Annotated in this window: 47 protein-coding genes and 1 pseudogene (2 of these 48 only partly in view); 27 read left to right on the top strand and 21 right to left on the bottom strand. The window is 69.8% G+C overall.

Annotated features, from left to right (window positions below; genetic code table 11):
• The 7 genes from ACFC96_RS10630 to ACFC96_RS10600 all read left to right on the top strand — a co-directional run.
• Positions 1–541 carry the 3' end of an aminotransferase class V-fold PLP-dependent enzyme gene (locus tag ACFC96_RS10630; protein WP_376611457.1) on the top strand. It extends 668 nt beyond the left edge of the window, so the window shows 541 of its 1,209 coding nt (coding positions 669–1,209); its start codon lies off the left edge, out of view; the stop codon is at positions 539–541.
• Positions 542–582: 41 nt separating this feature from the next.
• Positions 583–2,148: an amino acid permease gene (locus ACFC96_RS10625; RefSeq protein ID WP_376611455.1), complete on the top strand. Its 1,566-nt coding sequence runs from the start codon at positions 583–585 to the stop codon at positions 2,146–2,148.
• 715 nt (positions 2,149–2,863) lie between these two features.
• A complete protein-coding gene (locus ACFC96_RS10620) occupies positions 2,864–4,582 on the top strand; it encodes a class I mannose-6-phosphate isomerase (protein WP_376611453.1) in 1,719 nt (572 codons plus the stop codon).
• 173 nt (positions 4,583–4,755) lie between these two features.
• Positions 4,756–6,156, top strand: a complete 1,401-nt coding sequence (locus ACFC96_RS10615) for a sugar porter family MFS transporter (RefSeq protein ID WP_376226302.1) — start codon at positions 4,756–4,758, stop codon at positions 6,154–6,156.
• A 44-nt stretch (positions 6,157–6,200) separates the two neighbouring features.
• Positions 6,201–7,457 (top strand): AGE family epimerase/isomerase, encoded by a 1,257-nt coding sequence (locus ACFC96_RS10610; RefSeq protein ID WP_376611451.1) that lies wholly within the window; start codon positions 6,201–6,203, stop codon positions 7,455–7,457.
• Positions 7,451–8,383: an ROK family protein gene (locus tag ACFC96_RS10605; protein ID WP_376611449.1), complete on the top strand. Its 933-nt coding sequence runs from the start codon at positions 7,451–7,453 to the stop codon at positions 8,381–8,383. Before ACFC96_RS10610 ends, ACFC96_RS10605 begins: the two co-directional genes overlap by 7 nt.
• A gap of 179 nt (positions 8,384–8,562) precedes the next feature.
• On the top strand, positions 8,563–9,546 hold the full coding sequence (locus ACFC96_RS10600) for a LacI family DNA-binding transcriptional regulator (protein WP_376611571.1): 984 nt from the start codon (positions 8,563–8,565) through the stop codon (positions 9,544–9,546).
• A gap of 154 nt (positions 9,547–9,700) precedes the next feature.
• On the opposite strand, the gene ACFC96_RS10595 is transcribed toward ACFC96_RS10600, so the two are convergent.
• The 4 genes from ACFC96_RS10595 to ACFC96_RS10580 form a co-directional block, all read right to left on the bottom strand.
• Positions 9,701–9,907 (bottom strand): DUF5988 family protein, encoded by a 207-nt coding sequence (locus ACFC96_RS10595; protein ID WP_340458105.1) that lies wholly within the window; start codon positions 9,905–9,907, stop codon positions 9,701–9,703.
• A 192-nt stretch (positions 9,908–10,099) separates the two neighbouring features.
• Positions 10,100–10,783 (bottom strand): 2'-5' RNA ligase family protein, encoded by a 684-nt coding sequence (locus ACFC96_RS10590; protein WP_376611447.1) that lies wholly within the window; start codon positions 10,781–10,783, stop codon positions 10,100–10,102.
• 419 nt (positions 10,784–11,202) lie between these two features.
• The gene (locus ACFC96_RS10585; protein WP_376611446.1) at positions 11,203–12,663 is read right to left on the bottom strand and encodes an FG-GAP-like repeat-containing protein; all 1,461 of its coding nucleotides are present in this window, start codon (positions 12,661–12,663) and stop codon (positions 11,203–11,205) included.
• Positions 12,664–13,215: 552 nt separating this feature from the next.
• Positions 13,216–13,416: a hypothetical protein gene (locus tag ACFC96_RS10580; RefSeq protein WP_340458114.1), complete on the bottom strand. Its 201-nt coding sequence runs from the start codon at positions 13,414–13,416 to the stop codon at positions 13,216–13,218.
• A gap of 301 nt (positions 13,417–13,717) precedes the next feature.
• On the opposite strand from ACFC96_RS10580, the gene ACFC96_RS10575 reads away from it, so the two are divergent.
• Positions 13,718–14,635 carry a TIGR03619 family F420-dependent LLM class oxidoreductase gene (locus ACFC96_RS10575; protein WP_376611444.1) on the top strand — a complete coding sequence of 306 codons (918 nt, stop codon included), beginning with the start codon at positions 13,718–13,720 and terminating at the stop codon, positions 14,633–14,635.
• Between the two features lie 10 nt (positions 14,636–14,645).
• Here the strand turns inward: ACFC96_RS10575 and ACFC96_RS10570 are convergent, their stop codons facing one another.
• Positions 14,646–14,888, bottom strand: coding sequence for a hypothetical protein (locus tag ACFC96_RS10570; RefSeq protein WP_376611442.1), 243 nt, complete (start codon positions 14,886–14,888; stop codon positions 14,646–14,648).
• Between the two features lie 971 nt (positions 14,889–15,859).
• On the opposite strand from ACFC96_RS10570, the gene ACFC96_RS10565 reads away from it, so the two are divergent.
• The 7 genes from ACFC96_RS10565 to ACFC96_RS10535 all read left to right on the top strand — a co-directional run bounded on the left by ACFC96_RS10565 (position 15,860) and on the right by ACFC96_RS10535 (position 26,288).
• Entirely contained in the window at positions 15,860–16,921 is a 1,062-nt protein-coding gene (locus tag ACFC96_RS10565) for an alpha/beta fold hydrolase (protein ID WP_376611440.1), read from the top strand.
• A gap of 752 nt (positions 16,922–17,673) precedes the next feature.
• Positions 17,674–18,216, top strand: a complete 543-nt coding sequence (locus tag ACFC96_RS10560; RefSeq protein WP_376611438.1) for a TetR/AcrR family transcriptional regulator — start codon at positions 17,674–17,676, stop codon at positions 18,214–18,216.
• Between the two features lie 1,045 nt (positions 18,217–19,261).
• Positions 19,262–19,687, top strand: coding sequence for a hypothetical protein (locus ACFC96_RS10555; RefSeq protein WP_376261248.1), 426 nt, complete (start codon positions 19,262–19,264; stop codon positions 19,685–19,687).
• Positions 19,688–19,911: 224 nt separating this feature from the next.
• Positions 19,912–20,082 (top strand): hypothetical protein, encoded by a 171-nt coding sequence (locus ACFC96_RS10550; protein WP_376261249.1) that lies wholly within the window; start codon positions 19,912–19,914, stop codon positions 20,080–20,082.
• Between the two features lie 150 nt (positions 20,083–20,232).
• Entirely contained in the window at positions 20,233–21,675 is a 1,443-nt protein-coding gene (locus tag ACFC96_RS10545) for an aldehyde dehydrogenase (RefSeq protein ID WP_376611436.1), read from the top strand.
• Positions 21,676–22,889: 1,214 nt separating this feature from the next.
• Complete coding sequence (locus ACFC96_RS10540) at positions 22,890–24,524, top strand: DUF6351 family protein (protein WP_376611434.1); 1,635 nt, start codon at positions 22,890–22,892, stop codon at positions 24,522–24,524.
• Positions 24,525–25,442: 918 nt separating this feature from the next.
• The gene (locus ACFC96_RS10535) at positions 25,443–26,288 is read left to right on the top strand and encodes a prephenate dehydratase (RefSeq protein WP_376611432.1); all 846 of its coding nucleotides are present in this window, start codon (positions 25,443–25,445) and stop codon (positions 26,286–26,288) included.
• Positions 26,289–26,339: 51 nt separating this feature from the next.
• Here the strand turns inward: ACFC96_RS10535 and ACFC96_RS10530 are convergent, their stop codons facing one another.
• Complete coding sequence (locus ACFC96_RS10530) at positions 26,340–26,888, bottom strand: ABATE domain-containing protein (RefSeq protein WP_340458793.1); 549 nt, start codon at positions 26,886–26,888, stop codon at positions 26,340–26,342.
• Between the two features lie 327 nt (positions 26,889–27,215).
• Here ACFC96_RS10530 and ACFC96_RS10525 point away from each other — a divergent pair, with 327 nt between their 5' ends.
• Positions 27,216–27,779, top strand: coding sequence for a hypothetical protein (locus tag ACFC96_RS10525; protein ID WP_376261256.1), 564 nt, complete (start codon positions 27,216–27,218; stop codon positions 27,777–27,779).
• Positions 27,780–28,485: 706 nt separating this feature from the next.
• Here ACFC96_RS10525 and ACFC96_RS10520 read toward each other — a convergent pair.
• Complete coding sequence (locus tag ACFC96_RS10520; protein WP_376611430.1) at positions 28,486–28,989, bottom strand: hypothetical protein; 504 nt, start codon at positions 28,987–28,989, stop codon at positions 28,486–28,488.
• A gap of 227 nt (positions 28,990–29,216) precedes the next feature.
• Here ACFC96_RS10520 and ACFC96_RS10515 point away from each other — a divergent pair, with 227 nt between their 5' ends.
• Together ACFC96_RS10515 and ACFC96_RS10510 are read left to right on the top strand one after the other, a co-directional pair.
• On the top strand, positions 29,217–29,708 hold the full coding sequence (locus ACFC96_RS10515) for a DUF2975 domain-containing protein (protein WP_376228271.1): 492 nt from the start codon (positions 29,217–29,219) through the stop codon (positions 29,706–29,708).
• The gene (locus tag ACFC96_RS10510) at positions 29,708–29,977 is read left to right on the top strand and encodes a helix-turn-helix transcriptional regulator (RefSeq protein WP_340458188.1); all 270 of its coding nucleotides are present in this window, start codon (positions 29,708–29,710) and stop codon (positions 29,975–29,977) included. The genes ACFC96_RS10515 and ACFC96_RS10510 overlap by 1 nt, the downstream gene beginning before the upstream one ends.
• Before the next feature lie 786 nt (positions 29,978–30,763).
• On the opposite strand, the gene ACFC96_RS10505 is transcribed toward ACFC96_RS10510, so the two are convergent.
• Both ACFC96_RS10505 and ACFC96_RS10500 read right to left on the bottom strand, forming a co-directional pair.
• Positions 30,764–31,807 carry a hypothetical protein gene (locus ACFC96_RS10505; protein WP_376611428.1) on the bottom strand — a complete coding sequence of 348 codons (1,044 nt, stop codon included), beginning with the start codon at positions 31,805–31,807 and terminating at the stop codon, positions 30,764–30,766.
• A gap of 383 nt (positions 31,808–32,190) precedes the next feature.
• The gene (locus tag ACFC96_RS10500) at positions 32,191–32,892 is read right to left on the bottom strand and encodes a hypothetical protein (protein ID WP_376611569.1); all 702 of its coding nucleotides are present in this window, start codon (positions 32,890–32,892) and stop codon (positions 32,191–32,193) included.
• Between the two features lie 143 nt (positions 32,893–33,035).
• Here ACFC96_RS10500 and ACFC96_RS10495 point away from each other — a divergent pair, with 143 nt between their 5' ends.
• Positions 33,036–33,470, top strand: a complete 435-nt coding sequence (locus ACFC96_RS10495) for a VOC family protein (RefSeq protein WP_340458185.1) — start codon at positions 33,036–33,038, stop codon at positions 33,468–33,470.
• A 340-nt stretch (positions 33,471–33,810) separates the two neighbouring features.
• Here the strand turns inward: ACFC96_RS10495 and ACFC96_RS10490 are convergent, their stop codons facing one another.
• Positions 33,811–34,266 (bottom strand): VOC family protein, encoded by a 456-nt coding sequence (locus tag ACFC96_RS10490; protein ID WP_376261264.1) that lies wholly within the window; start codon positions 34,264–34,266, stop codon positions 33,811–33,813.
• Between the two features lie 185 nt (positions 34,267–34,451).
• Between ACFC96_RS10490 and ACFC96_RS10485 the strand changes: the two genes are divergently transcribed.
• Complete coding sequence (locus ACFC96_RS10485) at positions 34,452–35,024, top strand: DUF1707 domain-containing protein (protein WP_376261266.1); 573 nt, start codon at positions 34,452–34,454, stop codon at positions 35,022–35,024.
• A gap of 225 nt (positions 35,025–35,249) precedes the next feature.
• Here ACFC96_RS10485 and ACFC96_RS10480 read toward each other — a convergent pair whose 3' ends face one another.
• From ACFC96_RS10480 to ACFC96_RS10460, 5 genes are all read right to left on the bottom strand, one after another.
• Positions 35,250–35,936, bottom strand: a complete 687-nt coding sequence (locus ACFC96_RS10480; protein ID WP_376611426.1) for an enoyl-CoA hydratase/isomerase family protein — start codon at positions 35,934–35,936, stop codon at positions 35,250–35,252.
• A 58-nt stretch (positions 35,937–35,994) separates the two neighbouring features.
• Positions 35,995–37,794 (bottom strand): SpoIIE family protein phosphatase, encoded by a 1,800-nt coding sequence (locus tag ACFC96_RS10475; RefSeq protein ID WP_376611424.1) that lies wholly within the window; start codon positions 37,792–37,794, stop codon positions 35,995–35,997.
• A gap of 489 nt (positions 37,795–38,283) precedes the next feature.
• Positions 38,284–38,940: a class I SAM-dependent DNA methyltransferase gene (locus ACFC96_RS10470; protein ID WP_376611423.1), complete on the bottom strand. Its 657-nt coding sequence runs from the start codon at positions 38,938–38,940 to the stop codon at positions 38,284–38,286.
• A gap of 259 nt (positions 38,941–39,199) precedes the next feature.
• Positions 39,200–39,601, bottom strand: coding sequence for a hypothetical protein (locus ACFC96_RS10465; protein WP_340458177.1), 402 nt, complete (start codon positions 39,599–39,601; stop codon positions 39,200–39,202).
• Positions 39,602–39,778: 177 nt separating this feature from the next.
• Complete coding sequence (locus tag ACFC96_RS10460) at positions 39,779–40,696, bottom strand: NADP-dependent oxidoreductase (RefSeq protein ID WP_376261274.1); 918 nt, start codon at positions 40,694–40,696, stop codon at positions 39,779–39,781.
• Positions 40,697–41,114: 418 nt separating this feature from the next.
• Between ACFC96_RS10460 and ACFC96_RS10455 the strand changes: the two genes are divergently transcribed.
• Positions 41,115–41,663 carry a DUF1062 domain-containing protein gene (locus ACFC96_RS10455; protein WP_376611421.1) on the top strand — a complete coding sequence of 183 codons (549 nt, stop codon included), beginning with the start codon at positions 41,115–41,117 and terminating at the stop codon, positions 41,661–41,663.
• A 254-nt stretch (positions 41,664–41,917) separates the two neighbouring features.
• Here the strand turns inward: ACFC96_RS10455 and ACFC96_RS10450 are convergent, their stop codons facing one another.
• The 5 genes and pseudogenes from ACFC96_RS10450 to ACFC96_RS10430 form a co-directional block, all read right to left on the bottom strand.
• The gene (locus tag ACFC96_RS10450; protein ID WP_376611419.1) at positions 41,918–43,141 is read right to left on the bottom strand and encodes a serine hydrolase domain-containing protein; all 1,224 of its coding nucleotides are present in this window, start codon (positions 43,139–43,141) and stop codon (positions 41,918–41,920) included.
• Between the two features lie 63 nt (positions 43,142–43,204).
• Positions 43,205–43,531 (bottom strand): hypothetical protein, encoded by a 327-nt coding sequence (locus ACFC96_RS10445; protein ID WP_376261608.1) that lies wholly within the window; start codon positions 43,529–43,531, stop codon positions 43,205–43,207.
• 154 nt (positions 43,532–43,685) lie between these two features.
• A pseudogene (locus ACFC96_RS10440) lies at positions 43,686–43,817 on the bottom strand (helix-turn-helix domain-containing protein); the annotation flags it as partial.
• A 367-nt stretch (positions 43,818–44,184) separates the two neighbouring features.
• Positions 44,185–48,459, bottom strand: a complete 4,275-nt coding sequence (locus ACFC96_RS10435) for a S8 family serine peptidase (protein WP_376611417.1) — start codon at positions 48,457–48,459, stop codon at positions 44,185–44,187.
• Positions 48,460–48,853: 394 nt separating this feature from the next.
• A complete protein-coding gene (locus tag ACFC96_RS10430) occupies positions 48,854–49,936 on the bottom strand; it encodes an Lrp/AsnC family transcriptional regulator (RefSeq protein ID WP_376611415.1) in 1,083 nt (360 codons plus the stop codon).
• A gap of 90 nt (positions 49,937–50,026) precedes the next feature.
• Here ACFC96_RS10430 and ACFC96_RS10425 point away from each other — a divergent pair, with 90 nt between their 5' ends.
• The 3 genes from ACFC96_RS10425 to ACFC96_RS10415 all read left to right on the top strand — a co-directional run bounded on the left by ACFC96_RS10425 (position 50,027) and on the right by ACFC96_RS10415 (position 54,455).
• Positions 50,027–51,313, top strand: a complete 1,287-nt coding sequence (locus ACFC96_RS10425; protein WP_376611413.1) for an MFS transporter — start codon at positions 50,027–50,029, stop codon at positions 51,311–51,313.
• Entirely contained in the window at positions 51,310–52,596 is a 1,287-nt protein-coding gene (locus ACFC96_RS10420) for an amidohydrolase (RefSeq protein ID WP_376261603.1), read from the top strand. Before ACFC96_RS10425 ends, ACFC96_RS10420 begins: the two co-directional genes overlap by 4 nt.
• Positions 52,597–52,883: 287 nt before the next feature.
• The gene (locus tag ACFC96_RS10415; RefSeq protein WP_376261283.1) at positions 52,884–54,455 is read left to right on the top strand and encodes an amino acid permease; all 1,572 of its coding nucleotides are present in this window, start codon (positions 52,884–52,886) and stop codon (positions 54,453–54,455) included.
• A gap of 27 nt (positions 54,456–54,482) precedes the next feature.
• On the opposite strand, the gene ACFC96_RS10410 is transcribed toward ACFC96_RS10415, so the two are convergent.
• On the bottom strand, positions 54,483–55,166 hold the full coding sequence (locus tag ACFC96_RS10410; RefSeq protein ID WP_376611411.1) for a helix-turn-helix domain-containing protein: 684 nt from the start codon (positions 55,164–55,166) through the stop codon (positions 54,483–54,485).
• A gap of 238 nt (positions 55,167–55,404) precedes the next feature.
• Here ACFC96_RS10410 and ACFC96_RS10405 point away from each other — a divergent pair, with 238 nt between their 5' ends.
• The 3 genes in view from ACFC96_RS10405 to uca are tightly spaced (at most 4 nt apart) and all read left to right on the top strand, a layout consistent with a single transcriptional unit that may run on beyond the window.
• Entirely contained in the window at positions 55,405–56,166 is a 762-nt protein-coding gene (locus ACFC96_RS10405) for an urea amidolyase associated protein UAAP1 (protein ID WP_376611409.1), read from the top strand.
• A complete protein-coding gene (locus tag ACFC96_RS10400) occupies positions 56,163–56,801 on the top strand; it encodes an urea amidolyase associated protein UAAP2 (protein WP_376611407.1) in 639 nt (212 codons plus the stop codon). Before ACFC96_RS10405 ends, ACFC96_RS10400 begins: the two co-directional genes overlap by 4 nt.
• A 4-nt stretch (positions 56,802–56,805) precedes the next feature.
• Positions 56,806–57,671 carry the 5' end (the start) of an urea carboxylase gene (gene uca / locus ACFC96_RS10395; protein ID WP_376611405.1) on the top strand. The gene runs 2,722 nt beyond the window's last position, so the window shows 866 of its 3,588 coding nt (coding positions 1–866); the start codon lies at positions 56,806–56,808; its stop codon lies beyond the right edge, outside the window.

Genomic DNA, 57,671 nt, shown 5'->3' with positions numbered 1-57,671 from the left:
CTGGGTCGGGAACCTGCACAAATGGCCCTGCGCCCCGCGCGGCACCGCGGCTCTCGTCGCTCAGCCGGCCGATGCCGCCGACCGGCAGCGCCTGTTCCCGCCGATCGACTCCTGGGGCGCCCCGGACGACTACCCACAGCGCTTCGACCAGCAAGGCACGCTGGACCTGGCCGCCTGGCTGGCCACCCCCCATGCACTGGACCTCATCGAGGACCGCTACGGCTGGGACGCGGCCCGGACCCATATGTCCGCCCTGGCCGACTACGCCCAGCGGTACGTCGCCGAGCGCTGGGGTGTCAGCCTCGACGGGCTTCCCCCTGAACCGGCTCCCGCGATGCGGTTGGTCCCCCTCCCCGACGCCGTCGCCACCGATCAGGCCGCCGCACACGCGCTGCAGCACGCCATCGCCGACCGTCACGCCTGCGCCACATCCGTCACCACCTGGCGTGGCCGCGGGTTCCTTCGCCTGTCGGCCCACCTGTACAACACCCCCACCGATTACCAGGACTTCGCCGACCGCTGCGACGTGCTCCACCCCTGACGCCCGCCGACCGTCCACCACCTCACCCCCACAGGGACGCCATGACGCGCAGAAAGACGATCGAAGCCACCATCGCCGAAGCCGGCGCCGGCACCACCCGGCTCACCCGCGCACTCGGCCCGCTCCAGATGACGCTGATGGGTATCGGCGTCACCGTGGGAGCCGGAATCTTCGTCCTCACCGGCACCGCCGCCGCCCGCTACGCAGGGCCGGGCATCGTGCTGTCCTACCTGCTCGGCGCCGTGGCCACCTTTCTGGTCGCGCTGTGCTACACCGAGTTCGCCAGTACGGTCCCGGTCGCCGGCAGTGCATACACCTATGCCTACGTCTCACTCGGCGAACTCGTCGCGTGGATCATCGGCTGGGACCTGATCCTGGACATGACCATGGGGGCCGGAGCGGTGGCCACCGGCTGGTCCCAGTACTTCACCGACTTCCTGGGCACCTTCGGGGTGCACCTGCCGTCGGCCATCGCCGGGCCGACCGCGACCGTGAACGTTCCCGCGGTGCTCGTCATACTCGTCCTCACCGCGATCCTGGCCTCGGGCATCCGCACCACCGCGCGCATCAACATGGCCATGACACTGGTGAAACTGGCCGCCGTGGCCCTGTTCCTGGTCATCGGAGTGCAGCACCTGCAAACCGCGAACTGGTCGCCGTTCATCCCGGCCGCCAAGTCCGCAGCCGAGAGCGGAGGATTCTGGCAGGAGCCGATCCTGAGCAGGCTGGGACTCGGGCTCAACGCCAGTTTCGGCGCGGCGGGCGTGCTCACGGGCGGAGCCATCATCTTCGGCGCCTACTCCGGCTTCGACATCATGGCGTCCGGCGCGGAAGAGGCCCGCGACCCCCGCCGCACCATGCCCCGCGCGCTGAGCGCCACGGTCGCGGTGTGCGCGCTGCTCTACGTGGCCGTCGCGCTGGTCGTCACGGGGATGCAGAACTACACCAAGCTCGACAACGCCGCGCCCATCACCGGTGCGCTGGAGGCGGTGGGCGCCCATTGGGCGACCCGGATCATCGGGCTGGGCGCGATCTGCGGACTCACCACCGTCGTCATGATCATGATGCTGGGGCAGTCCCGGGTCTTCCTGGCCATGAGCCGGGACCGACTGCTTCCGGAATGGTTCGCGCACGTGCACCCCGTCACCCGCAGCCCACGCCGGATCGTCTGGCCCCTGGGTGTCGCGGTGGCGATCATGACCGCGCTGCTGCCCATCAACGATCTTGCCGAACTGGGCAATATCGGAATGCTCTTCTCCTTCATCATCGTCTGCCTCGGCGTTCTACGGCTCCGGCGCACCCAACCCTCCTTGCCCCGAGGCTTCCGCACCCCCTGGGTACCGTTCGTCCCCGTTCTGGGCACCGTGCTCTGCGTGGTGCTGATCCTCAGCCTTCCGACCATCACCTGGGCCCGGTTCCTGGCCTGGATGGCCGCCGGTCTGGCCATCTACTTCCTTTGGGGCCGCCACAACAGCCGTTTCGCCACCGCCGAGAAGCCGTCGACATCCGTCACGGACATGGACACGGACGCGGACACGCACGCGGACTCGGACACGGACGCGGACGCGGACGCGGAGCTCAGTCCCGACCAGTCGGGGCGTCGGTGAGCCCTGGAACGCGCCACCGCCGAAAAGGCCCCCGGTCTGCGCCGGTCGACGGAACAGCGGGGCCGGTCCTGGCGTGACAGAGACGCGAGGGGCAGGTGCGCTCCGGTTCGGGCGCCGCGCAGCGGCCGAAGGCCGACGGCGGCACTGTCCCCTCGCCGTTCTCGAACGGCTCCGTGCTGGACGTCGCAACGGTCCCGGACTGCCCGCCCCGCCTGACCGACAGGCTGCCGGAGCGGCGTACCGAGGGACCGAGGGACCTCACGGGCTGCGAACAGTGGGGCGGCTCAAGGGACTGAGCCGCCCCACTTCCGTGTGCCAGGCGCCATCCTGATGCCTCTTCAGGAGTCCGCACACTTTGCATTTCTGCTGGTGAGACGCCCTCTATCAGTCACCAAGCCCCCCAGCCGAGCGGCACGACACGACCACGCCGGGCACGCCGAACACGCGGGCACCTCGGACCGCACACCACCCCGCGACCAGGCAACGCCGACACCACCCTCACTCCGGCACCCTGCCGTACCCAGGCGCCCCCACCCCCGGAAGCCCGGGAGCCGGAAAGCGACGCAAGCCCTGTGGCCCTCCTCACGACCTCCCTCATCCGTCCACCTCTGGTCTCATCCTCAGGTCATTGTTATCGTTAACACGCACCAGGGACACGCTCCCCACCCGGAGCACCCGACCCGTGCTGCTGCGACAACCTCTCTGGAGAGTCACCATGACCCGCCCCTACGACCGCAATCCCCGCTATTCCGCAGTCGACGGGACTGTGCTGCGCGGCTGGCCCGCCGCGGCCGCCGCGCTGCCCGCCGGTGAGCTGATCCTCGCCGTCGACGGCCCGGCGGCCCTGGACTGGGCGGCGGCAGCCCGCGATCTCGCCGCCGCGTTGACCGCACAGGGCCGCACCGCGCACCTCCTCGACCTGCGCGCCCACGAGGCGGACTGGAACACGGTCCTGGAGCGCACCGGCGACGCCCCCGGCGCCCCTCACACCGACCGCTACTACCTGCCGCTGTCACGCTCCCCGCTCTCCGACCTCTACAGCGAGCTGCCGCGGGCCGAGCGCCCCGCCGACGGCGTGCTGATCGTCCACGGCCCCGGCGCCGCCCTCATCGGTCACGACGTGCTCTGGTACGCCGACCTGCCCAAGCGGTTCGCGGAGGCGGCGATCGCCGCGGCCGAGCTTCCGGTCGGCGTGAACCTCGGCCGCCACCGTGAACCCGGCGACCTCCGCCGCCTGTTCTACGCGGACTGGCCGATGACGGACGCCCACCGCGACGCCCTCGCGCCCCGCGTCGACCGCTGGCTCGACCTCCAGGACCCGACCGCCCCCGCATCGATCGACGGCACGGCGCTGCGCGCCACCCTCGCCGAGCTGGCCCGCGGCCCGGTCCGCACCCGCCCGTACTTCAACTCCACACCCTGGGGCGGCCAGTGGGCCGTGCGCGAGCTCGGCTTCGAGCCCGAGGGCGGTAACACCGCGCTCGGCTACGAGCTGATCGCACCCGAGGCCGGTGTGCTCGTCGGCGGCGACGCCGATGCGCAGGTGGAGCTCCCCTTCCAGCTCCTGTGCGTCCTGCACCCGGAGGAGTTCCTCGGCCGGGAGGTGCACGACCGGTTCGGCACCTCGTTCCCGATCCGCTACGACTACCTGGACACCGTGGAGGGGGGCAACCTGTCGCTCCACCTGCACCCGCGCGAGGAGTACATGCGCGGCCACTTCGGCTGGCCGTACACCCAGCACGAGACGTACTACGTCACCGCCCACGAGGGCGACGACCCTCGCGTCCACCTCGGGCTCCAGCAGGACGCCGACCTCGCGCTGATGCGCAAGCAGGTCGAGGCCGCCATCGAGCGCAGTGAGGAGATGGACGTCGAGCGCTTCGTGCAGTCGCACCCCTCCGAGGACGGCCGCCTCTACATGATCCCGGCGGGCACGCCGCACGCGTCCGGCACGGGCAACGTCGTACTGGAAATCAGCGCAACGCCGTACCTCTACTCGCTGCGGTTCTACGACTGGCTCCGCAAGGACGCCGTCGGCAACTCCCGCCCGCTGCCGTACGAGCACGGCTTCGCCAACCTCGACGCCCGCCGGCAGGGCGCCGACGTGACCCGCGACCTCATCCAGGACCCGCGCACCCTTCGCGAGGGCACCGGGTGGCGCGAGGAGGTCATCGGACAGCTCGACGAGATGTTCTACGAGGTCAGGCGTCTGGTCATCGAGCCGGGCTCCGACGGTGCAAGCGATGACACCGAGGGCAGGTTCCACATCCTCAACGTGTCGGCGGGCGCGGGCGTGGTCATCGAGACGGCCGACGGTCGCACGCACGACCTGGCCTTCGCGGAGACGCTGACGGTGCCGGCGGTGGTCGGCTCGTATCGGGTCCGGCCGATCGGCGACCGCACCGTACACGTGGTCAAGTCGCTCGTCAGCTGACCCACCCGCACCCGGTGAGCGAGGTCGATCCGCTTCGGGTCACCCCACACGCCTGGTGTTAACGATAACCACACCGGACCTCCGCTCAAACGGTCCGCTGTTCACCCTTCCCCTTCCCTTCCCCCTTGCCCAGGACAGCGCCTCAACGTCGAGGCGCGGAAAGAGGCAGTGCCATGAGCCGTACCACCGTCCCCACGCGGCCACCCGCCGCGGCCCCCTCCCCGACCGCGGGCCGTTCCGTGGTCACCATCGCCGTCGTCAGCGCCCTGGGCGGGCTCCTGTTCGGCTACGACACCGGCATCATCTCCGGCGCCCTGCCGACCATCGCCGACGACTTCGCGCTCGGTGACGGCGGCCAGCAGGTCGTCACCAGCGCGATCATCGTCGGCGCGATCGTCGGCGCCGTCCTGTCGGGACGGATCGCCGAACGCCTCGGCCGCCGCAAGGCCGTGCTGTGGTCCGCCGGCATCTTCGGTGTCGGCGCCGTCGCGGCCGCCGTCGCCCCGGAGACGTGGACGCTGTGCCTGGCGCGGCTCGTACTCGGCCTGGCCGTCGGCCTCGCCTCACAGGCCGTCCCGCTGTACGTCGCCGAGATCGCGCCGCCCGCCAAGCGCGGCGGGCTCGTCGTCGCCTTCCAGCTCGCCGTCACGCTCGGCATCCTGGCCGCCTACCTCGCGGGCTACGCCCTCGACGAGAACTGGCGCTGGATGTTCGGCCTCGGCCTCGTGCCCGCCCTCGTCCTCCTCGCCGGCATGGCCGCGCTCCCGGAGAGCCCCCGCTGGCTGTTCACGCACCGCGGTCCCGAGGCGGCACGCGCCGTTCTCGACCAGGTCAGGTCCGGCCCGGCAGCCGTCGACGCCGAGCTCAGCGAACTGGCGTCCACCGCTCACGAGAAGGGCGAGCGCGGGCTGCGCGCTCTGCGGGCCCGCTGGCTGCGCCCGGCCCTGATCGCGGGCATCGGTCTCGCCGTGGCCTCGCAGATCACCGGCATCAACGCGATCATCTACTACGCCCCGACCATCCTCGGCGACTCCGGCTTCGGCCGCTCCTCCGCCATGCTCACGACGGTCGGCGTCGGTGTCGTGAATTTCCTGATGGTGGCGCTCGGCATCTGGCTCGTCGACCGGATCGGCCGCCGCAAGCTCCTGCTCGTGCTGCTGCCGGGAGCGGTCGTCTGCCTCGCCGTGATGGCCGCGGTGTTCATGGGTGGCCACGCCCCTCAGGGCGGCGCCCGCTGGCTCGTGGTCGCCTGCATCCTCGGGTACATCGCCTGCAACGGCGGCAGCCTCTCGGTGGTGGTCTGGCTCGCGGGACCCGAGATGTTCCCGTGGAAGGTGCGGGCCGTCGCGGTCGGCGTCTCGACCTTCGCCGTGTGGTTCGTGGACCTGATCGTGTCCCTCACCACCCTGTCCCTCACCAGCGCGCTCGGCGTATCGGGCACGTTCTGGCTGTTCACCGTCATGAACCTGCTCGCGTTCCTGTTCACCTTCCGCTACGTGCCCGAGACCCGCGGGCGCAGCCTGGAGGAGATCGAGGGCGCCCTGCGCTCGGGCACGTTCCGCGTGATGCGCTGACCGGCCCGGACCCGGGATCCTGTACGGAGAAGGAATCGACTGCCATGAACCACATCCCCCGCACGGCCGGCCCCGCCTGGGCCGAGTCGCCGCTGCACCATCGGTGGCTGACCGCCGAGTCCGAACGACTCCTCGCCTTCTTCGAAGGCTCGGTCGCCGACGAGCGCGGCGGCTTCTCCTGGCTGCGGTCCGACGGCACCCCCGACCGGGACCGCCCTCAGGACCTGTACGCCTGTGCCCGGCTGGTGCACTGCTTCGCGCTCGCCCATCTGATGGGCCGACCGGGCGCCCGTGACCTTGCGCTGCACGGAATGTCCGCGCTGTCGGGGGCATTCCACGACGACGAGTACGGCGGCTGGTTCGCCGCGGTGCAGCCGGATGCCGCCCCTGCCGACACCACCAAGGCCGGTTACGCGCACGCCTTCGTGCTGCTGGCGGGGGCGACCGCCACGCAGGCCGGACTGCCGGGCGGCCGCGCCCTCCTGGACGAGGCGGCCACGACGATCGACCGCCACTTCTGGCGCGAGGACGAGGGAGCGGCGCTCGACTCCTACGACCGGACGTGGACGACTCCCGAGGACTATCGCGGGCAGAACAGCAACATGCACCTCACAGAGGCGTACCTGGCCGCGGCCGAGGCCACCGGTGACGCGCGGTTCGGCGAACGTGCTCTGCGCATCAGCGACTTGATCATCCGTCAGCACGGAGCGGCGCACGAGTGGCGGGTCCCCGAGCACTTCGACCCGGACTGGCGCCCCGACCTCGCGTACAACAGCGATCGTCCCGGGGACCCGTTCCGCCCCTACGGCTCCCTCGTGGGGCACTGGCTGGAGTGGGCGCGCCTGCTCGTCATGGTGCGGGCCCGGACGCCGGGCGCCCAGGCGGCGTGGACGACGCGGGCGGCGCGGCAACTGTTCGCTCGCGCCGTGGCCGAGGGCTGGGACGCCGAGCGCGGCGGCTTCGTCTACAGCGTCGACTTCGCCGGGAAGCCGGTGAACCGGCAGCGCATGCACTGGACGATCGCCGAGGCAGTCGGCGCGGCCGTCTTCCTGTACCGGGCGACCGGCGACGCGACCTACGAAAGCTGGTACCGCTCGTTCTGGGACTACGCGGCGCGCGACGTCCTGGACGCGGCGGGCGGCAGCTGGTGGCACGAACTCGACACCGACGGCCACCCCGCCACCACGACCTGGGACGGCAAGCCCGACCTCTACCACGCGTTCCAGGCCACGCTCTACGCCCGCGCCCCGCAGCACCTCGGCCTCGGCGAGGCGGCCCGACAGGGAGTGATCGCATGCTGACGCCCGTCCTGGAGATCGGTGGCACGCACGTCACCGCTGCGCTCGTCGACCTCGACGGGGGCATGGTCCATGAGCAGGTCAGGGCGCCGCTGCCCGCGCAGGGCAGCGTCGACGAGATCCTCGGCGCGGTCGCCGGGGCGGCCGCGCGCCTGGCCGCCCCCGCCGCGGCTCCGTGGGGCGTGGCCGTGCCGGGGCCCTTCGACTACGAGGCGGGGATCGGCCTGTTCGAGGGCGTCGGCAAGTTCGAGTCGCTCTACGGGATCGACCTCCGCGCCGAACTGCGCCACCGCCTGACCCCCGAGCCGGGCGCACTGCGCTTCCTCAACGACGCGGACGCCTTCGGTATCGGTGAGTACGCCGCCGGAGCCGCGGCCGGGCACGAGCGCGCCCTGTGCGTCACTCTCGGCAGCGGCATCGGCTCCGCGTTCGTCGACCACGGCGAGCCCGTCAACGAAGGGCCACTCGTCCCGCAGGACGGCAGCGCCCACCTCCTCACGTACGGGGACCGCCCGTTGGAGGACACCGTGTCGCGCCGGGGTATCCGCGCCGCTTACGCCCGGGCCGCGCTCGACGACCCGGATGTCGTACCCGATGTGCGCACCATCGCGGAACTGGCCCGCGGCGGAGACCGGTACGCGCGCGTGGTCCTCGACCACGCCTTCCGCGCCCTCGGCGAAACGCTCGCCCCGTGGATCGACCGCTTCGAGGCCACGGTGCTCGTCGTGGGCGGCTCGATCGCCGCGTCCTGGGACCTGATCGAGGTGCCGCTGCGCATCGGTCTCGCGGAGGGACCCGCTACGTCTTCGGCCCGGGGGCTGACGGTGCGCACGGCTATGCGCCCCGAGGACGCGCCACTTCTGGGCGCCGCGTGGTGGGCGCGACGGCCGACCGTGCCCTCGACGATCCGTGACGTCGGCAGTCTGTGACGTCGGCAGTCCGTCACGCCGGCAGTCTGTGACGTCTGTCCGCCGGACCTAGGATGAGGGCGCGGGCCGCCGCCCGCCTCGATCGGCGGGCGTGTCCGCGCCCAGGAGACGTGAAGAGAGTGCGAAGCGCAGTGCCTCAGTCCGGCAGTCCGGCCCGCCATGGCGCCACGCCCCCGACGATGCGGGACGTCGCCGCGCGGGCCCAGGTCAGCGCCATGACGGTCTCCCGCGTCCTCAAGGACGACGAGCGCGTCAGCACAGCCACCCGGGCCAAGGTGCTCGCGGCGGTGGAGGAGCTCGGCTACCGGCGCAACGAGGTGGCCCGCAACCTTCGTCTCGGCAGGCCCAGCGGCATGATCGGACTCGTCGTCACCAACTTGGCGAACCCCTTCTACTCCCGGCTCGCCCTGGGCGCCGAGCAGGTCGCGGAGGAACACGGCCTGCGGCTCGTCCTCGGCAACACCGCCGAACAGGTCCAGCGTGAGCGGGAGTTGGTCGAGGACCTGGTCTCCCGGCGCGTGGACGGCATGATCGTGGTCCCGGCCGGCGCCTCCCAACGCCACCTCGCCCCGGACGTGCTCGGCCCCACCCCCGTCGTCCTCGCGGGCCGCCCGCCCGCCGGCATCGAGGCCGACACCGTCCTCGTCGACGACTTCGGCGGCGCTCACGCGGCCACCGCCAGACTGATCGCCGACGGCCACCGCTCCATCGGCTTCGTCGGCAATCCACCGGCCCTGTTCACCGGCGCGGAGCGCTTCCGGGGCTACTGGGCGGCCCACGAGGAGGCCGGACTGACCCCCCGTGAGGAATGGATCAGCAGGGGCGCGTACGACATCCCCGGGGCCGAGGCCGCGGCGCACCGACTCCTCGACCGCACGGACGCGCCGACGGCGCTGTTCTGCACGAACAACCGCATCACCCTCGGCGCCTACCGCGCCGTGCGGGGCCTGCGCAGCGGCACCGCGCTCGCCGCGTTCGACGACTTCGAGATGGCGGACCTGCTGGACGTGCCGGTCACCGTCGTCGCCTATGACGCCGACGAAGTAGGGCGCCGCGCCGCCCGTCTGCTGCTCGACCGCATCGACGAGACCCCAACCGCACCACAGCAGCCGCCACGCAGGACGGTCGTCCCCACCCACATCGTGCACCACACGGGCGCCTGACCTCGAAGCTTCCAGGGAGACGTAGGTGGCGTCGGAAGTGAGTGGCGGTTGGCACTCGGACCGCACGCTGCAAGCAGGCCCCGCCCAGACAGTTCCGTGCGCTGCGAGCGCGGGGGCCACCCAGACAGATCCGTGTGCTGCGAGCGCAGCGGCCCTACCCAGGCAGTTCCGTGCGCTCCCACCACTCGTACACGGGCAACAGGCCCTGCGAAGTCTCTTCCTGACGTGTCGTGGCCTTGAAGTGCTCGTACCCCCCGCGCAAGGGAACTTTGATGTCGATCCCGGGCGTGGAGATGGAGACGATCCGCTCAGGAAGATCGTCGGGACCGCCCTCGAGAACTGCTTTCATCGCGTCGACCATGACCAGATCTTCCCCGCAGGCCCGACCGGCTCCGTCATGACGCGCCGACACGTCTGCCACTCCCCTCTTTCCGCGCCGGCGACCCCCACCACCGCGAGGGGTTCATCCGTCGCATCGAATGCGAAGGAACATCCACCCGGCGTCGAAGAGGACAGGATTTGGTGCGAGGCCGAGGCGCGGCAGCGGAACCGGTCACGGTCGATGGCTCAGCGGGACGGCATCCAACGTCTCCATGACCATGCGGCTGCCGTTGAACCTGTAGACGACGAGTTCGGCATGACGGCACTCGACTTCACCGAGCGCAAGGTGCCGACGATCACCCACCCACTGCACGACAGCCTGAGGGTTGGCCAACGGACTGGTGAAATGCAAGAGCGTCGAATACCAGATGTTGCGGTCGAAGCCGGCCTCCAGCCAGCCGTCTTCAGCCAAAGCATCACCGTAAGCGTCATACAGGCGCTCAACAGCGTCGTCCCCAGGCTCTGCGCACAGCATGACGCAGCCGGGTGTCAGCGTCAGGCCCGACAGAGTCAGCCGAACAGGGCCGACAGTCGATGTCGCCTTCCGCAGTGCCGCGATGTACCTGGCTACCCGCGCGTCGCCGTCCGGCACCGATACCCGGTGATTCTCCAGCGCGCGAAGGGTGAAATGCGAGGAGTCGGCCTTCCCGGTCGGCCAGTGCCCTGCTCCGGCAACAGCCATCGCGTTGCGCGTGACGTCCTCGATCCTGCGAGCGGTCGCGGCGTCAGGTCGTAGGACGACGGACATGACCCAGCGGCTCCCGCCGTCCACGGGTGGCACCTGGCACTGAACAGCGCCGGCCAGAATCGCTTCCCGGCCCTGCTCGAAGAGACTGTTGAACCTTGCCGCGTACATGCCGGTCGATCATGCCCCAGATCATGCGGCGGGCACAACGCGCACGCCTCGCAGAACGGGCTGTCAGTTCGTCTCTGGTCGTCTTCATGGTTCGTGACGACGGCGAGGCCGGGTTCACCCGCCCACGCCACTGAGCTCAGCCGAGACGATTCGGAGGTCTCGTGACCGCGTAGGTCGATTCAGTACGGCCAGTACGGCACCACACCGTCGACATGCAGCTCCTCGACGACGAACGCCCGCGCCACGGCGACCTATGAACCACAGGTGGCGCGCAGCGATCTACGGCGGCGCCGCGCGCCTGCGGTGACACCGCACTGCGGACACTGCCCCTGGTAGGTCCATCACCGGCAGTGACTGCGAGCCACACGCAGTCCCGGCCCCGGAGACAAGCCCCGGGGCTGGGTCTGAGAACGGCTCTGTCACTGGCCGCTGAGGTACCTGCCGTATGCGAGCGCGCTCGACGGGGAAGGCAGGCCCAGCTTGGCGGGTGTGAATGCGGAGGAGCCGTTGGCGCTCGCATGGGGCAGCAGCCACACGCCGCCCGCGGCGGCGTTCTCGCCCGGGGATCCGACCGCCAGGTCCGCCTTGCCGTCGTGGTCGTAGTCGCCGGTGGCGACGGCGGCACCGAACGCGTCGCCGGCTTCCGCGACGCCCGGTACGTGCGCGGTGTCCTGCTGGAGCCCGACGGAGTGGGCTTCGCCCGATGCGTCGACGAGGCCGGTCGGGCCGCCGGACAGGAGGGTCGCGGCGCCGGCGCCCGAGCGGGTGCCGATCGCCTCGCCGGGGGCGCCGGCGATCAGGTCGTCGCGGCCGTCGCGGTTGATGTCGGCGACGGCGAGGGCGGCACCGAAGTGGTCACCGTCCTCCGCGACGCCCGCCACGCCCGCCGTGTCCTGGTTGAGGGTCTGCTGGCGGAACCCGAAGCTGCCGGGCGTCGCGTTCCCGTAGTGGATGTGGATGCCGCCGCCCTTGGCAAGCTCCTCGGGGCCGCACGGGTCGTCGATGTTCTCGTCGGCGATCTCACGGCACTCGCCGAGGGCCAGGTCGTCGTGGCCGTCGCCGTCGAAGTCGCCCGCGGCGAGGGCGGAGACGCCGGCGTTGTCGGTGTTCCAGGTGTTGACCATGGCCTGCTCGGTCGCGTCCCAGGCCCACAGGCGTACGTGCGACTGGGTGAACGGGGTCTTCGTCCAATACCCGACCGCGAGGTCCGCCTTGCCGTCTCCGGTGAAGTCGCCGGTGGCGAGGACAGGGGCGTGGCCACCCATAGGGGCGGCGACGACCGTGGCGACCATGCTGTCTTCGCCCTGGGCGACGCGAGCGACGACCTTGTCCGTGCCGCCGATCACGATCTCCTTGTTGCCGTCGCCGGTCACATCGGCTGCCGCGACCGATTTGCCGTACGCGGCCGACGCCGAGGGGCCGTCGAGGACCACGGAACCCGAACCGGGGGCGCTCTTGCCGCCGCCCACGGCGAGGACCATGCCCACGTCCTTGCCGCGGCCGGTGATGTCCTCACCCGGGGTACCGACGAGGAGCTCCGCGCTGCCGTCGCCGTTCAGCTCCACCAGCGCCACGGAGGCCCCGAAGCGGTCGCCCGCCTCCGGGGTCCCGGGGACCTCGGGGGTGGACTGGCTGATGCGGATGCTGCCGTGGGCGCCGATTCCCTTCGGGCCTCCCCAGACGATGTTGACGTAGCCGGCTTTCGCCTTTCCACCGACCGTGCCGTCGGGTACGCCGACGGCGAGGTCCGCGTACCCGTCGCCGTTGAAGTCACCGTCGGTCTGCGCGGGAACGGAGGCCGAGGCCGGAATTGTCAGCCCGGCAGTGGCCGCAGCGACGATGGTGGCTGCTGTGGCGTACGTCCGTATCCGTGTGCGCATGTGGGCTCCAAGGGTGTCCGAGAGGTGCGGAGTTCACCTGTGGGACATCCGGAGGGCGCCCAGGGTTGTGCTGATACGGACTCGGATACGAGTTCGGTGTGCGACCGGGGGACGTCGTCCTCAGTGCAGCCGACCCAGCCGATGGCCCCTGGCGGGCGATGTTCACGCGGATCGGCACCCAGCACCCCCTGTACCGGGACTCCCGCCCGCAGGGCCGTGAGCGGCTTGATCAGTTCGGAGCAGATGAAGCGCGACACAGCTTTACCCTCCCCCCCTTGCCGTCGAGGTCGCCTGGTCGGCGAGGACCACGGATGGGCGCTTGCGGCGGTGATGGACACGCTGGACCGTGCCAGAGACGGCGATCGGGTGTTGCGGCGGCTTCATCACGGCAGCCAGGCTGGTCTTTACAGGCTTCCCCATATCGATGTTCCACGGCCGGTTCGCTCATCCATCCGGGCAGCATGGCCGGCGCTCCGAACCACCGCGACCTCGCTCAGCCGGTCAGGAACCCAGCGGTGCTCGATCGAGTTCACAACCCGCCTCGCCCGTGACCTAGAGCCCTAGATCCAAAGCCAGGCACGAGTAGTAGTTCCACGAGCGCTCTGGGTCGTACGCGGCGTTCGCCCCGACGTTCACCTCGGCCTCCACCCCCTCGGTCATGTCCTCGAAGCGGATCCGCGCGGGAAGCTCGCCGTACCGCGCGTGCCGTGCCGCCGCAGCAACCTCGCCGTCTATCGCGACCGACTTGTCCATGATCAGTCCTCATCTCATCAGTCGTTGAACACGTCCTCGTGTACTGCCTGGACGACAACCAGCCTGCACTTCTTTGCGTAACCTGTCAAGGCGGTTACTTCGTCATTGAGAGCTCGATGCCCACGCTCACGTTTCCGGGACATTGGGTGGCACTGTCGGCGGCGCCACCAACCGGCCGGCCCACCGCCAACGATCTCGCTCACGCTGCACACCAGCCAGGGCCTACTCCAAGGCGACAAGCGACAACTTCCCCGTCATCATTGACGCCGCCACCGTCTGACACCCCGGAGGAAGAAGGAACATGCGCCTGGGTCTGGCCCTCCCCACTTTCGGCACCTACGCCCATGCCGACGGTGTCATCACCGTCAGCGGCACCGCGGAGGACCTGGGGTACGACTCTCTGTGGACGGGAGACCGGGTACTCGCCCCCCGTTCGCCGAGCGCGCCCTATCCGAGCCAGGACGGGGTGATGCCGCGGATCTACGAGAACCACATGGACCCGCTGACGAGCCTGGCATTCGCCGCCGCCCACACCAGCCGCGTCCGGCTGGGCACCAGCACGCTCAATGGCCTGTGGCACCCTCCCCTCATGCTCGCCCGGTCGTTGACCACACTCGACGTACTCAGCCGCGGCCGGCTTGACGTCGGGTTCGGTCTCGGCTGGATGCCCGACGAGTACGCGGCCGTGGGCGTGCCCTGGGAAGGCAGGGGCGCCCGCCTCGACGAGACGCTCGACATCCTGGAGACGTACTGGGCCGAGGACGAATTCGCCCACCGGGGAACGCTGTTCACCGTTCCGGAGACCGTCGTCGGGCTGAAACCCGAGCAACGCCCCGGTCCGCCGGTCCTGCTCGCCGCGTTCAGCCCCGGCGGGCTGCGTCGGGTCGCCCGGCGGGCCGGCGGCTGGCTGCCCGTGGCGATGCCGCTGCCCCGTCTCATGAGCATGTGGAAGACGATCACCGAAGAAGCGGAGTCGGTGGACCGCGACCCCGGCGGGTTGCGCATGGCGCTACGGGTCAACCCGTCCCTGACCGAAGTCGAGGCCGAGGCAGAGCAGTTTCCCCAATCCGGAACGCTCGGCCAGTACATCGACTACGCGCGTGCCGCTGCCGAGGCGGGCGTGCATGAACTCTTCATCGATCTCGGGCAATCATCCGCGTCCCTCGACGAACGTATCGACATTGCAGGCCGCTTCATCGAGGGCGTACGGAGAGGCTGACAGGGGCCGGTCAGCCCTGCCCTGCCAGCAGTTTCACTGCCGACGGGAGGCGCTGCGGGCTGTCGTCGACGAACACACCATGAACGGCGTCCAGTTCGAGCATCCCGAGCACGAGGCAGGAGATCTCCGGTTCCGGCTTACGCACGTCGTGGTCCTCCGAGATGACCACGACGTCCCGGTCCCCCAGGTCGTATCCGGCCTGAAGGAGCCACGGCGCCGCACCGACCGGCCTGGAGAGGATCGCGACCTTCACTCGCGCCCTGCGGCCTCCCGACTTCCCCTCGTTCCGGGACACTCTGCCGCCAGCTCTCCAGCGAAAGCCTCCAGCGAGGCAGGACCCTATTTCAGCCCCACCGCCCATGACCCCTGGCCCATGACTCCTGGCCCATGACCTCGCTTCAAATACTGGCGGCAACTGGCGACCGACGGTCTCTACCGGGCGGCGTGGGGCGTTGACCTGCAGCTGTGAGCGCGGCCTTCGCAATGCAGACGTCCGGTGCGAACTCGCTTCGGAACTCGTCCCGTTGGCGGTAGAGCCCCGAGCTCTTGCTTCCGTCGGGGTTGGTGAGGGCGCCGCGTCGAGGGCGTCGGGCAGGGTGGAGCCGGAGTTTCTGTTCGTCGGCTCCAGGGCGACTCTTCCGGCGCAGACAGGAACGGCACCCTGTAGACGAACCCCTTGACCTCGGTATTGGTCCCGCGGCCTCGCTGATCACCAAGCCGCCGTAGCGGTGACGGACGAGGATCGCGGCGCCTTTGGCGCGGTCGAGTATGCCGCGCCGAGCGTCGGCGTCGGCGTGCGGGTCACGGGGGGGCACGCTGTAGCAACGCCGGAATAGCCGTCGGTGTGGAGCGGGCGATACACCGTTCCAGCCGGAGGCGTCGGCCGAAGACGCTGTGCTCCAGCACGATGGAGGGCTTACCTGCCGCCTGCCACCTGCCGGTCGGCATCGACATTGGCGGTGGCATCAGCGGCGCCTAGGTGCGATCACCCCGGCCCCGATGCAGGCGCGCGATGCAGGCCGTCACCGCCGCCCCGACGCCGGAATGAATCCGCCCCCCGGCTCGCACGCTTGACGTCGGACATGGAAAACCCCCTTCCCGAAGCCGTCGCGTCACCTGCTTGACCGGTGACGCGAGACCTGTCAGAGTCACTCACACGTTGGCCGTCGCGAACGGCACGCACGGCACGGATGCATGTCTCACGGAACACACGGAAGGTTTCTCATGATCAACAGGCGTACCTTCAGCAAGGCGATGGGCCTGGGCACCGGAGCGGCCGCGATCTCCCTGGCCGGTCTGCAGGGGGTTTCCCACGCCTCCACCAGCACCCCGAACCAAGGCGGCAAGCTGCCCGTGATCCCGTCCGTAACCCCGGGCACGCACACCTCCTTCCCCTCGCTGAAGCAGATCAAGGCGGGGTTGCTGAACGTCGGGTACGCCGAGCTCGGACCCGCCCACGGGCCTGCCGTCATCTGCCTGCACGGCTGGCCCTACGACATCCACAGCTACGTCGACGCCGCTCCGCTGCTGGCCGACCAGGGCTACCGCGTGATCGTCCCGTACCTCCGGGGACACGGCACGACGCGCTTCCGTTCCTCCCGCACGTTCCGCAACGCGCAGCAGTCGGTGATCGCCCTGGACATCGTCGCGCTGATGGACGCCCTGAAGATCGACAAGGCCGTGGTCGCCGGCTTCGACTGGGGCTCGCGGACCGGCGACATCCTCGCGGCCCTGTGGCCCGAGCGAGTCAAGGCCCTGGTGTCGGTGAGCGGTTACCTCATCACCAACCGCAAGGCGCAGCTGGAACCGATCGCGCCGGCCGCCGAACACACCTGGTGGTACCAGTACTACTTCGCCACCGAGCGCGGCAAGAAGGCCATGGAGCGGCAGGACCTCCGCCATGACCTGACCAAGCTGGTGTGGCAGACCGTCTCACCGACCTGGAACTTCGACGACGCCACCTTCGAGCGCACCGAAGCCGCCTTCGAGAACCCGGATTACGCCGCGATCGTGATCCACAACTACCGCTGGCGTCTCGGCTTGGCCGAGGGCGAGCGGCGCTACGACAGCTATGAGGACAGGCTGGCTCAGGCGCCCACCATCGCGGTGCCCACCATCACCATCGACGCCCAGTACGACCCGTTCACCGCGCCCGGCGACGGAACGGGATACCGCAGCATGTTCACCGGGAAGTACGAGCACCGCACGCTGGCCGTCGGACACAACCTGCCACAGGAGGCACCGACAGCGTTCGCGCAAGCCGTCGTGGACGTGGACCACTTCTGACAGAGAGCCCGAGGCCGGCCCGCGCGCGGACGGCCCCGGCCCGGCTGCCGCGGGCTAACCCACTCACGAAGGCCCGCTCCCATGACCGAAGTCCTGTGGGACCCATCTGCCGAGCGCCCAGTCTCGGGGCCTCGCAGCACAGGGGGCGGGTGGGCCTGTGGCCCAGGAGGCGGGTGGCCCTGTAGCCCGGCGGGAACATGATCTCGCCGTACATGCCCTCCACCACTCGTTCGTCGCTGAAGCCGGCCAGAGAGCCACCCATTGGCGGCCATCCGTCACCGTGCCGAGCCACCCTGGCGAGCGCCCGCTCGGGCGGTGGGCTCAGGTGGAACGGACTACGCGTCGCCCCCCAGCTACGTCGGCATCGATGGCCTCAACGCCTAGCGCTCACTGCTCGACCGGCTGCCCATGAGGCCGGCCGCGCCCGGGAGGAGGTCGACACCGTGTTCCGCGTGACCATCGACGCCGGCACCGCCGTGACCAAAATCGCCGACACCATCAGACTTGCCCACGGGCGCACCGGCATCGACCACGTCCGATCGACCCGCCATACGCAGGGGAATCCGTCGACGGGGCCATCGACCACGCCTCCGACGCCCTTGGCCTCGTCGACAAGGGAGGACATCTCCGCACGGTCTTTATGTCGCAGCGCCATCCGGCGATGCCACGTACGTGTGGCATTTACGGCACCTATTTGCGCATCACGGAGACCCATACCGTCCTAATATGCACAGCGCTGTAGGCTCTCCCTCATGAGGGCCGACGCCGCGCGCAACCTGGAAGCCGTGCTGACCACCGGAGCCCGCATGCTCGCCGCGGATCCCACCGCCAGCATCTCGAGCATCGCGGCAGAGGCCGGTGTGGACCGGCGGACCGTCTACCGACGGTTCGCGTCCCGCGAGGAGCTTCTCGCGACGATCTACGAATCCCGACTGGAAGCCGTCGAGCAGGCTATCTCCGACGCGCGCCTGAAAGAGGCTCCGGTCGCCGTGGCCCTGCATCGGTATGTGGAGGGCATCATCGCGGTGAACCGCAAGTGGCCCGTGGACCTGACCCGCATGCTGACCGACGACGCGGTCCGCGAGCGGCGGAACGCCTCGGTCCGGGAAGTCGACATCTTCCTGCAGCGCGCCGTCGACGAAGGGGCGATCCGTGCAGAGCTGCCCGAAGGATGGGCCAGCGCACTACTCCCGCAGCTGACCCACCTCGTGGTTCGGCAGATGCCCGATCTGAGTGACGGGCAGGCGGCCGATCTCGTCGTCGACACCCTGGTGAAGGGGCTCGGGCCGGCCTGATCCGACCGGCCTGGTGGTGAGGGAGAAGCGGCCGAGGTCGGCCGGGCCGTACCACATCCTCACCTCGGCGACCGCGGCGAGCCCGGCAGACCACTCGCGGCCATGGACGGACCGGATGCCCTCGAGATCGGTCGCCCCGCCCGGTGACAGGAAGTTCACCACCCTCCGCCCCACGGCTCACGGCTCACGGCTCACGGCTCACGGCTCACGGCTCACGGCTCACGGCTCACGGCCGGGGCACGAACTCACCCACCACGCGCCCAAGTTCCGCCCGCAGCCTCTGCGCCTCCGGAGGACCGCCCAGCGCGCACCCCGACAAGACGAACGACTCACCCCGCGACAGCACCGCATTCATCTCGCGCGCACCCGCCACCGGTCGAACGCGCCGCCCAACCGCCGGGGCTCGACGTGCGCGCACCCGGACTCGAATCGGGCCTGTCAGCGCCAACAGTGCTTGCGCGACGCTCTCACCGCACTACCCAGCAGACGCTTCGGCCGTCGTACGGCATCGGGTCGCCGGAGCCTGTGGATCTCGCCGGCGGATATGAAGCTTCGCGGCCTGACCCCAGCCCGGCAACCAGGCCCGCGACGTCACTGAGATCGAGTTCGACGCGGTTCACGTGACGTGCTTATGGGGTCGGTCAGTTGACGGCCGGAGAAAGCCGCGCACCCACAGTTTTCCCGCGGCACCGGATCGAGGGGGTCCAGGTCGGCCGCCGGGGAGGGGGTCAGCTCTCCGTCACCCGTGCCGGCCACAAGAAGGCGCGCCGCGAGGTGCTGTTCGAGCGTGCCGAGCACCCAAACGCCTCTCCTTCGAGGCCATTCGCGAGGTCCACAGCCCACGCCGCAGGCGCGACTTCGCCTTCTTGTCGGGGTTCAAGCGATGCGGATCTGCAACGCGTGCCGGATGGGCCACGACCCTCACCACCCATAACCATCTTGACAGGTTACGCAGAACGCAAGAGAGTAATAACCAGTCAAGCCGGTTACGTCATGTTCGCCGGTGACGGCTACATCGACAGCAGTTCTGACGCAAAGGGATCCCATGACCATCGCCCGCTTCCACCTCAAATCGTCCCTTCGCCCCGAGGAGGCACTGGCGGTGCTGACCGACTTCAGCCCCTCCCGCGTCGAGGCCTGGCCCAGCATCGACGCCGACCACTTCACCGTCCACGAAATCGGCCCGTCCTGGGCCGAAGTGACCGAGGGGACCAGCGCCGCATGGGAACGGGCGCACTACGAGTGGGACGACTCCAAGGTCACCATCACCACTTTGGACTCGAAGCTCTTCGGGGCCGGCGGCGGCTGGGTCTTCGAGCTGACGCCCGAGGGCGACGGCACGCGCATCCACGTAGAACTCACGCGCACACCTCGCGCACTGAAGGGCAAGATTCTCGCCTGCCTGCTCCCCCTCGTCGGCCCGCCATCCCTTCGCAAATCCTTCTCCGGCCCACTCAAGGCCACCGCGTAGCCGCCACGGTGCGGCGAGGAAGTCAGGGCCACGCGACAGAGGGAGTCGAGCAGATCCCCAGCAGCAGGGGATCCCGACCCCCTCCCCACCTCCGGCCCGCGCACCTCGGCCGCGACGCCAGGGTCACACACACCTATCCCTCTAGTAACCGTTCAAACAGGTTGCACTCGACGCATCCATGCTTGCAGCCATCACCCCCGGAACCCCGAACAGGCAGGTACAGCATGTCCCCCACCAAGAGCATCGACGACTCAGCGGAGAAGACCCACCCGACCGACGCCGAACTCCCGCCGCAGTACGGCTTCAGCGCATGGCCCGCGTCGGCGCAGGTCTGGTCCATGTCCGAGTCCGCAGTCATGTTCGGCTACAGCCTGGGGAGCAGCGCCTTCGTGTGAGGCATGGAGCGCGCATTCAGGTCACACCCGCACCGAACACGAGGCGAGACAGCTTACAGCCGCACGCATGAGCAACTAAGTCATCTAAGTGCTACAGTGAAGTGACAGATAAGACGAATGATTCAGAATTTCTCCCTGAGGAGCGCGCCCATGAACGTCTACGAACGCCTCTACGTCGCCGGCTCCTGGACCGTGCCGAGCAACCCCGAACTGCTCGACATCCGCTCCCCGCACGACCGGTCCGTCATCGGCCGCGCCGTCCAGGCTCAGCCCGCCGACGTCGACCGCGCCGTAGCCGCGGCCCGTGCCGCGTTCGAGAAGGGGACCTGGCGCACGACAGCGCCACTGGAGCGTGTGGCGGTGCTGCGCCGGTTCAACGCATTGCGCGAGGCGAACGCGGAAAGGATCGCCTCCCTGATCTCCGCCGAGAACGGCTCGGCCCGCTGGTTCACCCTTGCCGGCCAGCCCGGACTGACGCGGCAGGCGAACGCCTACCTCAAGGCGGCGGAGGAGTTCGGCTGGGAGGAGACACTGGCCCCCTCCGACCCGGCGTCACCGGTGCGCAGCGTGGTGCGCCGCGAGGCCGTGGGAGTGGTGGCCGCGGTGATCCCCTGGAACTCCCCGTTCTCGTCCGCCACTTCAAAGATCATTCCCGCTCTGCTGGCGGGCAACTCGGTGGTGTTGAAGGTCTCTCCGGAGAACTCGCTGAGCATGGGTTTCCTGGCCGAACTCGTTGACCGACTGGGCCTGCCCGAAGGCGTGCTCAGCATCCTGCCCGCCGACCGGGAGACCAGTGAGTACCTGGTGTCGCACCCGGATGTCGACAAGATCGCCTTCACCGGCTCGACCCGCGCCGGTCGCCGGATCGCCGCCATCGCGGGCGAGCAGTTGAAGCGCGTCAGTCTGGAACTGGGCGGCAAGTCGGCGGCGGTCATCCTGCCGGACGCGGACGTGAACAAGGCGGTACAGGGACTGAAGTTCGGCTCGCTGCTCAACAACGGCGAGTCGTGCATCGCACAGACCCGCATCCTCGCTCCGCGCGAGAAGTACGAGGAGGTCGTCGCCGGCCTCAAGGACCTGGTCGAGTCGCTGAAGGTCGGCGCCCCCGACGACCCCGACACCTTCATCGGCCCCATGATCCGCCCCGACCAGCAGCAGCGCGTACGCGACTACATCGAAATCGGCATCAAGGAAGGCGCCCGCCTCGTCACCGGCGGCCCGCAGATCCCCGAGGGGCTGGAGGGCGGCAACTACGTCACCCCGACCGTCTTCGCCGACGTCACCAACTCCATGCGCATCGCACAGGAAGAGATCTTCGGCCCGGTCCTTGTCGTCATCGCGTACGACGACGAGGACGAGGCCGCGCGAATCGCCAACGACTCCGAGTACGGCCTCTCCGGCGCCGTGTGGTCCGCCGACGAAGGCCACGCCCTCGCCTTCGCCCGGCGTATGCGCACCGGCACCGTCACCGTGAACGGCGCGCCCATCGGCTTCGACGGCCCCTTCGGCGGCTTCAAGAACAGCGGCATCGGCCGCGAGTACGGGGCCGTCGGCCTCGGCACCTACACCGAATACCAGACCGTCACCCTGTGACGCCTGCCCCGCTGCGGGGCAATCTCAGCGACATGTCCGAGCGAGGCGCCCCACCTCGCCTTCACCGGCACCTTCCGCATCGCCTCCGTCACGTACGGCGTCGCCACTGACTGCCTCAGTTCCAGACCGCCCGCACCCTGCACGTCGAGGCCGGGAGCAGAGGCAGAGACAGAGGCAGAAGTGGCATGGGCGTGCTGACGTTCGCTCCAGCCTGCGACATCGCCACACCGACCGAATGCAGGTGCTATCGGGGGATGTTCGGCTCCGTCTACGGCGTCATCGGCATCGCAGGCCCGTGGCTCAGCGACCACTTCACGGGAGTAGCCCGCGGCGGTGGGCGTGCCTCATCAACCTGCCGTCGGCGCGGTCGCCCCCGTCATCGCCGCCCGCACCATGCCCGCCAGCGGGCCGCGGCGCCACGACCCTCTACTCCCTCGGCGCTCTACTTCCGCGTCGCTGGTGTCGGCCCCGGCATGACACCGAGGGTGGTCCTGGCCTCGGCACAGAACACCGTGCCCGCCGCCGACCTTGCGCCGCCGGCACCGTCGTCACCTGCGCACCCTCGATCGATGGCCCGCGACACCGCCAGGGCGCCTTCGCCCACGTCGTCAACCCATCCAGAAACATGTCACGACCGCCCCTTCACATTGCCGTCACCGCATTGACAGGTTACTGGCACCATGTCAGGCTATAACCACCCAGACAAGTGACGGCTGTGCGAGCGAGGGCGGGGACAGGTATGACAGGGGCAGGCCGGCACGACGACAGCGAGGGCCGCCCGCCCCTGGCCCGGCCGCCAATGCTCGCCACCCCCGCGCCAGGGGCAGCCGAACTCGCCACCACGCCCCACCTCCAACGCAGTTGGGAGAAACCCCTGGGCGCCGCCTCATGGTCGGCGTCACGGGCGTAACCGGATCGCGGCCCCACCCGACCGCCTCGCTCCCTACGACCTGCCGTGGCTGCGCGCGGCGCGCAAGCGCTTGGCCGCGCACCGTCAGCGCGCCCTGCGGGGAATTTCAACCGAGCCAGAAGCTCTACGCGGGCAGGATCGCGGAAGCAGCGCTGCCCCGCGACACATCGCCTCCGCTCCCCCTCTGAAGCGACCGTCATGTGACGGATGCTTCCTCCCCGCCCTCACATGTAGGTACGCACACCGGTTGTCCGCACACACGTGTCGCCGCCTGTCGGCAGACATGCAATCGATAAGGAATGCAATGAGACGACTTCTGACCGTCTTCGCGGCCGCCGTGCCGCTGGTGACCGCAGCGGTGTATCTGCCGTCCGCCGCGGCGGAATCCGAGAATTCCGCCGCCACCGCCTTCCGATGCACGTCCACCTCCATCCCTCTCAAGGCGCCGGCCGGCACCAAGATCGAGTCCCTGACTGCGGTGAGCCGACCGACAGGGACCGTCGAGGTTCCTCCCGTCTCACCGCTGCCCGGGGACACGATCCAGGACGTGCCTGCCCACTGCGAGGTGACCGCCACGGTCAGCCACCCGGGGGTCGGGGATCACGCCAAGGTCCAGGTGTGGTTGCCCGAAAGCGGGTGGAACGGCCGGTTCCAGGCGGTCGGTGGCAGTGCCTTCGCGGCCGGCGACTACGGCTCTGCGCTGGCCGGCGCGGTCAAGACCGGCTACGCCGTCGCGACCACCGACGCCGGTGTCAGCAGCTACCTCGACGTCGACTGGGCCCTGAACAGCGATGGCCAGATCAACAAGGCCTCCCTGGAGAACTTCGCCTCGCGATCCGAGCACGAGGCCGCGGTCGTCGCCAAGCAGGTCGTCAACGGTGTCTACGGCCGACCCGCTTCGTACGCGTACTTCAACGGCTGCTCCACGGGCGGCCGTCAGGGCTACGTCGAGGCTCAGAACCATCCGGGCGACTACGACGGCATCCTCGCCGACGCGCCCGGCGTCAACTGGGACGAGTTCGAGGTCGCCACGGTCTGGCCGCAGGTGGTGATGAACGAGGAGCACACGTACCCCACCAAGTGTGAACTCACCCTGGCTACCCAGTCCGCCGTCAAGGCGTGCGACACGCTGGACGGCGCCGCGGACGGCGTCATCGGTGACCCGGCCACATGCGACTACGACCCGCGCCGCCTGATCGGCACGACGCTCGAGTGCGACGGCCGACAGATCACCTTCACGGCCGCGGACGCCACCGTGGTCCGCAAGATCTGGGACGGTCCGCGCACCACCTCGGGCGAGAAACTCTGGTACGGCCCCGCGGTCGGCGCCGACCTCACGGCTCTGGCCGATTCCAAGACCGGTGACGACGGCACGTCCGTGGGCGCGCCGTTCCCGGTGCCCGCCGAGTGGGTGTCGACGTTCGTCGAGAAGCAGCCCGCCTACGACGTCTCCACCGCCGGCTACAGCGAGTTCCAAAAACTGTTCCGGCAGTCCCAGGCCGAGTTCGACGACGTCATCGGATCGGACGATCCGGACCTGTCCGGCTTCCGCGAGTCCGGTGGCAAGCTCTTGACGTGGCACGGCCAGGCCGACCAGCTGATCCCCACCCAGGGCACGGTGGAGTACCGGGAGCGGGTCGAGAAGAAGCTGGGCGGCGCGCAGCGAGTCGACGACTTCTACCGGCTGTTCCTGGCTCCGGGTGTCAACCACTGCGCCGGTCCCGGCAACACGGGTCCCGCGCCGGCCGACGCGCTCGGCGCGCTGACCAAGTGGGTCGAGCAGGGCAAGGCCCCGCAGACGCTGAGCGCCTCCGTGAAGGACCCCTCGGGCAAGACGGTCACCCGCGACCTGTGCCTCTACCCGCTGGTTCCGCAGTACAAGGGAAGCGGCGATCTCGCGGACGCGAGCAGCTTCCGCTGTGTCCGCCCGCACCACTGACCCGTAGCGTCGTCCATGCGTGAGGGACGGGTCGGGACGGCGTGGGCAACGGTCCTGACCTGCCCCTTCTTCTCATGCCGGGGCTGCTGACAGGCGGGATCGGCGTGGAGACGCTCAGCACCGACGTCTCCGCGCCGCGTTCGCCAACACCGTGCCCGACGAGGCTTCATGGCTGCTCGACCACGATGTGTGCCAAAAAAACGTGCCCGGCTGCTGTGCGACCTGGCGGGCGCGGACGGTTCCGTATCCCCTCCCCGACGGGCGGCGTTGTCGAAGCCTCAAAGACGGGACCACCGAGATCCGCCGCTTACCTGCCCGACCTCTACATGCCCCGCGCTCGCGGCACCCCACGACCGCGGCGGGACAGCGCCCACACACGGGACAACTTCTTTCTGCGCGCCGCATGCACCTCGCGCGCTCCGGCGGAAGGCGGCTGCACGGTGCGCACGCCTCCGCCGTACGGACCGCTCACCGGCATCGCGCTGGGCGCGGCGCGGCAGTTGACGAGCGAACGCGCGTCGCCAGGCGCGGACACCGCGTTCTCGCACTCCGATGCAGGCCGGCCTGCCTGCCGCCGCACGCCACGGCGACCGAACCGGCGGCGCTGCTGTGTCACGAGCGGCTCGGGTTCACCGGGGACCTGTGCCTCGGGGCCGGGCCGAGCCAGCCGATCCCCTCGTCGCTCGTGTCCCCTTACAGAAGCGAACGCAGAGGGCCGCCGCTCTGGTGCACCGCGTCGCGACGGCCGCCGCACGCTCGGCGGCGCGAGCCCGCTGCCCTGTTCCCCTCGACGAACTCGGACGGCCGCCCGCTCGAGTCTCTCCTCGTGGACAGCATCGCAGCGCTTCCGCACGTTCGGTCTACGGTGGATCTCCTGCTGACCGACGGCGCCAGCTCTCCCACCGAAGGTGACATCCCGTGACGAGAGTCGCATACCAGGGCGAATACGCATCCAACTCGGCGACCAGTGCCCAGAACCTGTTCCCCGGATGCGCCGAGCTTCCCTGCACGAGCTTCGAGCAGGCTCTGGACGCGGTGACGCTCGGCACCGCCGACGTGGCGGTGATCCCCGTCGACAACTCGGCCGCCGGACGCGTCGCCGACGTGCACCATCTGCTGCCGGAATCGGGCCTCTTCGTCGTCGGCGAGTACTTCCTCGCCATCCACTTCGACCTCGTGGGCGTCCCCGGAGCCTCGCTCGACCAGCTCGAGTGCGTCCGCAGTCATGTGCACGCCCTCGGCCAGTGCCGGAAGGTGCTGCGCACGGGTGGCTGGCGGACACTCGTCACCGACGACACGGCGGGCGCGGCCCGCGAGGTGGCGGAGCTGGGCGATGTCCGGCACGCGGCGCTCGCCCCACCCGCCGCGGCACGACACCACGGTCTGGAAGTACTGCAGGCGGGCGTCGAGGACGACCCGGACAACACCACGCGCTTCGTCATCCTCTCCCGCGACGCGGCCATCGCCCCGGTCACCGGCGAGCCGACGATGACGAGCCTGTTCTTCGCCGTACGGAACATCCCCAGCGCCCTCTACAAGGCCCTCGGCGGCTTCGCCAGCAACGCGGTGAACCTGACCAAGATCGAGAGCTATCAGATGGGCGCCGGTCTCAACCCCAGTTGCTTCTACGTCGAAGTGGAGGGACACCCCGACGAGGCCGGTGTCGCGCTCGCCTTGCAGGAGCTGCGCTTCTTCTCCTCCGAGGTCCGCGTCCTCGGCGTCTACCCGGCGCACCCGCACCGACTGCGCGAGCGAGCCGCCTGAGGCGCCGCGACGCTGCGGCCGGCTCCACGTGAGTCCGGCCGCCAGTCGCCGTCAGACCGTGGCGCCGCTCTGGCGCGCCCGGTAGGCGGCGGCCTTGACCCGGTTGCCGCAGGTCCGCATGGCGCACCACTCACGCCGGTGGCCGCGCGAACGGTCGAGGTAGACCTGGGTGCACTCGGGGCGGGCGCACTCGCGCAACAGCGCGCCTTCGTCGCCGCCGAGAATCTCGACCGCTTCCCGAGCGAGGGCCGCCAGGCCCTGGGAGACGGACCCCGTGTGCATCACCCCGTCCGGCCCGAGCTGCGCCTTCACCGGCAGGCCCGCGGCGTGCCGGTTCAGCTCGGCAACATCGGCGGCGGGCAGGGACTCGGCCGCGAGGCGCGCGGCCACCAGCGAGTAGATCACCTCCCGCAGGTCGATCGCGGTCTCCAGGTCGACCTCGTCCGCCCCCGGCGGCGCATCGAGCATCTTGGACTCGACGAACCAGTCGTCGAGCAGGCCGGGCGTGGCAAGCTTCTCTGCCGGTGCGGCATTGCGGCGCGCACGCAGAGTGCCGACGAAGTCGAGTGGGAGCGTCCCACAGGGGAATGCATGGTTCACGTCACCATATTGACCGGTGACTGACGAATGCGCAATGCTCAAGCCAGTTCTCCTCTCCCCTCTCCCCTCTCCCCTCTCCCCTCTCCCCTCTGGCGACCCGCACGCTCGCGCCGAAGCGGCGCGCACCCTTCGCAACGCGTCGCACCAAAGGGGACACATGGCCGCTGAGCCGACGTCGGCATGTCTCGCCGCACACGAATGTGTTCAGACGAGGGGTCATACGCCCAGACCAGCAGGGCAGGCAGCCTCTCGCAGGCTTCGGCAGTCGTCACTGCCCTGAGTAGCATGTGTGTCACCCATTTCAACCCAAGGGAGAGTGAACTGGTTGTGCCCGACCAATCAGCCGAGACGCTCCGGTTGCGGTACGTCCAGCAAGCCGCATCGGACCTGAAGGAGAACCGTCGCCGGCAACGAGAACTGTCCGAGAAGCTCAAAATGTTGAAGCAGGAGGAAGCGCTCCTGACCGACATCCTGAGCCTCACGGAGCGGCTCCACGACCTCACGGAGGCACCTCCGGTGCCCGAACGGGCCCAGGACGAGGCCACGTTCACGCGCGGGCGCTCCTCCGGCAAACCCGCGACCGCCCCTGCGGGTAAGGCCCGTCGCCCTGCCGCGACGCGGTCGGCCAAGAGCTCCGGCAAGGCAGAGACCCAGGGCAAGCAGCGCCGACCCCTGCTCGGAGACCTCCTGACGGAGTTGCTCGCAGCGTCCGACAAGCCCCGTCCGGCGAAGGAACTCCGCGACGAGCTGCTGGAGAAGCACCCGGACCGGACACCGACCTCGCAGGTGGTCCGCAACACCCTGGAGGCTCTCGTCGCCAAGGGCCGTATCCGGCGGCACAGGCAGCAGCGTTCAGTGACGTACGCCCTCATGAAGTCGGACGCGCAGTAGGCGCGACGGCCCCGACAGATCCGCCGTTCCTTGCTTCGAACACGGCCGGTGCCGCGAAGGCTCCGACCATGCTGCGTCGCCCGGCCACACACTCAGGCGGAGTCGAAGTCGAGGTCGAGGTCGAGGTCGACATATCTCGACGGGACACATGCGCGTCGCCGGGTGTGACTCCCCATGTGCACACTCGCACCCGCCCTGACGCGGCAACGCCCAAGACCGCGGACGGTGGCGTCGTCCTGGGGCGTGGTGGCGCGGGTATCGAACCCAGCGATGCCGTCACCACCCTCGACCATCAGAGCGCCGGCCCACTTCTGCACACGCACAGGCGGCGCCGGGGCCCGCACGAGGCCGTGCGGCCTACGAGATCGCGACGCCGCGGACCGCCGCCGGGTGCCCCAGCCGCTGCGCCGCGTTCTACCGCGACAGCGCTCCCTAGGTTCCACACAAGTCAGCGAACGGGCTCCGCGACTGATCAACCGTGCAGCGGACCATCCGCAAGCGCTTGTTACTGAACTCCGACATCGCGGGTCAAGCCATGGAGTCCGTGCCGCGACAAATACGGAGCGTGCGTGGAACGGTCACGACGACCGTTCCACGCGCCTGCAACGCAGTTCGCCCGCGGAGAGAGCCGGATGGAGACGAGGCCGATGTGCCGCAGCCAGGTCCCCTGCCGTCGCTGTGCCGCTCGGGGTGTGCTCGGGGGCGGTCAGGCCCCTGGCTGCACCGGTCCGATCAGGGTGCCGGTGGCGACCTTCAGCCCGCCCTCGGCGAAGGACGTACCGGGGATCTGCCCGTCCGGGGCCTGGAGCGTGAAGGACGCCTCGTCCGCGAGGACCTGGCGGGCGTCATTGGGGACCTGGATGTCGAAGTGCACCGGGTGGCCGGGACCGAAGGTCACCACGGCGCGCTGGTCACCGTAATGGCCGGGGGTGATCCGGGTCCGCGAGCCGTGGTCGGAGAACCGCACGTCGCTGGGCGAACCGGCCAGTTCGCAGGGGTCGTACCCGTGCGGTGCCCTCAGGGTGACGCGGTAGTGGTGGTGCCCCGCGCTGGCGGGAGCCTCGGTGATCTTCGCGGCGTGGTTGGCCGGACGGCACGCGGAAGGAGCGGTGCCGCTTTCGGCCGCGGGGGAAGCCTGCGCAACCGCGGGAGTCGCCACAGCAAGTAGCACGGCGGCGAGGGTGACAGCGGTCTTGTGGTTGGTACGCATGAGCAATCCTTGCCTAGCTCGATGGCCCCGCGGGTGCTCCCCCACGGAACCATGGTCGCTGTGACCCATGCCCCCTCGCGCCCTCCGGGAATGTCCCAAGATCGTCACCGCAATGACGGCAACCGCCACACGACGGCGTCGGGCCGGCGCCCACCCTTCACTCCAGCCCTTGCCCCACCTATCGAAATTCGATAGATTTCCATTGCAACTCGATGGAAGGATGGGTCGTGGGAAAGCTGACCGTGCGTGCGCTGCGCGCCGTGCTCGTGGTGGTGCTGGCCGGCACCGTGTTCATACAGGCAGGGATGCTGTGGGTATTGGTCACCGGAAGTGACCCGGAGGACGGATCGCTGCCGCTGACCGCACTGCGCGTGATCACGATCCTGGGCATGGTGTCGGTCCAGGTCGCCCTGGTCTGCGTGTGGCGACTGGTGGCGATGGTGCAGCGCGGAACCGTGTTCTCCCATGCCGCCTTCCGATACGTGGACGGCGTGATCGGAGCGATCGTGGCGGCTGCCCTCGTGTGGTTCGCGGTCACGGCCGTCAACGCGCCGGGGCAGCGGGACGACCCGGGCGTCACCGTCATCATGGGCGGGATCGGCCTGGCCATCCTTGGGGTCGCGCTCATCGTGCTCGTGCTGCGGATGCTGCTCGCACAGGCTGTCGCGCGCGACGTCGAAGCTGCGCAGATGCAGGCCGAGTTGGACGAGGTCATCTGATGCCGATCGCCGTCGACATCGACGTGATGCTGGCCAAGCGGAAGATGTCCGTGGGCGAGCTCGCGGACCGCGTAGGCATCACGCCCGCCAACCTGGCGGTACTCAAGAACGGTCGCGCCAAAGCAGTGCGCTTCGCGACACTCGCCGCGCTCTGCGAGGTCCTCAAGTGCCAGCCCGGCGACCTGCTGCGCTGGGAGACCGAGGACGCCGCGGAGGGGATGACGCGCGCCGGGGCAGGCACGGAACCGCCTGGCGCCACCGGTCCCTGACACGGCGCATGGGCCGCATGACACCTGGACCGCATGGACGCGGATCGCCGATCACCCGCGGCGCCGTTCCGGCCGCCCCGCTGGGTGGACATGGGTCGACGTGGACCGCACCTTCCTGGTCAGCGATCGCGACGTGCGAACGCCCCACCGCAATCCCCCGTCCTTCCGGCGCGGAAGGACGGGGGGTTCGTTCGCAGGCCGGGCGGCCAGAGGTCCGCCACAGCCGCTTGACACCTGATCATGATCATCTGCCAGTTCGCCTTCGGACTGGATCCCTTAGGCAACGCGTAGCGGCGAACGTGCTGCACCGTGGCGCCATCCCTGTCATTGAGCCGTGGTTCCCGGGGTTCCATGTGGCGCGGTTCCGGGAACGTGACCGGCACGAGCTTCCAGGATCTTGGAGTGGTCGACGCCACGTGACCCGAACGGAAGACCGTACCCGTCTGCGCGTCAGCGCCGATCCCGTCTGCGCGTCAGCGCCGATCCCGTCTGCTTCGGCCATCTCCGCCAGAATCCCGGGGCCGGTTCCGCCCCGCCCTGCCCCGCCGCTCGTCGGTGGGCCGGCGTCCTTGCTGCTCCGCCCCGGCCGGATGGGGCGTCGGTCCAGCTCCATGCCCTCGACCTGGTGCGTCCGTCAGATGACGGTCTCTCCGTGCCTTCCTACCCTGTCCAGCGGGGGCAGATTGCCACGAACGGCGAACACGTAATCGCTCACGAGCCCTCCAGGGGCGACGGCGATCACGCCGGCGGCATCTCTTCGGCGTCCCTGCACCCGGTGGCCGCTATTTACTGCCGGCCGGATCCTTCTCGATTCCTGAGGGCCTGGTAGTGGTGGGCGAGAGCGTGGAACGCCTCCTTGGGTTCCCAGGGCGTGTCCGGGTAGGTACGCGCGTCCGAGGGGTAGTCGCTGGTCTCGTCGAGGATCTTGACGATGCCGTAGGAAGCGAGGTCGGGGTCCGGTCGGGACAGACGGTGGGGGGTGCCGTAGCCGGCAAAGCTGAACCAGAAGACGGAGTCGACACCTTCCTCTTCGAAGACAGGCATGAGGTCGTCGAGATAGCGGACCTGCTCGCTCTCGTCGCGCACCAGGTCCGGCTTCGGGGTGACACCGTCCGGCTCCATCGCCACGTACCAGCCCGCACCGCCGTAGTCGCCCGCCCCGCGGAACGTGCAGCAACCGACCTCCATGACGGCGACCGGCTTGTCGTGGGCGAACTCCTTGCGCAGGTCGTCGCGGTAGGTGGCGGCGTTGCGCAGGCCCCGGAATGCATCCAGACCGACGATGTCGAAAGGGCTCCAGTCCACGCCGTCCAAGGGGCACGAGGCGTAACTGACCAGGCCGCCGAAGAGGGGGCGGACGGTGCGGACCACGTCACCGAGGAAGGCGTTGACCTTGGCGGGGATGGGCCGGAGTGCGGCCTCGCGGTCAGGGCCGGCCAGGATCGGGATGCGGTCGTTGAAGATGTCGCCGGGCAGGTACCCGCGCGCGAACAGGCTCAGTTCGCAGCCGGTGACCAGAACGACGTCAGCGCCGTCGCGACGCAGTCGTTCGGCCCGCTCCGCACAGTCGGCGAAGTACGGAAGCATCTGTTCGTCAGTCATCTCACAGGGAAACGGTGAGAACCAGACCTCCAGCCCGACAGCCGCCGCGTGCCGAGCGGTGACCTCGATCCGGTCCGGGTCGCCGCCCGTGATGCGGATCGCGGTGCAGTGCAGGTCCTCGGCGATGACCCGCACGTCCCGCGCGACGACATCGGCGTCGAAGACAGGGCGAGAGGTATCGCCATTGGGAAAGGTGCCCGTGTCGTAGTGGATGCCTTTGCCTCGCATGCCTTGCACCTCCGACAAGAATCCGCGTCTCGCTTACGGTGCGATCGTCAAGTCTCCAGCGGCGTCAGAGTCAAGCCCGGATGGTGGGCAGCCGTGTGCATCCCCTCGCCGTCTGCGCGCAGGCAGCTCCGCCCTCCTCAGACAGATCCGCGTGATGGGCGGGAAACAAGAGGCGCTCGGTGACATGTGCCACGACAGCACGCAGTTACGCGACGGCATCATGGCTGCGAGCCCTGCGGCCTCGGTGGAGGTGCTCACGTCGGAATCCATGGCGCCAGCCGGCCACTTCCCCACCGGCCCGGTCACACGTCCTCATGGGGACGGCGAGGCCCCCATGAAGTGGCGAAGGAAGATCACGGACGGCGGTGCCGTAGCCGGTACGTCTAGGCGGCGCGCAACCAGATCCGCAGCGGACCCACAGGCTCGAAGCCATGACGGATGGCGGCCACCAGGTCGTCGCCCTGCTCGTAGCCGACTACGGGGAGGGTCGGGAACAGCTGATGCACCGCGCCCAGTACGACCGGCCAGGCCCTGGCAGAGCCGCCGTCCAGCGCGAAGACATTGGAGATTCCGACGACGTGGCCGCTGCGACTGGCCACCGCCCCGGCGACCACTCGACCGCTGGCGGATTGCCCGGCGAGCACGAAGACAGCCGGGTCGTCGAGCAGTTCGGGCCGGAAGAGGTCCGCGTTGCCTTCTCCGCCGTCCCAGGCGAGGGCCCACGTACGCAGCGCGTCCGGGGAACTCACCACGTACCAGTCAAGCTCGGGGGTAGGGGCGGGCGCACTCGCTGGGCGGTGTATCCACTGCGCCTCGAACAGCACCTCGAAGCCGGCCTCCGTCAAGTCGAGGTCGGCGAAACTGTCTTTGACGGAGGCGCCCGGTTTCGCGGTATCGATCCGGGCCACCAGCGCGGCCCGGTAGACGCTCGGCACCAGCGTCACCGCGTCGGGGTAGTAGAGCGGCGTGCGAGCCGAAGAGGCCCACGCCTGGGGTCCGAACTCACCGGCCGAGCCGTGCGATCGCCCCATCGCTGCGCACCACTCGGCGTTGTTGCGGGCGGCGGCCCGGACGAGGAGTTGCATCGGCGTAGTCACGAGTGCCGATCATGACGCGTCCGGCCCGGAGCCGCGATCGGTTTATCGCCGCGGTCTGAAGGACCATCTCCGTCAACATACCGATACCTACCGGGAGATGAGCAGCAGAGTCTCCCTGCTATGGTGCGCCGATGTCATCGATCAGGCAGTTCCAAGTCACCTTCGACTGCGCAGAACCAGAGCGCGTCGCTCGTTTTTGGTGCGAGGTGTTGGGGTACGTCGCACCGTCACCACCGGAGGGGTTCACTACTTGGGATGAGTTCAATCGCTCACTGCCGCCTGAGGATCAGGGTTCATGGTTCTCCTGCAGTGATCCCTCAGGTGTCGGCCCGCGACTGTTCTTTCAGCGAGTTCCCGAGGGCAAGGTCGTCAAGAACCGGGTGCACCTCGACGTACGGGCCGGCACCGGGCTCGTGGGGGCGGAGCGCCTCGCCGCACTTGAGGCCGAGTGCGCACGCCTGATCCCGCTCGGCGCCGTACACGTGCAAACTCTGTATGCCGACGGCGTCAACGAGTCGTGCATCGTCATGCAGGACATCGAGGGCAACGAGTTCTGTCTCGACTGAGCATCCTCCGAGACGGCATGGTGAGTAGCCGTCTCCCTCGGGCCTACCTCGAAGGTGGTCCCGTCTGGGGGCGGCGGTTACCCCGTGTGCGCGAGGTGGTGAAGCCGGACGATGCCGGGCATCGCGGTGTGCCCCTTGCAGAGACTCTCGCCAGCCTGGCGCAGATGTGCCGACCGTGTCGGCCGCCCGGAAAGCCACAAAATGCCTCTCTGTGCAACGAGTTGAGCAGCTCAGCTCTCACGATGTTCCTCCGGCCATCAACAGATCACGGGCCCCGCCACGGCCGTCACGAGCCGCGCGCAGCGGCTCCGCCCTCGCCGGGGACGCGGCCGAACGGCTCCTAGACAACGCAGAACTCGTTTCCTTCCGGGTCCTGCAGGACGACGGCGTAGTGCCCCGTGTCCGGCTCATCCGTGGTCCGAACGACGCCGGCACCGGCTTCGATCAGTCTCTCCACCGTGGTGGTGACCCGCTGCGTGCGGATCGCCAACGGGACGTCGCGCCCGCCGCCGACCTTCAGATCGAGGTGCAGCCGGTTCTTTCCGGCTTTGGGTTCTGGTACTTGCTGGAACCACACCCGCGGCCCTCGTCCTGCGGGATCGACGATCGACTCCGGAGTGTCGCCCGCGCCTGCAGGCAGCTCCTCCTCGGGCACCCCCGTGGCTGTCCAGTACTCCCGCCAGGTGGCATGACCGCCCGGTGGAGGTTCGGGTACGTATCCCAGAGCTTCGCTCCAGAACACCACCAGCCTGTGTACATCGGTGCAGTCGATCGTCAGTTGCAGCGTCATCTCCATACCCGGAGCCTGGCAGACAGGTCTGACACTCATGCAGGACCGGCCCACCGACTGGAAAGACGCACAAGACGCACGACACCCGCCGCACGGAACCCGCCTGACGGTGCACACGCCGATGGTCCCGACAGGATGGAGAGCGCGGACTCGGGTCGCCCGGGTTCTCAAGGCGCCGGTAGATTCAGCGGATGACTCAGTGGCATGGGAAGGAACCTTCGTCGTCCGAGGTCGGGGCGCGGGCCAGGGCGGCGGACAGTGACCGGGAGGCGGTGTCGGAGCGGTTGCGTGTGGCCGCGGGTGAGGGCCGGATCGATCTCGCCGAGCTGGAGGAGCGGCTGGAGCGGGCTTACGCGTCGAAGACGTACGCGGAGTTGGAGGCGCTGGTCGCGGATCTGCCGGCGGGTGGGCGGCCGGGGGCCGACACGTTGGTGCTGAAGACGCACATGTCGGCGATCAAGCAGGCCGGGCCGTGGGTGGTGCCGCCGCGGATCGTGGCCGAGAGCAGGATGCTCAACATCCTGATCGACTTCACCAAGGCGACCTGCCTGCACCGTGAGGTGACGCTGGAGGCATCGTGCGGGATGGGGTCCGTACAGGTCGTGGTACCGGCGGGGTGGGCGGTGCGCATCGATCCGGCCAGCACGAACACGGCGCGCATCGCGAACAAGGCGAACGGGCCCGTGGACCCGTCGGATCCGGTGCTGACGGTGGTCGGGCATCCACGGTCCGGGCAGATCAAGATCAAGCAGGCCCGTAGGTAGGTCACACCTCACCAAGTCCCGCCTGCGACGGGGAAATCAACGGGTGGCCCTAGGAGTGAGGGCGGCCCGTCGGCGGGGCCCCAGAGCCGGGTCTGGGTGAGCAGACGGGGTTCGGTCCCGTGGCGTGCCGCCATGGCGGCGTCGTTCGAGTGGCGGATCAACGCCGTAGCCCCGCATCGGGGTACAAGCAGGCCATGGGTCGGACGCGTGGTTGCGTCGTCTGTATCAGTCGACGGCCTTCAAGTCGCCCAGCGCGTCCGCGAGGTCGAGTTCGGTACGGCCACGGGTCTGGAAGCCATGTTTGAAGAGTTCGGTCGTGCGTTGCTGTGTCGCCTCGCTGCGAACAAGTTGCTGGAACAGGGCGGCATCCGCGCGTACATCGGCCGGCGTCGCCAGGCTGAGGGCGTTGACGGCTGATTTGGTGGCGATCAGTGCATCCCGCGGAAAGGTCCCCATGCGGGCGGCGATGCGGGCCACGAACTCGTCCAGCTCGGCGTCGGGCACCGCGCGGTTGATCCATCCGTAGCGTTCGGCGAGTTCGGCATCGAAATCGGCCGACGTCAGCAAGGCTTCGAGTGCCCGGCCCCGGCCCAGCAGACGGGTCAGGTGCTGGATCGCTCCCGCGCCGGGCGGGGTACCGATGCCGACTTCGGGCTGGCACAGGACAGCGTTCTCCCGGGAGGCGAAGCGCATGTCGCAGGCGAGGAGGAACTCACTGCCCGCTCCCCGTGCCCGGCCGCGCACTTTGGCGACGGTGACGGCCGGGATCTCACTGAGTCTGCGGAAAAGCATCCCGAGGGAGGCGTCGCCCGGGCCTCCGGCTTTCGCGGCTTCGGCGGTGTATTCGGGCACTTTGGTCAGGTCTACATGGGGGAAGAAGAAGTCGGGATCCGCACTGTCGAAGACCACCACCCGTGCAGTCGCCGGTCGGCCCGGCCGGCAGTCGGGCACGCGACCTCGACGGCGCGGGTCAGGGCTCTTCCGGGCCCTCCTCGTCGATTTCGAACCAGACCGTCTTGCCCTCCGGTTCGGGGCGGATGTTCCACCGGTGGGCCAGTACGTCGAGGAGGACCAGGCCGCGGCCTGAGGAGGAGAGCTCGCCCGGGGCGCGCCGGTGCGGGACCTCGTCGCTGCGGTCGGTGACCTCCACGCGCAGTCGTCGCCGGCCTGGGGCAGCGCCACTGATTTCGGCTCGAAGGACAGCGGCGTGTTCGGTGTGGATCAGCACGTTCCCGAGGAGTTCGGAGACGAGCAGGAGGACCGTGTCGACCTGCTCGGGCCGCGCCCAGTCGTGGAGCAGGCCCTGGAATTCGATCCGCGCGTCGGCGAGTCCCTGGGCCTGATCCTGTTCGAGGGTGAAGCGGAGGTGCCGCCCGGTCCGGTTCGCATGCACATCCGACGGGTCTCGGCGCAGGAGCAGCATCGCGATGTCGTCCTCCGTGAAGGAGGCGCCGGGCTGGTCGCCCGCCCGTGAGGGGGACGGGGACACGACAGCGTTCAGAAGCCGGTCCGCCAGGCCGTCGAGGTCTTCAGGACCGCCCGGGGTGAGGGCATTGCGCACGCGGAGCCAGCCGGAGTACATGTCGTGGCCGCCGGACTCGATGAGACCGTCGGTGCAGAGCATGAGGATCTCGTTCTCGCGCAGGGAGACGACGCTGACCGGGTAGTCGTCCTCCCCGAGGTCGAGACCGAGGGGCAGGCCGCCCCGCACGTGCTTGAGCAGACAGGTGCCGTCCGGCAGGCGCAGCACGGGATGCGGGTGACCGGCCCGGGCGATGCGCAGGGTGCCGGTGGCGGGGTCGGCCTCCGCGTAGATGCAGGTGGCGAAGCGGCCTTCGTCCAGTGACGTCAGGAAGCGGGACGCGCGTACCAGGACGGCGTCGGGGCCGTGCCCCTCTGCGGCGTAGGCGTGGATGGCGGTGCGCAGTTGCGACATCAGCCCGGCGGCCCGCACGTCGTGGCCCTGGACGTCGCCGATCACCACTCCGAGGCGCCCGCTGGGCAGGAGAATGCTGTCGAACCAGTCACCGCCGACCATGAGCCCCCCGCCGGTGGGCACGTACCGGGCGGCGACGGTGAGGCCGTCGACACCGGGGTAGATCCGGCTCATGCTGCTGCGCAGGCCCTGGGAGAGCGCGCGGTCCGCCTGGCCGTCGTACGACTGCTCGATGCTCTGGCTGAGCAAGCGGGCCATGGTCACCAGCAGGGGTCCCAACCCGTCGGTCATCTGTACCGGGGCGTCGAAGGCCGCCATCCATACGCCGGTGAGCTGGTTGTACGTCGTCAGGGGCAGGAAGGCCCAAGCCTCGTACCTCTTCGGTCCGCCGAGCTGCCAGGCGGTCGGGAAGCGGTCGCGATACTCCTGCGGAGAGGCCAGGAAGACGGGGCGCCCGGTCCGGGCCACCTGCGCGACCGGGTGAATCATGCCGATGGGCAGTCGGAGCGCGTCGACCTCGCCGTCGCGGAAGCCGACCTGGCCCACGCACTTCAGGACGTCACGGTCCGACCGGAAGACCGCCTGACCACACAGCGGCAGGCCGGGGTCGGCCAGCTGGGAGATCAGGGCGAGCGCCTCCCCGAGGGATGTGGCCCGGGCCAGGGCGTGCCCTGTCACGAGCAGGTCGGCTCCGCGGTGCCGTACCGGCCCGGACACCGTGTCGGATCCGCCGATGGTGGGACCCGCCAAACGGTTGAGTGTCGCGACCTGGCGCAGCTCGACGTCGTACTCCTCGGAATTGCCGTACTCGCGCCCACCACCCACCTGCGGCACTCCCGTCTCCTCGGCGCACTCTGCCGTCCCGCTCCCCCATGTTCCGTCGATCAGTCCCACCTCGCCTGCTCACTCACGTCCCGGCGCTCTGCGACGTCCCCATCCGCATCGATCGCGTCGACGGACGCGACGGTGCGAGACGAAGGCCGACAGGGATGGCTTCGACCTCGTCCATGAGGTTGGGTCATGGCCGGGGTGGTTCGGCGCCCTCATGCCTCGCAGCAGGCCGAGAGATGTCCAGGACATCGCCGTGTGCCTCTGCCACCCGGGGCGGGGGGGCCGAGAGCGCTCGCTGCTCCATCTGGACGACTACGGCGGGTCCGCACACGTCCAGTGCGCTGCCTCAGTCCCCCGCGAGCATCGCCCGAGCCCGCACACCGACCTCTTGGCGGTTGTACGCGTGGACAGGCCGGCTTCCCGCATCGGATCAGGCGTACGGCGACCGCCACGTGACGGCATGCAGACGTCACGGTCGAGGCGGCGGAGCTCTCAGGGCTGACGACGCGCGAGGATGATCCCTCCGAGCCTGCTCTCGGCGGAGGTGAGCGTCTTGTGCGTCTCGACGGCGAAGCCGGCTTCGTCGAGCCACTCGATCATCCGGTCAGGCTGCCGGCGATGGACCTGGACCTTCATCGGGTGCCCGCCGTAACCCTCGGTCTTCAACTTCGACCCGTCGCCGACATGGAAGGCGAGCAGGAGCGGACCACCGGGCCGAAGCACTCGACGGAAGTGCGCCATGACCGATCTGATCTCGCCGTCCGGGATGTGGATCAGTGAGTACCAGGCGACCAGGCCGGTCACGGAGGAATCAGCGAAGGTGAGGTCCGTCATCGTGCCGAGATCGAACCGCACACCGGGGTGATCGCGACGGGCCACATCGATCATTCCCGGTGACAGGTCGATGCCGGACGCGTCCAGTCCCAGCTTCCGCAGGTGGCCCGTGATCCTGCCCGTCCCGCACCCCACGTCCACGACCGGCCCGCCACCTTGCGCGCCCACCAGTTCGGCGAACAGAGCCAACACCGCGCGTTCTTCAGGTGTTTCGTCCAAGAGGTGACGTGTCAGCTCTGCGTAACTCGCAGCCACGGTGTCATAAGACCTCCGCGTGTCCGCCAGCCAGTCGTCCGTGTTCGGTCCCGGTTCCACCGACCGAACGCTACCCAAGCCATCGGCGGCGTGGCAGACGAGTTCCGAAGCCGGCACGACCCGCTCGGCCGAGGGCGCGGCGCCGGGCGTCACCCAGTCGTTGCGGGTGTCTGGGTGATGGCGACGGCACACCAGGGACCTCGGCCGGTGCGGGCCGGTGAACGACTCAGGCTCCGCGAAGGACCACTTGAGTGCTGCCGGCCCACGTCGTACGACGGCACCGCCAAGGCCGAGTTGCAGGTCCTGTCGACAGCGGAGGCTACGCCTTCCGCGAGTCGGCGATCTTGTCCAGTTCGCGCATCGCCTCGGCGTGTGCGCTCATGCGCCGGCTCAGACTGCCGCTCGTGAACAGTGCCACGCCGGCGACCGACACCGGCACGGACAACCCGAGTACGGCCAGAGCCTCCGGCCAGTCGCGTGCGTTCTGACACCAATCACCGTTCTGCAGGCCTTCGTTGGCTGTGCCACGATCCGTCGACAACCGTGCTTCGCACTCGCGGGGGTAGCGGTCACCCGGTTCCTCATCGACCTGGTACGGAATGAGGAGCAGCACGGCACACCATGTCCACAGAAGCGCCGCCAACGCCAGCAGGCCCACACCCCAGGCGCGTATCCGACTGGCCCGGTCGCGGAAATCAAGATCGTACTCACGTGATCGCATGGCGGACCAAGCTAGCAGCAGCCTCTCGCCACTCCCGACGCTCGCCGCGGTTGCGACCCGCACCGCTTTCCCCACCGGCGACCACGTGACGGGAAGTCATCTGGCCGACGGCGGGGACACAACGTCGATGCTTCGGTGGTACGAGGGGCTGGTCGATCGTCGCCACCGCAGCCGACGCTACGGACGGAGCACGATCTTGCCGTGGGTGTGCCCCCGCTCCAGCTCGCGGAACGCGTCTCGCACCCGCTCCAACGGGTAGGTCCGGGCGATCGGCACCTCCAGCTCCCCGTACGCTGCGAGCCGGGCCAGCTCGCCGAGCACGACCGCGCATGCGGCCGACCCCTCCCCGTAGGTCCGCGCACCGACCCTGGCCGCGGCCTGCCAATCACGGATGGTGTTGATCCGCGCCGGCCGCACGCCCAACTCCACCGCCAGCTCCACGTAGCCTTCGCCGAACGTGTCGATGAACGCGTCGACGTTCCCGCCGGCCGCCTGCCGGATCCGCTCGGCCGCGCCTTCCCCGTACTCGACCGGGACGACACCACGTTCCTTCAGCCACGCATGGTTCCGCTCGCTCGCCAGACCGATCACCGTGGCGCCGCGCCGCCTCGCGAGTTGCACGGCGAGCGACCCGACGCCGCCCGCCGCACCGGACACCACGACCGTGTCGGCCGGTCCGGGGTCCACCGCGAACACGGTGGCGTATGCGGTCGTGCCGGCCACGTACAACGACCCGGCCACGTCCCAGGGCAACTTCTCCGGGCGGGAGACCACGTTCACGTCGTCGACCACGACGAACTCCGCGTGGCTCGCTCTGTCATGGGTGAAGCCCAGGACCCCGTCGCCCACCGCGAAGCCGCGCACCTGCGCGCCGACCTCCACCACGACGCCGGCCAGGTCGCTGCCCTGACCGGAGGGGAATGTGGCCGGCCAGCGATCGTGCCGCGCGCCCTTGCGGATCATCACCTCGCCGGGCTGGATCCCGGCCGCGCGGACCTCGACCAGCATCTGCCCGGGGCCGGGCGCCGGGCGCTCCACCTCCTCCACCCTCAGCACATCGATCTCGCCGTACTCGTGGAACCGCACTGCCCTCATTGGCGTGATCACCGTCTTTCGTCGTTCCGACAAGCCCTCGACGGCCGCGCGTCGGTTGCCACACGTCGACCGTGCCATCGCCTTCAACGACGCAGGAACGGGGGTGTCTTCCCAAAAGTGCGGAGCTTCCCAGAAATGCGGAACGTGAGAAGTCTCAAGGGCCTCCACGGCACTGTCGGCGTGATCCGGATCCGGGTCGGTCCGTGATCCGCCGGACAGAATCTGGCGGTGAGGTCTCGAAAACCGGTGGAACGGCGCCGCTGTGGACCCTTACTGTGCTGCCGGACCAAGTCGCCCAGGCAAGGACGTCCCGTTGTACACCGTGTGAGACCACCCGAGTGCTGATTCGTCGCGCGTCGCGCTTGTTGCGCCGCGCTGCTTTTTGCTGCGGACCTCTCACTGAAACCGGTGTACTTCTGTGCTCGACAACTGGGTTGTCATGCCCACCTGCTTGCCGCTCGTCCTCCGTCGTTGCCACACGTGCGCGTCCCAGCGCTTCCGGCCAAACGGCAAATTCCGCGTCAACGCGAACCACAAGCTCCTCGACGTCTGGCTCCTTGTGCTGTGTACCGCTTGCGGGGCAACGACGAAGATCACCGTCCTGGAGCGGATGAACGTGCGCTCCATACGGCCTGAGCTGCTGGACCGGCTGCATGACAACGACCCTGGTCTGGCAGGCGAGTTGCTCCAGGATCCGGTCGTGCAGCGCCGCAATCGCATCGCCCTCGACTGGGACGGCGCCTGGCGCCTCGACACCGGCGGATCGGATCACCTGGACCGCGAGGTGATCGACGTATCGGTCCGGTTCACGGCGCGGATCCCTGTCCGGCCGGTGCGTCTGGTCGCTGAAGGATGCGGTCTTTCGCGAGCCGCGGTCGAGAGACTGGTCGCGGAGGGGAAGCTCGTTTCGGCGGTCCGGCTGAGCAGCAGGCTCTCCGGCGACTTCACCTTCACGCTCAAGCGCTGAGCCCTCCTCAAGACCAGGGCCTGTCCGGCACGACGCGCCGGACAGGCCCTGGTCGACCCGGCCTTCCGCCCCACCGGGTTACGGCGGCGGGGTCCCGCGGGGGGCGTTCGTGAGCCCGTGACGACGTCGACCCGGGCCGCGTCGGGGCGCGGGGCATCTGCGCGTCGTCCGGTCACGTACTTTCGCCGCGCAGACCGGCCACCGCGACAAGAAGGTCGCCCCGGGCCGCGCCGCGGGCCTCGGTGTGCTCGGCGTCAGTCGTCGAGCGCCTGGTAGAGCGTGGTCCAGAAGTCGAGCATGAGATGCACCGGATCCGGGACGGACGCTCCGACCTGGGTGAGCAGGATCCCGGTGAGCTGGTTGACCGGGTCGGCGTAGGTCGAGGCGCCGCTTCCGCCGTCCCAGCCGAACTGGCCGACGGGCGCGTAGTCGCCGCGATTGGTGCGCACCGCCATCCCGAAGCCCCAGCCGCCGTGCTGCCCCTGGCCGAAGGACACATGGACGTTGTTGACGGCCAACTCGTGCCGGGCTGCCTGCTGTTCGGGCGAGAGCCGGTTGGTGGTCATCAGCTCGACGGCGGGCCGGGACAGGATCCGCTCGCCCTCGTGCATGCCGTGGTTCAGCAGCATGCGGAAGTAGGCGTGGTAGTCGTCGGCGGTGGAGTTCAGGCCACCGCCACCGCCCTGGAACGCCGGAGGCGTGCTGTGACGCCCCGTCGTGGCCTCGTCCCACACCTGGAACTCTCCGGTACCCGGGTCGGGGGCGTACAGGGGCGGCAGCCGGTCGATCTGGTCCGCGGGCACGTGAAAGCCGGTGTCCTTCATGCCCAGCGGCTCGAAGATCCGCTCGCGCAGGAACGACTCGAACGACTGGCCTGTGACCCGGGAGACGAGCACGCCGACCAGGTCGCTGCTGATCTGGTACTGCCAGCGCTCCCCGGGCTGGTGCATCAGCGGCAGCGTGCCGAGACGGCGCATCCACTCGTCCTGCTCGGGCATCGGCGTCGGCAGGTTGGGGGTGATCCCCTGCTCGAAGACGGCGTTCATGATCGGGGTGCCTATCACCGTCATATCCATGCCGAGACCGAACGTGGAGGTCAGCACGTCCCGTACGGTGATCGGCCGGCGCGCCGGCACGGTCTCGTCGAGCGGGCCGTCGAGCCGTTTCAGCACCTGGCGGTCGGCCAGTTCCGGCAGCCAGCGCTCCACCGGGTCGTCCAGGCGCAGCTTGCACTCGTCGAGCAGGACCATCGCCGCCGCGATCGACACCGGCTTGGACGTCGAGGCCATCCGGAAGATCGTGTCGCGGCGCATGGGTGCGCCGCCGTCGTGACGCATCGTCCCGATCGTTTCGACATGCGTCTCGTCCCCCTTGCTGAAGAGGGCGACCACCCCGGGAATCTTGCCCGAGTCGACATGCCGGGCCAGCACGTCGTGCACCCTTTGCAGCCCTGCCTTGGAGAAGCCGCTGTTGGACATGGTGGTGTGCTCCTTTGACTGAGAATGAGAGAGCGGATGCTCAGCAGCCGAGCCGATCGGCGATCACATCCAGCACCTGCCGCAGAGCGCGTTCCCTGCGGACCCGAAGCCCGATCTCTGCGATCCCGGCGGCGAATCCCGGATGGCCGGGACGGACTCGGTGGACGCGATGGGTGACCTGGTGCCTGCGGGGCAGGCCGCGACGGCGGGCACTGCGGCGTACCAGCTCTGCACCGCCGCCCTGGACCGGTCCCGGTCCACCTGGGTCTCCAGCGGCTCCACCGGCCCGGCGAACTCGGCGTGGTTGTCGGCGCCGGACCCGGCCACGACGGTCATCGCTCCCTGCCGAGCCGCCGATGCGCGGGCCAGCAGCAGGTTGTCGTCGCCCACCCGGCCCCTCGGCCACGGCAAGCAGCAACCCGGTGAAAGCGGTGATGTCGTGCGGCAGGTCATTGCGCACCGGCGCCGGGGCAGCCGGGCTGGTCCGGGGCCCGTCCTCGGCCCGCTCCCACACCTCGCGCAGTGTCGTCCTGGGGTCATGGCCGGCGGCCTTGCAGGGCGCCACCACCGTCGGCCAGGGCGGAACGGCCTGTCCGGAGAAGTAGCGGGACAGGGAGGAGCTGCTGACGTGGACGTCGCGGGCGAGCTGCGCAGGCTCCGTCCGGTGATGTCGCACAGCTGCAGCGGCCGCCCCGCCAACTCCTCACTCACACTTGCCGACCTTCCCCCGGATATCACGCGCTGATACTAGATGGAGTGGGCCGAGGCGGTGCGAAGTTCCGCAAGGACCGCTTCTCGTCCCGCGTCCTCTCATGCATCCGTCCGCATCGGAGAACCCGACGGCCAGGAAGATGTGTCACTCGCCGTCCTGCTGCTCTTGTGCGGACGCGCACACGCGGCCATTCGCCTCGGTCTTGGGACGGTGATTCGGCCGGAACGCCGCCGACGCCCCCCTGAGACGGAGAACCGTCGAACGGCCCGCCCCTCCAGCACGAATGCCGGAGGGGCGGGCCGCGACCTGTCGTGGTCGCGTACGTCCGTGATCAGACGGTCGGCAGCTTGGCCACCACGATCTTCGTCGAGCCCTGCGCCGTGATGTCGGTCGCGTAGAACGCCACCTCACCGCGGTTGTTGACGGCGACGCCCTCGGTGGGCACCCAGTGGGCGGGGTCCACCATCGCGCCGAGGTCGTACATCCGGCCCTGCGGGTCCCACACCACGGCCGTGGTGACGTCGGGCTGGAGTTCGGCGTTGCCGACGATCCAGCCGTCGTCGTTCACCTTCAGCGCCTTGGCGCTGAACCCGAAGTCGGGGAGCCGTGTCATGGTGCCGCCCGGCTTCAGGACGAACGCGTCGTCGCCGCTGGTGCCGACGATCTCCCCGGAGGCGTTGACCGACTCGGCCGTGCTGTCGACCATGCCGGGCAGCGTTCCCAGGTCGCTGATCGTGCCGTCCGCGCTCCACTTGACGGCGCGGCGCCTGCCGTCCTTGGAGGAGTGGCCGACGACGACACCGGCGTCGTTGATGGCGAGCGGCTCGGTCAGCGTGTGGGAGTCGGTCAGGTGCGTCAGCTTGCGGAAGCCGTCCTTCGCGGACCAGGTGAAGGCGTCGTTGACTTCCAGGTTGCCGCCGGTCGCCGGGTTCTTGATGTACCCGGTGGCGTTGCCGACGACCGTGCCCGCGTCGTTCACGGCGAAGCCCCGGTCGTAGCTGTACGTCTCCCAGTCGGGCAGTGGCAGCGTGGTGAGCTTGCCGTCCGCGTCCCACACACCGGCGCGGGTGCCGCCCTCCGTCCGGGTCACCTGGCCGGTGCCCCACGTCCCCGAGCCGCTCTGCCCGAGGACGTAGCCGCTGCGCAGACCGGTGCTGTCGAGGAGGGTGATGCCGTGGTCTGCGTCCCAGCGCATCGGCCGGGTGGCGCCGGACACCTGCTGGGAGCCCACGATGTGGCCCTGGTCGTCCATGCCGAACGCGACGGCGGGGCCGAACGACGCCGTGACGTCGGCCGTCGGCTGGGTGACCTTGCCGAGCAGCACGTCCGCGCTGCCCAGCGGTGTGCCGGCGTCGCTGGCCAGCGAGAAGCGGCCGACGAGACGCCTGCCGGAAGGCGGCGCGGTCTCTGCGACGAGCCGCCCGGTGACCTTCACCGACCGGCCGGAGGCCAGCTTCACCGGCTTGTCGTCGTCCACCGTCACCGCGCCCAGCGACTTCGAGAACATCGTGTCCTGGATGTCGAACGAGGTGGAGCCGGACGGCACATCGGTGCCCGCGATGTACAGGAAGTAGTAGCCGGGCTTCGGGTCCTTCACGGTCAGCGACTCGCGGAAGCCGCCGTTGGTGGAGGAGGCGACGAGCGCGCCGGACTGGGCGATCAGGTACAGGTCGAGGTCGGCGTCCGGGTCGGAGGCGTTGCCCATCGACACCTCGAGACGGGTCGCGTCGCGCGGCACCGTGATCTGCTTGCCCGTCATCGACTGGTCGGTGACGGTCGGGTGGGCCTGCGACAGCGCGCCCAGGGCACCGCCCGTGGCGTGCGCGGTCACCGGCGCGAACCGGTTGACGGCGGTGAACGCCTTCTCGGCGGGCGCGTGTACGGCGGTCTCGTCGATCACCGACGACGCGGGGTCGAACGTGGCCCCCAGCACCGTGGCGGTCAGGCGGTACGGGTTCTCCTGGACCGGCGACGTGCGCCGCGACTCCACCTCGAACTCCCAGACTCCGGGCATCGGTTGCTCGTAGGTGCGCGAGTCTGGGGCGCAGTCCGCGGGGTCGGAGAAGTGTGTGTAGCAACGGCTGACCGCGCTGTCCTCCACGGGCATGCCCTGCGGGTCGACGGCGAGGAAGCGGGTCTGGCTGTCGCCCTCGACCCCGCTCAGGTCGACCTTGAGGGCCGCCGCGCCCTCGGGCACCGTCATGAACACCGACCGTGTCCCGTTGCGGTCCACCGAGCCCTTCGCCGAGACCGCGTAGGACGGCTTCGCCGGGTCGGCGGCCACCACGACCGTGACCGGGACGAGCTGGTCGACACCGGGCGTCAGCGGGTCGTCGACCCGCAGCAGCGCCGAGTGCGCGCCCGCCGAACGGGCCCGCGCCTGCACGGTGACCGTGGTCTCCTTGCCCTTCGTCAGCAGCACGGTGTGAGGGGCACTGAAGGTGCCGTCGTTGCCCACCCATGACAGCAGCGCGAGGGCACTGCCGGAGCCGGTGCGGGTCAGCCGGACGTCGTAGTTCTTGCTGCGGTCGGTGACCTGGCCGCCGTCGTCCGCGGCGCACCGGTTGTACACGCCGGTGCCGGACTTCGGGGTGGCGAGCATCCCGGCGAGCGCACCACAGACCGGAGCGCGCACGGTGTAGGCGGTCGGGTCGACGTGCTTCGCGATCAGCTTCCACGCCGCAGGTACGGAGACGAGGCCCGCTCCTTGCGCATAGGCGGGCTGGTCGTCGAGGAAGGTCGCCGAACTCGTCAGCGCGGTGCGCAGTGCGGCGGGTGTCACCTTCGTGCCGGTGGCGGACGCGGCCGACAGGAGCAGCGCGACGTCGCCGGTGGCCTGCGGCGACGCCATCGACGTACCGTTGAACATGGCGTATCCGGCGGGCAGTTCGTAGCCCGTCTCCGGCACTCCCTCGCCCGGCATCCAGGTCGGTATGGACGACACGGCGGCACCGGGGGCGACGACCTCCGGCTTCATGCCGCCGTCCTCGCGCGGTCCGCGCGCCGAGAACGGGAACAGGGACTGACGCGCCGTCACCCGCGAGCCGTAGTCGGCCCACCAGGTGTCCTTGCTGACGGACGCGCCCACCGCGAGCACCTTGTCGGAGACGGCAGGGTCGGCGACGGTGTTCATGCCGGGGCCGTCGTTGCCGGCCGACGACACGATCTGGACGCCGTAGTCGTCGATGAGGCGGTTGTAGAGCACGGCCCGGACGTTGTCACCGTCGTTGAGCGCGGGCAGGCCGCCGATCGACAGGTTGACGACGTCGACGTGCTGGTTCACCACGGCGTCGATCATGCCCTCGGCGAGCGCGTAGGACGTACAGCCCGAGGCGAACAGGCAGACCCGTTCGGAGACGATCTGCGCGCCCGGCGCGGCACCGCTCATCCGGCCGCCGAACAGGCCGTTGCCCGTCGCGATTCCGGCGACATGCGTGGCGTGCGAGCCGGAGACGATGCCGATGTTCACGAAGTCCGCGCTCTTGCCGGCACTGGTGCCGCCGCGGGGCGACAGATCCACGTCGTCCCGGTATTCGACGGTGAACGGCATGGACTCGGCGACGGCCGTGTCCGGGTCGTCCTGGCCGAACGTGGCGAACGTGCCGCTCTTTGCATACGGCTCGACGACGTCGCCGTCCCCGAAGGTGTGGTCCAGGTCGGCGTCGACCCAGATCCGGTGATCCGACGTGCGGTACAGGACGCCGAAACTGTCCTTGTAGTCGCCGTCCCGGTTGATGTCGCCCCGGAGCTCGCTGCTGTAGGTGGTGTCCTCGTCGAACACCTGGAACTCGTACGCGCCGTCGGCAGCCTTGTAGTCCACACCGCCGTAGCGGAACGAACCGCCGCTGGCGGTGACGCTGTGGCTCATCTGGAGCCACGTCGGGTCCGCATCGGTGACCGGGTCGGTGGCCGTCACCCAGTTCTTGATCTTCGGGCTGCCGGTGGTCGTCTTCTGCAGCGCGGGGTGGGCGCCGTCGACACCGGTGTCGAGGATGCCGACCGTCACCCCTCGGCCGTCCCAGGTGGGATGCGCGGCGGTGAAGTCGGTGGCGCCGGTCTCGCCCGTGGGCAGATAGGGGTTGTCCGCGGAGGTGTTCTTGCCGGGAGCGGCCGGGGTGATCCCGGTGCCCGCCCGGGACTTCCCGTCGGCTGCGGTGACGGGCGACGGATCGGGAATCCTGAAGGTCTCGTTGAGGTCGACGGCGCGCACCGAGGACAGGCCGGCGAGGGCGGTGACCTTGCCCGTCGGCACCGTGGCACGCACGTAGCCGAGCCGGTCGGAGAACTCGCCGACACGGCCGCCGAGTTGGGTGACCTTCTCGCGCAGGGCCTCGGTCTCTCCCTCGGCGGTGGCGACCAGCACGGTCACCGACTTCGCCTTCTTGCTCTCGGCCTTCTGCAACAAAGTGCGGTCGTGCGAACCCAGCTTGTCGTGCCGGGACTTGAGCGCCTCCTTGGGGCTGTCGGGAATGTTCGTCCCCAACGGGCTTGGCACGGGCGCCGCTCGGGCCGGCAGCGCCGACAGGCCCATCAGGGAACCGGTCATGGTGGCCGCAAGGACAGCGGCGCTCAACCGGCGTCTGTGGCGGGAAAGAGGACGGGACATGCAGGTGTCCTTCCGGGGTGCATAGGTGTTCCCCGGGTCTACCGAGCCGGACGGGCCCGGCGCAGCAATAAGTGGTGGCAGCTTCTCGCCACGTCGCCAAGTCGCCACCGAACCCTCAGACGACTCGTCCGGATTCGCTCATGCACCGCTCGTCAGGAAACGTGAGGCTTCGGTGAGGCCGGAACCGGTGCATACGGGTGCTGCCGTGATGCACGTCCGGGCAGCACCGGTGCCCGGCGATTCAGGCGTCTCGGAGCATCCGCCGCGGGGAGGACCTCCGGGTACGACATCGACCCGGTGGCGAGGGGCACGCGTACCGGTCAGGTCCGGCACCAGAGTCGTGCGTAGGGATCAGGCCCCACTCCCTGGCCCGGCCCGGTCCAGACGCAAGACCCTAGAACCCCAGCGCCACGTGTCCCACCGCGCGCCCGCCCTCCCCCAGGAGACGGCCCATGCGCTTGGCGGTGCGCAGTGTGACCGTGCGGTCCTGGACGGTCAGATGAGGGAACCGCTCGTCGAGCAGTGACTCCAGGGCCGTGATCCCGTCGAGGTCGCGCAGCCACACCGAGAAGAGCAGGTTGCACGAGCCGGTCACGGAAGCGCAGAGCCTGATCTGCGGCAGCCGCGCCAACGCGCCGCCGGTGGCGTCGAGTTCACCGTGGGGCACGACTGCCCGGTACGTGGCGATGCCCGGCCATCCGGCCGTCTGCTGGGCGAGGTCGCAGCGCACCAGGATGTCGCGGTCGCGCAGCTCTCGGCTGATTCGGCGGCGCACCGTGGACTCGCTCAGGCCGGTGCGCGCGGCGAGTTCGGCCCAGCCGACGCGGCCGTCGGCGCCGAGTGCCTCCAGGAGCCGGCGGTCGACGTCGCCGCGTGGCACGTGCGCGAACGGGCCACCGCCGGGGCTGCCGGCCGGGCGCGGGGCGGCGAGCCGGGCGCGACCCGCAGGTTCCAGGGCCCGCACCTTCCAGCCACTGCCCTCCTGGTAGATCCGCACGCCGAGCCGGGTGCGGGTGGAGCGTACGCCCGGCAGCAGCGCGAGGTCGGTGCCGATGCGGCGGCCGAGCGCGGTCAGGTCCGGGGCGACGACGGTCAGGAACAGGTCGAAGTCGCCGACGACGTGCTCGACGCTGGCCACCCACGGCAGGGCGATGAGCCGCTCGCTCAGCTCGGCGAGGCGCCGCGGCCGGCAGGTGACCTCCACGTAGCCGACGGTCGCGGTGGCGGGCCCGGCGTATGCCGTGACCCAGGCCAGGCCCGCACGCTCCAGGCGTGCCCAGCGGCGGGCGGCGGTGGTGGCGTCGACGCCCACGGCCGGGCCGATCCGGGACCACGGGGCGCGCGGATCTGTCTGCAGGGCGTCGACGAGCGCGAGGTCGGTCTCCTCGAAGATCCCGGACTCCCCAAGGCCCCCGACCGCCTCCGGAGCCGCGGCGGATTCCGGATCCAGAACCGTCCCTCTGCCGTTTTCCTGCAATTCGGCCCCCATTCCGTACGACGGCCGGAATCTGTCCCCACTTCCGAGCCGCACCACCACCATCACACGCCCACTCTAGAAGGAGTGCCCGTGGCTCCACCGTCCCCGGCCCGCAGCAGGGAGCGCCTCGATCGTGGCGCGCGGATCACCGTCGCGCTCCTCTTCGGCGCCTGGCTGATCGACTACGTCGACCGGCTCGTCATCAATCTCGCGCTCCCCTCGATCGGCGAGGAGTTCGACCTCAGCCGCGCGGAGCAGGGCCTCGCCGTCTCGGCGTTCTTCCTCGCGTACGCGGCCTGCCAGATTCCCGGCGGGATGCTCGCCGACCGGTTCGGCGCCCGGCGAGTGACCTGCTGGGCGCTGCTGATCTGGTCGGCGTTCACGGCGCTGACCGGGTTCGCCGGGTCGTTCGCGATCCTGCTCGTGGTGCGGTTCCTGTTCGGGGCGGCGGAGGGGATCTTCCCCGGCGCCTCGATGAAGGCGATCACCGAGCGGACCACCCCGGGGCAGCGGATGGGCGCCAACGGCGTCGTGCAGTCCGCGAACGCGATCGGCGCGGTCGCGGCGCCGCTGATCGCCGCCCCGCTGATCACGCACTTCGGCTGGCGCTCGGCGTTCTTCACGGTCGCCGGTGTCGGGGTGTTCGTGTACGCGGCGGTCCGGCTGTGGCTGCCCGAGCCGCTCGCGCGGGACACCGAGCACCCCGCCCCGGCCGTGGGCGGCGGCGCCCGTATCGTGCTGCGCTCCCCCGCCATGTGGGGCTTCGCCGCGATGTTCTTCGGCTACGACATCATCGTGTGGGGCCTGAACACGTGGGTGCCGTCGTACCTGAGCCAGGAGCGGGGCATCTCGCTGACCTCGGCCGGGGCGCTCGCCGTCATCCCGGCGGCCGCGGCGGCCGGAGCCGTGATCGTCGGCGGGCGGCTCGCGGACCGGCTCCAGGGGCACCAGCGCAAGATCGTGGTGCCGTCGATGAGCGTGGCTGCCGTCGCCCTGATCCTGATGGCGACGGCGTCGGGCACGGTCGCCTTCATCCTGTGGATGACCGTGGCCACCGCCTCCGCGTCCCTGTCGTACATGCCGGTCTACTCGGTGCCACTGCGCAGCCTGCCTCCCGAACTCACCGGCGCGGGTGCCGGGTTGATCACCTTCGGCGGCCAGTTCGCCGGCGTGATCGCGCCCACCGCGATGGGTCTGCTCGCGGACCGAATGGGCTTCGGCGCCGCCTTCGGCTTCCTGGTGCTCGGCGCCGTCCTGGCCGGCGTCGTCGCCGTCACCACCCCTCAGGACACCGACTCCTTCCGCCGTTCGCTGCGGCTGCCCCAGCCCACCGACGGCATCCCCGCCCCCCTCCCCGTAGAAAGCGAGAAGGCATGACCGCCCTTTCCTCCACCACTCTCACCGACGGCCTCGACGCGCTGCTGCCCGCCCTGCGTGAGCTGTACCGGGATCTGCACGCCCACCCCGAACTCTCGCTCCAGGAGACCCGCACGGCCGCCGTCGCCGCTGCCCGCCTGCGCGAGCAGTCCGGCTGGGAGGTCACCGAGGGCGTCGGCGGCACCGGCGTCGTCGGCGTGCTGCGCAACGGCGACGGGCCGACCGTGCTGCTGCGCGCCGACATGGACGGCCTGCCGGTCCTGGAGGCGACGGGCCTGCCCTACGCGTCCGTGGAGCGTGCCACGGACCGCGACGGCAACGACGTACCGACGATGCACGCCTGCGGCCACGACATGCATGTCACGTGCCTGCTCGGGGTGACCGCTCTGCTCGCGCGGCACCGGGGCTCCTGGCGTGGCACCGTCGTCGCCGTGTTCCAGCCCGCCGAGGAAACCGGCGAAGGCGCGCGGAACATGCTCGACGACGGTTTCGCGGAGCGTTTCCCGAAGCCCGACATCTGCCTCGGCCAGCACGTGGGCCCGTTCCCGACGGGCGTCGCGGTGACCCGCCCCGGGCCGCTCATGGCGGCGTCCGACAGCTACCGGGTGCGTCTGTTCGGCCGTGGGGGGCACGGCTCGTCGCCCGAGTCGACGGTGGACCCTGTGGTGATGGCCGCGGCCGTGGTGCTGCGTCTTCAGACGGTCGTCTCGCGCGAGGTCGGCGCCTCGCAGGCGGCCGTCGTGACGGTGGGCTCGATCCACGCCGGCACGAAGGAGAACATCATCCCGGACGAGGCGGAGCTGAAGCTCAACATCCGCTCGGTGGACCCCGTCGTACGCGAGAGGGTCCTCACCGCGGTGCGCCGCATAGTCCAGGCCGAGGCCGCGGCGTCGGGTGCGCCCAAGGAGCCGGAGATCACCCCGCTGAACGCCTTCCCGCTCACCGTGAACACCGCGGACGCCACCGCGACCACGATCGACGGACTGCGTGACGTCCTCGGCGAGCAGGCCGTGCTGACGCTTCCGCAGCCGATCAACGGCAGTGAGGACTTCGGCCTGTTCGGCACCGAGCTGGGCGCGCCGTCGGTGTTCTGGCACTTCGGCGGCGCCGACCCGGCCGCCTTCGAGGGGCTCGACCCCGAGACCCTCGCCGCGCGCGGCCTGCCGGCGAAGCTCCCCATGAACCACTCGCCGCTGTACGCGCCGCTCCAGGACCCGACGATCGAGCTGGGCGTACGGGCCCTGCTGGGCGCCGCCCGCACCTGGCTCGCCGACGGCGAGTGAACGAGGAGCCGGGCTGACCGGCCATGTGCGAGGGGCCCGGAAGGATTCGCTTCCGGGCCCCTTCGCAAGGGGCGGGTCAGCACCGGCTTCACCTGAGGGTCTCCGACGCCGCTCACCCCCTGGGTGGCAACCGGGCGTGATGTCCGCCTACGAGCGGCATCCGGCCACGGAGAGGAGTCACTAACGGAGCGGACACGGCGGTGACACCCCGCAGAAACGGGTGGTCCCTAATTTCTGTCGCACGACAGGAACTCCGCAGGATCACGCCTCCGCGACAGGGGACCGCCATGACCGTGACCACAGATTCCGCAACACCGCCTCCCCCTCCGTCCGCCGGTGTCACGGACGACGGCACGCTGGCCGCCTTCGGCTACCGCCAGGAACTGCGGCGGCAGATGGGAAGGTACGCGTCCTTCGCCGCCGGGTTCTCGTTCATCTCCGTCCTGACCACGGTCTTTCAGTTCTTCTCCCTGGGCTACTCCTTCGGCGGGCCGCTGTTCGTCCTGACCTGGCCCGCCGTGCTCATCGGCCAGCTCCTGGTGGCCGCGTGCTTCGCCGAACTCGCCGCCCGTTACCCCATCTCCGGGGCGATCTTCCAGTGGTCGACCCGGCTGAGCCGCCCGGCCTTCGGCTGGTTCACGGGCTGGATCATGGTGACCGGTCAGGTCGTCGTGGTCGCCGCCGCGGCACTCGCACTCCAGGTCGTCCTGCCCCCGATCTGGTCCGGCTTCCAGCTCGTCGGCGGCGACCCGGCGCCCACCACGGCGACCGGGGCGGCGAACGCCGCACTACTGGCCCTCGCACTACTGGCGCTGACCACGGCCGTGAACGTGCTCGACAACCGCGTCATGTCGACCGTCAACCGGATCGGCGTCACCGCCGAGATCATCGGAGCGATCCTCATCGTCGTACTGCTGTTCACCCACGTCGAACGCGGTCCCGGCGTGACGTTGAAGACAGGCGGTCAGGACAGCCCGGTGGCGGCGCTGCTGGTGGGCTCGTTCACCGCGGCGTACGTCCTCATCGGCTTCGACAGTGCGGGCGAGATGAGCGAGGAGACCCGTAACCCCCGTCGCACCGCCCCCCGCACCATCCTCAGCGCCCTCGCCACGGCAGGCGCACTGGGCGGCCTGCTGCTGCTCGGCGGCCTCCTCGCAGCACCCAGCCTCTCCGACGGGCGCCTTGCCACCGAAGGGTTGAGCTACGTCCTCACCAGCAGCCTGGGCGACGGCGTGGGCAAGGCGCTGCTCGCCGACGTGGCGGTGGCCGTCTCCGTGGCCACGCTCGCCATCCAGACCGCCGGAAGCCGGATGCTGTTCTCGATGGCGCGCGACGGGATGCTGCCCTTCTCCGCGCGGCTGGCGAAGGTCTCGCCGCGCACCGGCATGCCCTTCGCCCCGGCACTGGTGGTGGGCGGGCTGGCCGCGGCGCTCGCCCTGCTCAACCTTGCTTCCCCGGAGGCGTTCGTGGCGATCGGCACCACGTGCATCGCGATGCTGTATCTCGCATACGCGGGGGTGACGGTGCCGATGCTGTTCCGCCGGCTGAAGGGTCAGTGGCCTTCGACGGATTCCGGAGACCGTGACGAGCAGGGCAGGCCGCTGTTCTCCCTCGGGCGCTGGGGTCTGCCCGTCAACGCGCTCGCGGTCGTCTACGGGCTGTTCATGACGGTCAATCTGTCCTGGCCCCGCGCGCAGGTGTACGACCCGGCAGGGGGCCACTGGTACTTCCAGTGGTTCACCGTCCTGTTCGTCGGCGCCACGGTGGCCGTCGGTGCGGTGTACCGGAGCCGCGCCGGTGCCGCCCCGGCGGTCAAGGGCCAGAGCCGTGAGGAGCCGGCCGAGGCCGCGCGCATCTGACCGGGCACGCGACCGGCCGGGCCGTCGTCACCGCGCCGCGAGGAGCTGTTGCCCCTCGCGGCGCAGCCGTGCCAGGGAGCGCTGCGGCACGCCCGCGATCCGCAGTGCCGCGTCGGCCGTCGCCACGGCGAGGGCCGCCAGGTCGCGGGCGGGGTCGGCACGCCGGATGAGGATCACGCTCTCGGTGAGGCCGAAGAGGAGGTCCGTACGGAGCGTCAGTTCCTCGGCGCCGAGCGCCGCACCCGCCTCCGTCGCCGCCAGCAACTCCCCGTAGGAACACTTCAGTTCGGTCCGCACCCGATGGAAGACGCCAAATCGCTCCGTCTGCACTTCGGGCAGAAGGTACAGGGCTCCGAGATTGTGCGGGCCGCGGCACAGCAGCGTGACATCGGAGTGGCACAGGGCCCACAGCCTCGCCTCGGCCGCCGCCGCTGTACGCGCCACAAGGTGGCGCGCGATCTCCAGCGAGGGACGGACGGTCCCTTCCAGCAGTGCAGCGAGGATCGCTTCCTTGCCGTCGAAGTAGTGGTAGAGCGATGCCTGCCGCAGTCCCGCGCGCTCGGCGACCGCCCGGGTGGAGGTAGCTGTGTAGCCGTGCGTGGTGAACAGCTCGGCCGCGGCTGCCAGCACCTCTTCGCGTGGCTCCAGCCCGCTGGCGGGACGCTCCTGGGCGCGCGGGCGGCCGACTTTTCTGCTGGTGGGCGGGCTCACTCCGTGATCCTCGCACAGGGCCGTGAGATCACAGCGGGCCGAGCTGCCGAAGTGAGGTGCCGGTTACCGCGCCGAAATGCCTGGGCAATGGCTCCGACTCCCCCCGCACCTAATTTCTGTCGCACGACAGAAATAGCGTCGAGCCGGAGGTTCAGCCGTGGCGACAGCCTCAGCAACAGCGTCGGCCTATGGTGCCCGCGATCACGCCCGCGCCCAGGACGGCACACAGTGCGACACCATGCCCGTACTCCCCGCGAGCAGTTGGCCGACGCCCCCCGCGGGCGTCGCGGCCGAGGATCTCGTGTGGGCCGAGACCATGGCAGGCGGCAACTACACCCACAAGGTCCTGGCCCGTGGCACCGAGTTGCGCCTGACCGACGTCACCGGCGACGCGTGCGCACACGTCCTGCTGTACAGCGCCGACCACCCCTGGGAGCGGCTGAACACGGCCGACACGGTCAAGGTGTTCTGGAACGCCTACCTCGGCGAGGGACATCTGCTCCTGTCCGACCAGGGCCGGGTCCTCGCCTCCGTCACCGAGGACACCTCCGGCCGGCACGACGCCCTCTGCGGCACTTCCACCCTCGTCCGCAACATCGAGCGGTACGGGGACGGAACTCCCCAGTCCGCCACGCCGGCCGGACGTGAGCTGTTCCGACTCGCCGCCCTCAAGAACGGCCTCGGCCCGCGGGACATCCCGCCGTCCGTCTCCTTCTTCCAGGGCGTTCGGATCAACGAGGACGGCACCGCCGGCTTCACCGGCTCGGCGGGCCCCGGAACGTCCGTCACCCTGCGCGCCGAGCAGCCGCTGACCGTGCTGATCGCCAACGTCCCCCACCCACTGGACCCACGGCCCGCGTACGTCTGCGGCCCCCTCGAGGTCCTCGCCCACCGGGCCGAGCCGACGGCCCCCGGTGACGCACTGTGGAACACCACGCCCGAGGGCCGCCGTGCCTTCCTCAACACCGCCGAGCACCTCAACGCGAGGGGGATCGCATGACCGTCACCACCGCCCCCGCGGGCCGCGTCGTCTGCGACCGGACCGTCCCCGCCCGGTCCGCGTGGTCCGCCGTCGTACGGGCCGGCCAGTCGCTGACCATCACCGACCTGTACGGGAACCAGGCCGCGGACTTCCTCGTCTACGACGCCCACGACACCTCCGTGCGCTACAGCGCCCCCGACACCATCCAGGCCCAGGCCAACATCTTCCTGACCACCGGCTCGGTGCTGCTGTCCAACGAGCACACCCCGCTGATGACCGTCGTCGAGGACACCTGTGGTCGGCACGACACCGTGGGCGGGGCATGCTCCAAGGAGTCCAACACCCTCCGCTACGGACACCACACCTGGTCTCAGCACGCCTGCGTGGAGAACTTCCTCGCCGAGGGCAGCAAGCACGGACTGGACAAGCGCGACCTGGTCTCCAACATCAACTGGTACATGAACGTGCCCGTCGAGACGGACGGCACCCTCGGCATCGTCGACGGCATCTCGGCCCCGGGCCTGAAAGTCGTACTCCGTGCCGAGACCGACGTCATCGCGCTGCTGTCCAACTGCCCCCAGATCAACAACCCCTGCAACGGATTCCACCCGAGCGCCCTGCAGACGACGATCACCGAGCCGGACGAGAGCTGAAGCCATGACGTTCGACACCCTGCTGATCGCCAACCGCGGCGAGATCGCGTCGCGCATCATCCGCACCGCGCGCCGGCTCGGCCTGCGCACCGTCGCGGTCTACTCCGACCCGGACCGCGGGGCCGAGCACGTTCGGCTGGCCGACGAAGCCGTACGACTCGGCCCCGCCCCTGCCAAGGACTCCTACCTCGACGCCCCTCTGATACTCGAGGCCGCCCAGGACACCGGAGCCGGCGCAATCCACCCCGGGTACGGCTTCCTGTCCGAGGACGCCGGGTTCGCCCGACGCTGCGCCGAAGCGGGTCTGGTCTTCGTCGGCCCCACCCCTGAACAACTGGAGCTGTTCGGCGCCAAGCACACCGCGCGCGCCGCCGCGCATGCGGCGGGCGTGCCGCTCGCCCCGGGCACCGGGCTGCTGCCCGACGTGAACGCCGCCCTCGCGGCGGCCGAGAGGATCGGCTACCCGGTCATGCTCAAGGCGACGGGCGGGGGCGGCGGGATCGGAATGCAGGCGTGCCACGACGCCGACGAGCTCGATGACGCCTGGGAGCGGGTACAGCGCGTGGCCACCGCCTCCTTCTCCTCCGCCGGCGTCTTCCTGGAACGGCTCGTCGAGCGCGCCCGCCACGTCGAGGTGCAGGTCTTCGGCGACGGCGAGGGCCGCGTCGTCACCCTCGGCGACCGCGACTGCTCGCTGCAGCGCCGTAACCAGAAGGTCCTGGAGGAGGCCCCCGCCCCGGATCTCCCGGACGCGGTGCGCAAGCAACTGACCACGTCGGCAGTGGACTTGTGCGCATCTGTGAACTACCGCTCCGCCGGCACGGTCGAGTTCGTGTACGACGCCGCCCGCGAGGAGGCGTACTTCCTCGA

It is taken from the genome of Streptomyces sp. NPDC055955 (assembly GCF_042270245.1).
GTDB lineage: Bacteria > Actinomycetota > Actinomycetes > Streptomycetales > Streptomycetaceae > Streptomyces.
The sequence above is the reverse complement of the archived record's forward strand: the minus strand, read 5'-3'. Positions and strand labels throughout refer to the sequence as shown.

What these genes read in the sequence shown, in the direction of transcription:
- ACFC96_RS10450 (WP_376611419.1), bottom strand. Translation starts at nt 43,141, where the DNA reads ATGTCCAACAGCGGCTTCTCCAAGGCAGGGCTGCAAAGGGTGCACGAC.
- ACFC96_RS10545 (WP_376611436.1), top strand. Translation starts at nt 20,233, where the DNA reads ATGAACGTCTACGAACGCCTCTACGTCGCCGGCTCCTGGACCGTGCCG.
- ACFC96_RS10560 (WP_376611438.1), top strand. Translation starts at nt 17,674, where the DNA reads ATGAGGGCCGACGCCGCGCGCAACCTGGAAGCCGTGCTGACCACCGGA.
- ACFC96_RS10610 (WP_376611451.1), top strand. Translation starts at nt 6,201, where the DNA reads ATGAACCACATCCCCCGCACGGCCGGCCCCGCCTGGGCCGAGTCGCCG.
- ACFC96_RS10605 (WP_376611449.1), top strand. Translation starts at nt 7,451, where the DNA reads ATGCTGACGCCCGTCCTGGAGATCGGTGGCACGCACGTCACCGCTGCG.
- ACFC96_RS10580 (WP_340458114.1), bottom strand. Translation starts at nt 13,416, where the DNA reads ATGGACAAGTCGGTCGCGATAGACGGCGAGGTTGCTGCGGCGGCACGG.
- ACFC96_RS10510 (WP_340458188.1), top strand. Translation starts at nt 29,708, where the DNA reads ATGCCGATCGCCGTCGACATCGACGTGATGCTGGCCAAGCGGAAGATG.
- ACFC96_RS10585 (WP_376611446.1), bottom strand. Translation starts at nt 12,663, where the DNA reads ATGCGCACACGGATACGGACGTACGCCACAGCAGCCACCATCGTCGCT.
- ACFC96_RS10520 (WP_376611430.1), bottom strand. Translation starts at nt 28,989, where the DNA reads ATGCGTACCAACCACAAGACCGCTGTCACCCTCGCCGCCGTGCTACTT.
- ACFC96_RS10550 (WP_376261249.1), top strand. Translation starts at nt 19,912, where the DNA reads ATGTCCCCCACCAAGAGCATCGACGACTCAGCGGAGAAGACCCACCCG.
- ACFC96_RS10405 (WP_376611409.1), top strand. Translation starts at nt 55,405, where the DNA reads ATGCCCGTACTCCCCGCGAGCAGTTGGCCGACGCCCCCCGCGGGCGTC.
- ACFC96_RS10495 (WP_340458185.1), top strand. Translation starts at nt 33,036, where the DNA reads ATGTCATCGATCAGGCAGTTCCAAGTCACCTTCGACTGCGCAGAACCA.
- ACFC96_RS10505 (WP_376611428.1), bottom strand. Translation starts at nt 31,807, where the DNA reads ATGCGAGGCAAAGGCATCCACTACGACACGGGCACCTTTCCCAATGGC.
- ACFC96_RS10540 (WP_376611434.1), top strand. Translation starts at nt 22,890, where the DNA reads ATGAGACGACTTCTGACCGTCTTCGCGGCCGCCGTGCCGCTGGTGACC.
- ACFC96_RS10575 (WP_376611444.1), top strand. Translation starts at nt 13,718, where the DNA reads ATGCGCCTGGGTCTGGCCCTCCCCACTTTCGGCACCTACGCCCATGCC.
- ACFC96_RS10420 (WP_376261603.1), top strand. Translation starts at nt 51,310, where the DNA reads ATGACCGCCCTTTCCTCCACCACTCTCACCGACGGCCTCGACGCGCTG.
- ACFC96_RS10615 (WP_376226302.1), top strand. Translation starts at nt 4,756, where the DNA reads ATGAGCCGTACCACCGTCCCCACGCGGCCACCCGCCGCGGCCCCCTCC.
- ACFC96_RS10485 (WP_376261266.1), top strand. Translation starts at nt 34,452, where the DNA reads ATGACTCAGTGGCATGGGAAGGAACCTTCGTCGTCCGAGGTCGGGGCG.
- ACFC96_RS10565 (WP_376611440.1), top strand. Translation starts at nt 15,860, where the DNA reads ATGATCAACAGGCGTACCTTCAGCAAGGCGATGGGCCTGGGCACCGGA.
- ACFC96_RS10625 (WP_376611455.1), top strand. Translation starts at nt 583, where the DNA reads ATGACGCGCAGAAAGACGATCGAAGCCACCATCGCCGAAGCCGGCGCC.
- ACFC96_RS10500 (WP_376611569.1), bottom strand. Translation starts at nt 32,892, where the DNA reads ATGCAACTCCTCGTCCGGGCCGCCGCCCGCAACAACGCCGAGTGGTGC.
- ACFC96_RS10555 (WP_376261248.1), top strand. Translation starts at nt 19,262, where the DNA reads ATGACCATCGCCCGCTTCCACCTCAAATCGTCCCTTCGCCCCGAGGAG.
- ACFC96_RS10465 (WP_340458177.1), bottom strand. Translation starts at nt 39,601, where the DNA reads ATGCGATCACGTGAGTACGATCTTGATTTCCGCGACCGGGCCAGTCGG.
- ACFC96_RS10435 (WP_376611417.1), bottom strand. Translation starts at nt 48,459, where the DNA reads ATGTCCCGTCCTCTTTCCCGCCACAGACGCCGGTTGAGCGCCGCTGTC.
- ACFC96_RS10600 (WP_376611571.1), top strand. Translation starts at nt 8,563, where the DNA reads ATGCGGGACGTCGCCGCGCGGGCCCAGGTCAGCGCCATGACGGTCTCC.
- ACFC96_RS10415 (WP_376261283.1), top strand. Translation starts at nt 52,884, where the DNA reads ATGACCGTGACCACAGATTCCGCAACACCGCCTCCCCCTCCGTCCGCC.
- ACFC96_RS10595 (WP_340458105.1), bottom strand. Translation starts at nt 9,907, where the DNA reads ATGGTCGACGCGATGAAAGCAGTTCTCGAGGGCGGTCCCGACGATCTT.
- ACFC96_RS10490 (WP_376261264.1), bottom strand. Translation starts at nt 34,266, where the DNA reads ATGGAGATGACGCTGCAACTGACGATCGACTGCACCGATGTACACAGG.
- ACFC96_RS10620 (WP_376611453.1), top strand. Translation starts at nt 2,864, where the DNA reads ATGACCCGCCCCTACGACCGCAATCCCCGCTATTCCGCAGTCGACGGG.
- ACFC96_RS10400 (WP_376611407.1), top strand. Translation starts at nt 56,163, where the DNA reads ATGACCGTCACCACCGCCCCCGCGGGCCGCGTCGTCTGCGACCGGACC.
- ACFC96_RS10460 (WP_376261274.1), bottom strand. Translation starts at nt 40,696, where the DNA reads ATGAGGGCAGTGCGGTTCCACGAGTACGGCGAGATCGATGTGCTGAGG.
- ACFC96_RS10590 (WP_376611447.1), bottom strand. Translation starts at nt 10,783, where the DNA reads ATGTACGCGGCAAGGTTCAACAGTCTCTTCGAGCAGGGCCGGGAAGCG.